Origin of the sequence: Nonomuraea turcica, assembly GCF_030718205.1 — a bacterium.
Lineage (GTDB): Bacteria > Actinomycetota > Actinomycetes > Streptosporangiales > Streptosporangiaceae > Nonomuraea.
In genome coordinates this window covers 1-55,250 of the sequence record NZ_JAUZQF010000029.1, presented here as the reverse complement: position 1 = coordinate 55,250, position 55,250 = coordinate 1, and the positions used below count along the sequence as shown (strand labels likewise).

Genomic DNA, 55,250 nt, shown 5'->3' with positions numbered 1-55,250 from the left:
AGGACTGGACGTGCGCCCTGATCTGTACGAGGGTTCGGCGACCGGGCGGCTGGAGGAGCTGTCGGCCGATGCCGGACTGCTCGTGGTCGGCTCCCGCGGACTGTGCGCTGTGGCGCGAGCGGTGACCGGCTCTGTGGCAGCCCATGCGGTGGCCCACGCGCAGTGCCCGGTCATCGTCGTCCGCGGCAGGGGCCCGCTGCCTCTCACGCCCCGCCAGGGGCCGATCGTGGTGGGCCTGGCGGCCGACAACTGGCCGATGGGCCTGGCGGCGACGCCTCATGCCACGGTTCAGCTGGCGGCGCGCATTCCAGTTTCCTTGAGGGCGAGGACCGCGGCACCGGCCAGCGTCCAGGCCGCAACCACGGCGAGGTCCATCCAAGGCCACGGCCGGCCTGCCGGGTCTAGTACGGCGAGCAGGGTGTGGGAGACGTGCTTGAGCGGGAAGACGTCGCCGATCGCGCGCAGCGCGCCGGGCAGTTCCCCGCCGATGACGAACACGTCGGAGACGAAGGCCAGCGGCAGGAAAGTGCCCAGAGTGATCGCGTTCGCAGTCTGCTGCTTGCTCACGAACGTCACCACGAGAGCGCCGAGAACCGCGAAGCACGCGCCCCCGAGGACGATCGCGGTGAGCATCCCGGGAATCATGACAGGCTCGATGTTGACGCCGTAGCCCAGCACCGCCACCAGTGCCAGTACGGCAGCGGTCACCAGGGTGACCAGGAGCGCCATGGTGAGGCTGCCCGCGCGATAGGCCCAGAGCGGGAGCGGGGTGCCGGTCAGCCGCTTGAGCACGCCGCGCTCGCGGTCGCCCGCGACGGTATCGGCGATGTTGACGTAAGAGGCCACGCCTACCGTGTACGTGATCATCGCAGCAAGCATGAACACCGGCAGTCGCACGCCCGAGACCCGAGCCTCGCCAAAGACCAGTGAGACCAGCACGAGGAGCAGTACCGGCAGTATCACCGTGAAGAACGCCGTGGACGGGTCGCGACGTAGCCGGATCGCCGCGTGCGCGGCCTGGCCGACCAGCAGTCGCCACGACGCCGGGCGGCCCTGCCGTCGCACGAACCGCCCGCGTGCCGCCCGAGCCGTCGTCGTCCGGGCCGGGGGTCGTTCCCAGCGGAAGCGCCACACGGCCACGGCCGCGCCGCCGACCCCCCAAGCTGCCAGCACCGCCAGGTGATCGCCGGCGAAGCCAGACCCGCTGAGCAGCGGATTCATGGCGTCGCGGACGGCATTGGCGAAGTGCCGCAGCGGGAAGGTCCACCCGACGATGTCCAGCCAGGCCGGCAGCCGGGCGCCGACGAGCATGATGTCGGAGATGAACGCGAGCGCCAGCAGCAGCCCCGTGCCGAGCAACTGCACCGCGGCACCGCTTCGTACCAGCGCGACCACGGCGAAGCCGAGCGCGGTGAAGCAGGCGGCACCGATCAACAGGGTGAGCAACAGCGCGGGCAGCGTGCGCCACACCATCTGCAGGTCGTAGAAGACCAAGCCCATCGCCAGCAGCACGGCGACGGTCGCCGCCGCCATCACCAGTGACGCCCCGACCAGCCCGGTCAGGACGGCCCAGGCGGGCACCGGGGTGCCGCGCAGCCGCTTCAGCCAGCCGCGGTCGCGCAGGTCGGCCAGGTGAATGGCCAGCGCGCCGAAACAGCCCTGTGCCACGCCGAACACGGTCATGACCGGGATGACGAACTGCATCACCCGCACGCCCGTGCGCGGCTCGACGATCTGGTTGCCCACCGCGGCGCCCACGATCACCGCCATCAGCAGCGGGATCGCGACGGTGAAGATGGCGGCGACCGGAGCGCGGAAGAAGGATCGGGTCTCGTGCCAGACCAGTCGGCTGATCATGATGTCGCCTCGTTCACCAGGTCGAGATAGACGTCTTCCAGCGATGGCCGGGCCAGCATCAGTGAGGTCAGCTCGATGCCGCGCTCCAGCGCCCAGCCGGTCAGGACGTGCATGTCACGGGCGGGTTGGGCGGTCTGGACCGACACGACCGGGCCGTGCGCCTCGGCGCGGCCCGTCAGGGTGGGCAGATCCGCGGGGACCGTCCCCTCCGGGAGCCGGAAGGACAGCACGCTGGCGCCCTCGGCCGCGATGAGGGTGTCCGGCGCGCCGATGGCCACCAAGCGGCCTTCGCGCAGCACCGCCACCCGGTCCGCCAGGTGCTGGGCCTCGTCCATGTAGTGCGTGGTGAGCAGGATCGTGGTGCCGGACGAGCGCAGCCCGTCGATCAGCTCCCAAGCGTGGTGCCGGGCCGAAGGGTCGAAGCCGGTCGTGGGCTCGTCCAGGAAGAGCAGCTCCGGCGCGCCGACCAGGCCGAGCGCCAGGTCCAGGCGGCGCCGCTGCCCTCCGGAGAGCGTCCGTACGCGGGCGTCGCGCTTGTCCTTGAGGCCGGTCTGCTCGATGACCTCGTCCGGGTCGCGGGGCCGCGGGTAGAAGCCGGCGTACAGCCGGACAAGCTCCGCGACAGAGAACTCCTCCTCGAACCCGGCCTCTTGCAGCACGACGCCGATGCGCTCACGATAGGCCCGGCCGCCGGTGGCCGGATCGAAGCCGAGCACCGACACCTGACCGGCGTCCCGGCTGCGATGCCCTTCCAGGATCTCCACCGTGGTGGTCTTGCCCGCGCCATTGGGGCCGAGCAGCGCGAACACCTCTCCCTGCGCCACGGTGAAACTCACCTCGTCGACCGCCTTGACCGCCCCGTAGTGCTTGCACAGCCCTGCCACGATCACCGCTGACATGTCGGCTCCTTCCGTCGGCCTTGAGCGTCTCCCCGTGAGCGCCGGGCGCGGCAGGGCCGAAAGGCACGACCTTGGGCCCTATGAGGTGGTAGCGGGAAAGAGAAGACCCCGCCGCGGTGCGCGGGGTCGGCTGGTTCAGGGGGTACGGCGGCGCAGCGTGGCCGCCCCCAGGATCAAGGCGAGCAGAGTGCAGCCGGCGATGACCACCAGGTCGCGCGCGAGCACCCCGGTGAAGTCGGCGGTGGTGCCGAGCTCCCGCATGGCCTGGACCGCGTACGACAGCGGCATGGCGTTCGACAGCCACTCCAGCCACGTGGCCATCTGGTCGCGCGGCACTATCAGGCCGCACAGCAGCACCTGCGGCAGCACCACGGCGGGCATGAACTGCACGGCCTGGAACTCGGTCCGGGCGAAGGCGCTGAAGAACAGGCCGAGGGCCATGCCGAGCACCGCGGCCAGCACCGCCACCAGCAGCAACGTGCCGACCGAGCCGGCCAGTTCGAGCTCCAGCCAGGTCAGCGAGATCGCCAGTACCACCCCCACCTGGACCAGCGCCACCGCGCCGAAGGCGATGGCGTACCCGAGCAGCAGGTCCAACTTGCCCAGGGGGCCTGACATCAGCCGTTCCAGGGTGCCGACGGCGCGCTCGCGCTGTGTGGTGATCGAGGTGACGATGAACATCACGACGAAGGGAAAGATCCCTAGCAGCATCGGCCCGTAGGCGTTGAAGGCGCGCTGGTTGTCGATCACGTACCACAGCAGGATCATCAGCAGGCTCGGGACTCCCATCAGCATGGCCAGCGTGCGGCCGTCGTGCCGGAGCTGGGTCAGGATCCGCCGGGCCGTGGCCAGGGTGATGGCGGGATTCACGTCGCTCACCGACTCTGTTCGGCGCGCCGGGCCTCGCGCTCGTCGATCAGGCGCAGGAACGCCTCCTCCAAGTCGGTCGTGCCGGTACACCCGCGTATCCCATCGGGCGTGTCGTCGGCGAGGATCTCCCCCTCGCGCATCAGCATGAGCCGATCGCACCGGGCGGCCTCGTCCATCACGTGGCTGGAGACCAGCAACGTGACGCCGGTCGCGGCCAGTCGCCGGAACAGCGTCCACAGGTCCCGGCGCAGTACCGGATCCAGCCCCACGGTCGGCTCGTCCAGGACGAGCACCTGCGGGGCGCCGAGCAGAGCGACGGCCAGGCTCGCCCGGCTGAGTTGTCCTCCGGACAGGGTGCCCACCAGCTGACGCCCGGCATCGGCCAGGCCCACGTGGCCCAGCACGCGGTCGACGTCGGAGCGGGGTGCCCCCAGGACGGCGGCGAAGTAGCGCAGGTTCTCCACCACCGACAGATCTCGATAGATGGCGGGATCCTGCGTCGAGTAGCCGACCGTGCGGCGCAGTCCCGGACTCCCAGCGCGCTCGCCGAGCACGATCACCTCACCGCCGGCGACGACCTGCACCCCCACCAGCGCCCGCATCAACGTGGTCTTGCCGCAGCCGCTCGGGCCGAGCAGCCCGGTCACCTGGCCGCGTGGCACCTCGAAGGTCAGGCCGGGCAGCACCACCTGCCGGCCCCGGTACACCCGCAGGTCCCGTACGGCGATCGCCGCCCCGTCCCGGGTCGTCATGCGCCGGGCCCGGTCTTCCCGGCCCGTCGCGCTCCTGTTCCCATGGTCCCTCATGGTCGCCGGCACCGAGCGGACCTGAAAGAGGCGAAGGTCCGCTCCCGTCGGGCCCATGGTCCCTGATGCCGCTCGGTCGCCCAGGAGACGACCGCAGGCGGTTTCTGGATGGCCGCACCTCACCCCCCGCCTTGCGGATCTTCATTCGGTCCTGGAAGAGGGGGAGGCTTTGAGCCCGGGGTGGGGGCCTTTCGGCCCTATCGGGGAAGCCGCGGAGACCGTTAGGGAATGGGTGAGAGAGGAGCATCATGATACTCAAAGTGGATGTCCCCTCCGCACTCATATGCGGCGAGGTGGATGAGGGGTACGGGCCGGTCGCCGATGCGTTCCGGCACAACTTCGCCGAGCGCGGCGAGGTCGGGGCGGCGTGCGCCGTCTACCGCGACGGCCGGAAGGTCGTCGATCTGTGGGGCGGCTACCGCGACGGCATCACCCGCAAGCCGTGGCGCGAGGACACGGTCGTGACGATGTTCTCCACCACCAAGGGCGTCTCCTCGCTGGCGCTCGCTCTGGCGCACTCGCGGGGCCTGCTGGACTACGACGAACGGGTCGCGGCGTACTGGCCTGAGTTCGCCTGGCGGGGAAAGGGTGACATCACCGTCCGGCAACTGCTGTCCCACCAGGCCGGCCTGCCAGTGATCGATATCCCGCTCACCATCGCCGACCTCGGCAACCTCGACCTGGTGGCCGCGGCCATCGCCCTGCAACGGCCGCTATGGCCTGCGGGCACCCGGCAGGGCTATCACGGCATCTCGCTGGGGTGGTACGAAGGCGAGTTGCTGCGCCGGGTGGACCCGGCCAGGCGATCGCTGGGGCGGTTCTTCGCCGAGGAGATCGCCGCGCCGCTGGGCATCGACTTCTCCATCGGTCTGCCGGCCGGATTCGATCTGGAACGCCGGGCGACGATCCACGGCCGCAGCAAGTATGAATCGCTGCTGCACCTCGGTGACGTTCCGCGCGGCTTGCTTCGCGGCATGATGACGCCGGGTAGCCTCACCCTGCGAGCGTTCGCCAACCCGCAGGAACTGCTGACCGACGTGAACTACAACCGCCTTGATGTGCTGCGCATCGAGTTGCCTGCGGGAAACGGCATCGGCGAGGCACGCGCCGTGGCGGCGGCCTACGGCGCCGCCGTGAGCGGCAAGCTCGGCCTGGCCCCGCAAACCCTCGACGCTCTGGTGCAGCCGGCCCAGCCACCCAGCGGCGGCCTGGTCGACCTCGTCCTTCGGGCACCGGCGGTGTACTCGCTGGGCTACCTGAAACCGACCAGCGACTGGCCTTTCGGCAGCGCGGCGAACGACGCTTTCGGCACCCCCGGCAACGGCGGCTCGTTCGGCCTCGCCGATCCCGACACCGGCATCGGATACTGCTATGCACCCAACCGTCTCGGGTTCGGCATCACCGACAAGCGGGAGCTCGCCCTGCGCGACGCGCTCTACCGCAAGGTGCTGGGTGAACGGTCGCAGCTCCCTAACTAGGGAAGCCGAGAGGCGATGTACGCGAAGATCACAGACCTGACTGGCGCTGAGAGCCGCGGACTCTGCGCCGTTGCCGCGGCGCTGCGTGCTGCGTCGAGTTCGAGGGCGATCTGGATCTGGACGGCTACGAGGGCGCGGCGGTGGTGCGCGACGGCGTGGCGGCGCTGCCCGGCTGGATGCCCGAGCCGGCGCGGGAGCAGCTAGCGGCGCGGCTGGCGCCGCTGGGCGGCGCCGTGGTTCCGCTGCCGCACCCTCGGGGAGCCGAGGCTCCGTCGCTACCGCGCTCCAACGGGCTGCGCGGCTCGACCGCATCCTGCATCGCGAGCCCGCTCCCCTGGACCGTGGACGATGAGGACCACATCACGAAGCTCGGAAGGAGGCATGCGATGACCCGCCAAATGGATCTCATCCGGCAGGAGCTGCATGACGAGCCCTTCCGGACAGGTCGTCCTCCTGTCGCGCTGCCTGCTCAACGAGAACGTCCGCCGCCTGTGCAGCGCGACCCGTCTTGACCCCATCGTTCCAAGAGCTACCAACGCCGTCTGACGGACGGTGACTATCGAGCGTCAGTTCTGGCATGTCAGCGGCGTTGACCAGCGTCTGGAGCTCTGGGGGTGGCGGAGTGCCCTGTGTTGTAGGCGATGTCGTCGACGTGGAATTCGACGTAGCTGAACCGTCCTTCGGGAGCGGGGGCGTGCCATTGAGCTTCGCCGGCGACGGCGACCCGCCCGCCGTGCAGGTGCCGGTAGGAGCGGATCGGGGTGGACCAGCGTTGTCGCGTGAACGTTCTGCCCTCAGCGGACGCGCGCAGCCGGTCGTCGGAGACGAAGTCGACAAGCTCGTGGCGGGCGCCGCGAGGGTGCGGCGCTGGCAGCCGCCTTCGGATTCCTCAAGATCATCATCGGATTTGCGATGTGGTTACCCCCGGGGGTATAAAGGCTTAAGTAAGATACCCCCGGGGGTATAGCTCGGGCACGAGAAGAGAAGTGATGACCACCGAAGACGAGTCACCAAACGTCGACGCCGTCACCGCCCGCGCCATGATCGCAGCCAATCCCGACGTGCTGGTCGTGGACGTGCGAACTCCCGGCGAGTTCGAGGCCGCGCACATCGACGGCGCGATCAACCTGCCGCTCGACCAGGTCGACGCCCACCTGCGGCGGATCGTCGCCGACGCGGGTGGCACGATGCTGCTGATCTGCCAGTCCGGCGGGCGCGCGGCCCAGGCGCACAAGAGCCTGTGCGGGGCCGGACTGCCCGACGCGGTGGTGCTCTCGGGCGGCATGAACGCGTGGATCGCCGCCGAGGCGCCGGTGGTGCGCGGCCGGCCGAGGTGGAGTCTGGAGCGGCAGGTCCGGCTGGTCGCGGGCGCGATCGTGCTGGTCGCGATCGTGGCGGACCTGTGGATACCCGGCGCGCGTTTCGCCGCTGCGGCCATCGGTGCGGGGCTGGCCGTCGCCGCACTGACCGACACCTGCACGCTGGGCATGCTGCTGTCCCGTCTGCCCTATAACCGCGGGCCGGGCGTCGACGTCGATGCGGCCCTGGCCTGCATCAGCCGATCGAGTACCTGACCTTCCCCTCCTAGCCTCACCATCGGCGGGGATGTCTGTCTGTCCTCTATATACCCCCTGGGGTATCGAGAAAAGGAAGCGTATGAGCGCTCTGACCCTTGCCGCGGCCGTGGTCGTCGGCGTGACGTTGGGCCTGTTCGGCGGGGGCGGCTCGATCCTCACCGTGCCGCTGCTGGTCTACCTGGCCGGCGTCCCGGCCAAGAGCGCCATCGCGATGTCGCTGTTCGTCGTGGGTGTCACCAGCGTGGTGAGCGCCCTCGGGCACGCCAGGGCGGGACGCATCCGATGGCGTACGGGACTCGTCTTCGGCCTGGCCGGCATGGCCGGCGCGTACGGCGGCGGGCTGCTCGGCCCGCGCCTTCCCGCACCATTGCTGCTGGCGGGCTTCGCCGTGATGATGCTGGCCACCGCGGTCGCGATGATCCGCGGCCGCCGGACACCCAAGCCGCAGCCCAGTGGAGCCAAGGACCTGCCGATTCTCCACGTGGTCGCGGAGGGAGTCGTCGTCGGCCTGGTCACCGGGCTGGTGGGCGCGGGCGGCGGGTTCCTGGTGGTGCCCGCGCTGGTACTGCTCGGCGGCATGCCCATGACCACGGCCGTGGCGACCTCGCTGCTCGTCATCGCGATGAAGTCGTTCGCCGGCTTCGCCGGCTACCTGCAGTCCGTCCAGGTCGACTGGTCGATCGCGCTGCCCGTCACCGCCGCCGCGGTCGCCGGTGGCCTGCTCGGCGGGCGGCTCGCCGGGCGGATCAGCGGCGAGTGGCTGCGCAAGGGGTTCGGCTGGTTCGTGCTCGTGATGGGGGCGTTCGTGCTCGTCCGGCAGGCACCGCCCGCCCTGTACCAGACGGCGTGGGGCATCGCCGCGCTGGCTGCCGCGGGGCTGGTGGCGCTGGCTCTCACCCTGCTCCTCGCCAAGAAGTCACCTAGAAGGAGGAAGACCATGTTCTTCGCCCAGTACTACCTCGACTGCCTCTCCCATGCCTCTTACATGATCGGCGACCGCAAGACCGGACGCGCCGTCGTCGTGGACCCCCGGCGTGACGTCAGCGAGTACATCGCCGACGCCGAGGCGCACGGCCTGCGCATCGAAGGCGTGATCAACACCCACTTCCACGCCGACTTCATCGCCGGCCATCTGGAACTCGCCGCCCGCACCGGAGCGTGGATCGGCTATGGCCGCAGGGCCGAGGCCGAGTACCCGATCCGCAAGTTCGGCGACGGCGAGCGCATCGAGCTCGGCGACGTCGTTCTGGAGATCATGGAGACGCCCGGCCACACGCCGGAGTCGATCAGCGTGCTGGTGTTCGAGCACGCCGCCGACCCGGCGCCGTACGGCGTGCTGACCGGCGACGCGCTGTTCGTCGGCGACGTGGGCCGCCCCGACCTGCTTGCCTCCCTGGGCGCGACGGCCGACCAGCTCGGCCGCATGCTGTACGACAGCGTCCAGCACAAGCTGATGCGGCTGCCGGAGGCCACCCGCGTCTTTCCCGCGCACGGCGCCGGCTCGGCCTGCGGCAAGAACCTGTCCACCGAACGCCAGTCCACCATCGGGCAGCAGCGCCTGACCAACTACGCGTGCGTGCCCATGAGCGAGGAGGCGTTCGTGTCGATCGTCACCGAGGGCCAGCCGCCCGCGCCCGGCTACTTCGTCTACGACGCGGTGCTCAACCGCAAGCAGCACGACCTGCTCGACGTGAACGCGCATACTGTTCCCCTGTCCGGGGAGGAGTTCGTGGCCAGGCGGTCGGCGGGGGCCGTCGTCCTGGACACGCGCGACGCGCAGGAGTACGGGCTGGCCCACCTGCGCGGCTCGATCAACGTCGCCGCCGACGGCCGCTTCGCCGAGCGGGCCGGCATGGTCGTCGCCCCGGGCCAGGAGATCGTGGTCGTCGCCCCGCAGGACCGCGAGAGTGAGGTCGTCACCCGCCTGGCCAGGATCGGCTTCGACACGGTCGGCGGATACCTGCGCGAGCCCGAGGGCGCCTTCCTGACCATGCCTGCCGAGATCGCTCACAGCACCCGCCTGACCGCCGCCGAACTGCGCGGCGCACTCGACGGCCCCGAGCCACCGCTGCTCCTGGACGTGCGCAACGCGAGTGAGGTGGCGGGCGGCGCCATCGAGAACGCGCTGCGCATTCCGCTCGCCCAACTCGCCGGACGGCTGCCGGAGATCCCCGAGGACCGGCCCATCGTCGTGTACTGTGCCACCGGCAACCGCTCGGTCATCGCCATGAGCCTGCTGGAGCACCAGGGCCGCGCCCAGGTGTCCGACCTGATCGGCGGCTACGAGGCCTGGCAGCGCACCGCCACGCCCGCCAACGCCTGACTCTGGAGGTGAATGACATCACCCTCGAAACAGCAGAACTCCCGCTCATCGGCGACAAGGCCCCGGACTTCTCCGCCGACACCACCCACGGCCCGGTACAGCTGGCCGACTACGCCGGCCGCTGGCTGGTCCTCTTCAGCCACCCGGCCGACTTCACCCCGGTGTGCACCACCGAGTTCGTCGCCTTCGCCGAGCTGGCCGGAGAGTTTACCGACCAGAACGTCGCCCTGCTCGGCACCTCCATCGACTCCGTCCACAGCCATCTGGCCTGGACCCGGTCGATCCAGGACAAGCTCGGTGTGGCTATCCCGTTCCCGATCATCGCCGACCTCGAGACGCGGATCTCGCGGGCGTACGGCATGCTCCACCCGAGTGCGTCCCAGACGGCGGCCGTCCGCGCCGTCTTCGTGATCGACCCCCAGGCGACCGTCCTCGCACTCCCGGCCGTTCTCGATCATCTGGATGACGCCACCGATCTTTCCCTGCGCGCGGCGCAGGCGGACGACGACGTCGGCGAGGGCGTCTTTGTCCCTCTCCATGTCCTGCCCCCCTTCGGCTCCCCTGCCGCGGCGTGCTCGGCGATGGCCGCGCAGGCCCGCGGAGTCACGCCGGGGTCGGGGGTTCAGGTGTAGATGATCTGCCCGCCGGCGGCCAGCTGATAGAAGTCGCCGACGGTGATGATGTCCTGCACCTGCGGGACCAGGTCGTCCTTGGTCAGGTCGAATAGGTCGCAGGACGCCTTGCAGCCGTACAGCCCGGCGCCGGTGTCGGCGATCATTTCGATGAACTCCGGGATCGGGGGGATGTCCAGCTTGTCCATTTTGCGTTCGAGGTAGCGGGTCATCAGACGGGGCATCCCGGGCAGCCCTCCGATCAGAGTCGCCAGGTGCAGGCCGGGGTTGCCGACCGTGGCAACCTTGATGTGCTCGTGGTACCTCTTCGAGACGGCGTCGAGGCCGAAGAAGGTGAAGAACAGGTTGGCCTCGATCCCCTCGGCGCGAGCGCCGTTGGCCATGATCAGCGCGGGGTAGATGCCCTCCAGGGAGCCTTTGGAGACGATGATCGAGACCTTCTCGATGGTGTCGCCCATAATGAACCGTCCTTTCGGTGACGCTCGTGCGAGGCGTCCGGTGGGGTCAGATGCAGCCGTGCGGCTTGGGGATGCCGGCGATCTTCGCGGCGATCTTCGCCGGGCCCTTGGGGAACAGCTGGTACAGGTCCTTGACCGGCACTCCGGAGGACTTGCCGAGCGCCCGCACGGTGGGGCCGGTGCCCTTGGCAGCGAACTCGGCGCGCATGAACTCAATGACCTGCCAGTGCCGCTCGGTGAGCTGGTCGATGCCCAGGCTCTTGGCGATCTCCGGGGCCATGTCCTTGGTCCACTGGTCGGGGTCCTCGAAGAACCCCTCGTCGTTGACGGTCACGGGCTGGCCGGCGTAGGTCGTGGTCGACATGTTGATCAACTTCCTTTCGGTTCAGGCGGGTGGGCGGGTCTTGCCGTGGATGGGCATGGCCGCGCCGACGCCGGGGATGTCGTGGCCGGGCAGCAGGCCGTGCCAGTAGAACCACTGGAACATCAGCTTGCCCAGGTGGTTGAGGCGGGATTGCTTCAGCAGCGGCAGGCCCACGGCGGCCGGGTAGTGCCCCGGCAGGGGTTCGGTGTCGTAGTTGAAGTCGATCAGCAGCGCCTTGCCGAAGCCGGTCTCGATGAAGCAGTTGGTGTGCCCGTCGAAGGAGGCGTCCAAGGGGCGCCCGGCCAGGAATCGGCCGATGTTGTCGACCAGGATCTCGCCCTCGAAGTGGGTGACCGATCCCGCCTTGGAGGTCGGCACACCGGCGGCGTCGCCGATGGCGAACACGTTCGGCGCGGCGGCGGCCTGCAGGGTGTGCTGGTCCACGGCGACGAATCCCAGCTCGTCGCCGAGCCCCGGAGAGCGACCGACGTACTCGGCACCGCCGTGCAGCGGCACCACGACGGCCAGGTCGAAGCCCACCTCGCGCTCGTCGTAGGAGATCAGCCGGCCGGCGGAGCCCTCGACGGAGCCGGTGTTGAACTCGGTCACCAACTCGATGCCCTTCTCGGCCAGCAGACCACTTAAGGTGCGGGCGGCGACCGGCTTGGTGAAGGCGGCGTCCAGCGGGGTGACGTAGATCAGTTCAACGCGATCGCGGATGCCCCGCCGGCGGAAGTACCAGTCGGCCAGGAAGGCGAACTCCAGCGGCGCGACCGGGCACTTGATCGGCATGTCCACCACGTTGACCACCAGCCGCCCACCCTCGAAGCGCTCCAGGGCGCCGTGCAGCGCGGCCGCGCCCTGCGGGCTGTAGAAGGTGAACACCGTGTCCATCCACCCGAGGCCGGTCAGGCCCTCGGTCTCCTGCGGCAGCAGCACCGACCCCGTGGCCACCACCAGCACGTCATAACCCAGCACCGTGCCGTCTTCCAGGTGCACCTGCTCGGCGCCCAGATCGACCCGGTCGATCGGGGTCTGCCGGAACACGATTCCCCGGTGCAGCTGACGACGCCGGGGCCGGACGATCTCACCCGGCTCGGCCAGCCCGAACGGGACGAACAGCAACCCGGGTTGGTAGACGTGCTCATCGTCTTGATCCACCACGACGATCTCGGCCGCGTCCTCGGGGTACAGGCGCCGCAGCCGGTTGGCCACCAGCGTGCCGCCGGTACCCGCCCCTAGAATCACGATGCGCTGTCTCATACCCCCAACGTCCTCCCGTACCTCCGGGGGTATAAGAGGCTTTGGTCCCAGACGAGGAGCACCAAAGGCCCGAATACCCTGCGGGGTATCTTCGGATCGACCAGGGCGGCAACGGCCGTTCCGGGGGCGGGCTGTTCACGGTCGTTCCGCGATCGGAGCACGCCGAACGACCTGGGTACTCGCCGACAGTCGGCGGCGCCGACGCCTGTCCCGGTACATGTACGGCCGGTTCCTCGCCGGCCGGGGTTGCGTGCCCTGCTGGAGCTGATGGCCGCGGCCGAGCAGTGAGTCTGGACCGGCCTGCTGCGACAGGTGCGCCGCTGAGCGGGACCGCCGGGCGAGCCCGAATCGTCAGGCCACGGGCACGCGGGCTCGCGCGAGATCCGGAACACGCATCCGCATGAACGAGACGCCAATCCCGTAGGTGACGAACCAGCCCTCCGGCTCGATTTCAATGACACGGCAGGACGCCCGCCGCTCGCTGGGCAGCATGCGTGTCAGCTTTCTGCCGAGTTCGCCGTCCTCCAGGCTGCCCGCCGGGTGTACGACCGCCGTCCCGTGGAAGCTGACGGTGGCGGGCGGGATGGGCGCGAGGAGCGACATGATCCCGCCCCGGCGCACCGCTACGGTCACCGCGACCTGCCCGCCGAGCTCGATGTGCCTGGCCTTCCAGCTGTCGGTCGCCACCACCACGTACATCCGGCGGCCGACGACCATGTACATGACGCCGCTGGATCTCGGCCGCCCATCCGGGGTGACGTGAGCGACGACCGCGAACGACGCCTTGCCCAACTCTCGCCACACCTGCTCGCTCGTCAGCTGCGACGCGACACCCCGGCCACCGGCTCGGGCACCTTGAGGATCAACGGCTGTCGACATGACACACCTCTTCCCTCTCGGGTCACCCGTACGGCGACCCATCCCCTTGCTACCGGCCGGCTCCCGGCGCCGGATAGGGGCGAACGACCCGCCCGCCCTGGGACGAAAGCCTCGTCTTTCACTCCAGGGCGCTCCCCCTCGATGATGTGGGACCTTGGTTGAGCATCGCGATCCCGCGCACCACCCGGCGGCCGGCCATGAGAGCGGTGGCCGCAGGCCCGCCGCCGCACCGTGAGTGTCCCTATGCCGGTTCCTTCCGGGGCCGCACCACGGCGACCGGGCAGACCAGGTGGTGCAGCACCGCGTGGCTGACCGAGCCAAGCACCGCGGAGGCGAAACCGCCCAGGCCGCGCGAGCCCACCACCACCAGGTCGGCGGTGCTGCCTGCCCTGACCAGAGCGTTCACCGGATGGGCGACGACCTCCTCGCCGGTGATCACGACGTCCGGGTTCTTCTCCCGCCAGCGCGCCACCCTCGCGCCTGCCGCGCGGATCTCCTGCTCGTAGACGTCCTCCAGCAGGGAGCCGCGTGCGGCCACGTACGGCGAGAACATCGGCACCTGCCACGCGTAGACCACGTGCAGTTCGAGCCGCGGGCGCGTGCCTGGTCGACCGCGTACTGCATGGCGGCCTCTGAATGCGCCGAGGCGTCGTACCCCACGGCTATCCGACCGTGCTGCACCACGGAAGGCCCGCGGACGATCACGACCTGACCGGTGGCGTGCCCGGCGACGCCCATGCCCACCGAGCCGACGACCATCCCGGCGAACCCGCCGAGCCCCGGCTGCCCAGCACCACGCTGTCGGCCGATGCCGACTCACCGATCAGGGTGTCGATCACGTTGCCCGGCACCAGCTCCATCGTCACCTGGACGTCACGGGTCAGGTCCAGCGCCCGGTCGGCGGCCGCCTGTAACACAGCCGCGCTGTACTTCGTCCCGTCGGCGGCGTAGGGCCATTGCTCGCGCACGTGCACGATCCGCAGGTCCAGCCCTCTGCGCTGCGCGTCGGCGGCGGCCCACTCCACGGCCGCCGTCGCCAGTGCGGATCCGTCCACGCCGACCACGATGTGCCTGAACATCACACACCTCCTACTTCCGCCCCCAGCCTCACGCGGCGACCGCAGCACCGCCCGAGGCCGAGGTCCCGGATGCGGGGGCCGTTGGTCCTCTGGACAGGTGCGTCCCGCGGTGCCGGTACCCCCAGCGCACCAGGGCCGAGTCGAACCGGCCCCGCCATCCAGCGCCCGACGAATCGCTCCACCAGGGTCAACCGTTCACTCTCGGCGAGGTCGTCCGGCAGCGCGAGGGCCCGGACGGTGGTCGCCGCCCGGGCCCTTCGCGGATGAGCCGTCACACCTTGCGGGAACGCGCCGCGAACCGCATCCTGGCGATGGCCCGCACCGTCAGCAGGGCGACGACGGCGACCGTCAGCCCGCCAACAATGATCTTGTTGATGTCCACCGCGGGCTGCCAGCGGACATCGCCGTCCTTGATCACGTACACGCCTGCGGGAGCGGCGCCGAGCCCGAACCCGCCACCGGCACCCTCGCCAGGCCGTTCCCCCTCCTGCTTGCCGCCGCCCCCGCCACCACCACCGCCGATTCGGGCGACCGGGATGACGGTGACGCCGTCCTGCGTGACCGGTTCGCCGAAGACCCGCTCGACCCTGGCCACGTCCTTGACAGTGCCGCTCACGTCGATAACGTCCATTACTGCTCCTCGATTCTGAAGACCGGCCGCCGACCTCTGAAGTCGACAGGCGCGAGAGACTCCTGCAACCGCCGCGGCGCCCAAGCCGCCGAAGATCCGCGCCCTTGATCAGTCATCTTCGCGCCTCCCATCGGCATCGTGAGCGACATCGCCGCGGCGAGACAGGGGCGAAGGTCCCCAAATGCGAAGCCGACGGCCCACCCGCCGAACCCGACCCTCGCGAACGTCGCCGACGAGGGCCATTCCGGTGATCTGCTTCCTGGGCGACAAGACCGAAGCGGACGCGGAGAACCTGCCGCTGCACAAGATCATCGCCGCTCAGTGGCCTCCGCCCGCCCCCGGGGACACGGACAACGGTAGAGCCCTGTCGGGTCGTAGAGGCGTAAGTCCCGCGGTCCGGGGCTAAGAGGTCTTGGGGGCCGGTCTCCGGGACCTTTGGCCCTGGGCTCGCGGCTGTGGCGAGCGAGGCTGAGGGGAAGACGGTATTTCAAGCGGGGTGCGGGAGATGAATGAACCGGTGGTCCTGTCCAGATCCGGGCTGTCGTCGGCGGAGGCCGAGGCGCGGCTGGAGCGGGACGGTCCGAACCTGCTGCCGAGCAAGCCGCCGGTCCCGCTGTGGCGGCGCGTGGCCGGGCAGCTCCGAGATCCGCTGATCATCGTGCTGCTGGTGGCCGCCGCGCTGACCGCCGTCACCGGCGACTGGACGGACATGGCCGTGATCCTGCTGGTGATCGTGGTCAACACGAGCGTCGGCGTGACCCAGGAGGTGCGCGCCGATCGCGCCATCACCGCCCTGTCCGAGCTCACCGCCCCTGTGGCCCGGGTCGTCCGGGACGGGGCGCAGCGGCAGATCCCGGCGGCCGAGGTGGTGACCGGCGACCTGCTGGTGCTGGCCGAAGGCGACATCGTCCCGGCCGACGCCCGCGTGGGCGAGGCGGCGGCGTTGTTGGTGGACGAGTCGGCGCTGACCGGCGAATCGGTACCGGTGGACAAGAGCCCGGGCGAGGAGGTGTCGGCCGGCACCGTGGTGGTGCGTGGGCGCGGCCGGGCCGAGGTCACGGCGACCGGCTCGGCCAGTGCGGCCGGGCGCATCGCCGCCCTCATGGTCAAGGGATCTGGGATGACGCCGCTGCAACGCCGCCTGGTCGGCGTCGGACGGCTGCTGGCCGGGGTCACCGTGTTCCTGTGCGTGGTGGTCGGGGCGCTGGGGCTGGTCCGGGGCCAGCCGGTGGAACTGATGGTGGTGACCGCGATCAGCCTGGTGGTGGCGGCCGTGCCCGAGTCACTGCCGGCCGTCGTCACGCTGAGCCTGGCACTGGGCGCCCGCCGGATGGCGGCACGCCACGCCCTCGTTCGCCGCCTGCACGCAGTCGAGACCCTCGGCTCGGTCACCGTCCTGGCCACCGACAAGACCGGCACCCTCACCGAGGGCCACATGGTGGTCCGCCGGCTGTGGACACCCACCGCGCAGGCCACGCTCACCGGCACCGGCTACGGGCCAGACGGGCACCTCGACGGCGCCCCGCCCGAGGCGTTCACCGAACTACTCACCGCCGCCGCACTGTGCAACGACGCCCGCCTCCTGCACGGCGAGGACGGCGCAGACGGCCGGTGGCAGGCCCTGGGCGACCCCACCGAGGCCGCCCTGCTGACCGCCGCCGCCAAGCTCGGCTCGGACCGCGCCGGCCTGCACCACCGTTATCCCCGCCTGGCCGAACGTCCCTTCGACAGCGCCCGCAAGCGCATGAGCACCCTGCACCGACTGCCCTCCGGCCGAGCCCGGCTGATCTGCAAGGGCGCCCCCGAAGCCCTGCTCCACCCACCGGTGCTCACCGACGATCCCGCACTGCTGGAGCGCGCCGCCGACCAGGCCGAACGGCTCGCCCACCAGGGCTACCGGGTGCTGGCCGTCGCCCACACCGACCTGCTGCCCGTACCGGAGGAGGTGCCTGAGGAGGGACTGAGTCTGCTCGGACTGATCGCCATCCTCGACCCGCCTCGCCAGGCCGCCTCCGGCGCTGTGGCAGCCTGCCGCCAAGCCGGGATCAAACCGGTCCTCATCACCGGCGACCACCCGGGCACCGCCCGCGCCATCGCCACCGAACTCGGCATCATCACCCCCGACGACCCGATCATCGACTGCCGCACCCTCTCCCCCTCGGCTGCGGCCGCCGAGGCCGCCGTCTACGCCCGTGCCACCCCCGAGCAGAAGCTCGACCTCATCGAACGCATGCGCGCGGAAGGCGAGGTCGTGGCGATGACCGGCGACGGCGTCAACGACGGCCCGGCGCTGCGCCGCGCCGACATCGGCGTGGCCATGGGCCGGCGCGGCACCGAGGTCGCCCGCCAAGCCGCCGACCTGGTGCTGGCCGACGACGACCTGGACACCGTGGTGGCCGCCGTCGACGAGGGCCGCCGCGTCTACGCCAACATCCGCCGCTTCCTGGTCTACGGCCTGTCCGGCGGCGCCGCCGAGATCGCCGTCATGCTGCTGGGCCCGCTGTTCGGGCTGGCGCTGCCGCTGCTGCCCGCCCAAATCCTGTGGATCAACCTGCTCACCCACGGCCTGCCGGGCGTCGCCCTCGGCGGCGAACCCGCCGACCCGGCCGCGATGAGCCGCCCGCCCCGGCCACCCGACCAGAGCATCCTCGGCGCGGGCCTGTGGCAGCGCGTGGTGCGCATCGCCGTCGTCCTGACCGCCGTCACCCTCGGCGTGGCCGTCTGGGCCCTGCACACCGGCCGCCCCTGGCAGAGCATGGCCTTCTTCGCCCTGGGCGCCACCCAGCTCGGCGTGGCACTCGGCTCGCGCGCCCGCCCCGGCTCCCTGGCCAACCCGATGCTGCTGCTTGCCGTGGCCGGCGCGCTCGTGCTGCAACTCGCCGGCTTGTACGTGCCGATCCTGCGAGACCTGCTCGCCACCCGACCCCTTCCCGCGGCCGACCTGCTCATCGTGGCCACGCTGTCGATCCTCGGCTACGCCGCCGCCCGGCTGGACCGCATCCTGCACCGCGAGCCCGCCATCCCGGCCCGTGGACGATGAGGACCACCTCGGTCGCGGATCTCACGCAGGTAGGATCCCCAGAAGCTGGCCTGTGCTGCGATGACGTCGGCCAGGCCGCATGCGGCGGCGACGCGGGTGAGGTCGCCGACGGGGATCTGGATGCGGAGTGGCCCGAGGTCGAAGCTCGACCAGCCGTTTTCGCTGAGCGTGTGCCGCACCTGGTCCCGGGGCCAACGAGGGTGGCGGCTACACGCTCGGCGAGATCAAGATGCCGTCCGTGCACGAGCTGATCCAGAAAGGCCGTGCCCTGCTGGAGGCCCAACGTTAGCGGCTCGGCGTGGTCAGCCTGCGGGAGCGGCGCCGTCAGCGCCGAGAGGCGGCCGGGGTGCCGCATCACCGAGTGCAGCCGCACGGCCGGGCCAGCCCACCCAGGTGTCCGCCTGGCCGTGCGGCCCCGGCAGTGAGATCCGGACGTTCCCGTGGCGCATAAAAGGGCCCTGCGCCGTAGCCTGTGGTTGACGAGACACACAGGGAAGGTCAGGGCCTATGACCGACGCTGGCACGATCGGCGCGCGACTCAAGGCGGCTCGCCAATCCCGGGGGTTCACCCAAGAGGAACTCGCCGAGGCCGCCGACCTCTCTCGAGACCTCATCGCCAAGCTCGAACAGGGCCAGCGCAAGAGTGCCCGGCTCACCTCGCTGGTGAGGATCGCCAACGCCCTCGACGTCGAGCTGTCGAGCCTCGTCGGGAAACGTGACCAGCTCGGGACCGACCGCGACGGGGGCAGCGTCCTTGCCCTCCGCAACGTCCTCCTTTCGCCGTCCCTCCTCCCCGACCTCGACGATGGCCACGACGGCGAACCGACTCCACTGGCGGACATTCGGCAGGCCGTCGACGACGCCTGCGCCTCCTACTGGGCCGGCCAGTTCCCCAGCCTCATCGCCCGGCTCCCGGGCCTCATCACCGAGGCGAGGCTCACACACTCCGCGGCCGGCGCCGACGCCGTCTATCCGCTCGCGATGGCCTACGACCTCGCAGCCAGCGTGATGATCCACCTGGGCCGCGACGACCTTGCCGCCATCGGCGCCGAACGTGCCATCACCACCGCCCGCAGCGGCAGCGACGAGATGCTGTGGGCCACCCTCCATGCCACCTACGCCTGGGTCCTCCTCCACCAGGCGCGCCTGCGCGAAGCCGAGCAGCTCGTCGTCGGCGTGGCCTCTAGGATCGAGCCGTCGTTCGGCACTCCCTCCCAGCACATCGCCGCATGGGGCAACCTCCTCATCACCGCGCTGGCGCCGGCCGCAGCTGCCGGCAGGGATGTAGGCGAGTACGTGGCCAATGGCCACCGCAGGCGCCGAACGTCTGCGAGGCACCGTGAAGATCTACAACTCGTCATTCGGGCCCGCTCGTGTAGCGGAGCAGGAGACGCACGCCTACACCGTCTTGCACGACCCCAGCAAGGCGCTGATTGCGTCGCAGCGGATCCATCCCGGCGACCTGCAGGGCATCGCTTACGGCCGTCACCTGCTGGACGTCGCCCAGGCGCACCTCGACGCCCGGCACCGCAAGACCGCCACGGAACGCATCCTGGAGGCCCGTGCCACGTCCCAGGTGTGGTTCCGCCACCAGGCCGTCGCCCGTGACCTAGTCGAGAGCATCCGGGAAGAGGAGGCGCGGCATTCGCCTGCGGTCCGATCTCTGGCGCATTCCCTCGGCATCTGACAGGGAGGACATGGCGTCCTCATCCGGCGGCGATCCGCCCGGCGGGTAGGACAAGACGTCCATGGAGCGCGCTTACCGAGAGTCATAGCTTCGCTACATGGCATTCAAGGACTCGGGGCCAACGATCGGTAGCCGCGAGGTCGGCCCCAGCCCTCCGACTCCGCATGACGCCTTGTACTCCTGGACCGCCAACAACCGCGACGGTCACGGGATGTGCGGCATCACCGATGAGCCGGACCGGGCACTGCAGCGGCTGAACGACGCGCTCGACACTCTCGCGGGCGGCGCCAGCGGGTTCGTGGAAGTGGTGCACCTCGACCGGGCCGCCCGCCAGCCGTCGTACGTTCACGGCACTGTGCTTGCGCGCCGGCAACGCGACAAGCACGACGTCGCGCCCGCGGAGGCGTCATGACCGCCGTGTTCTTCGCCTGGCACTTGCACGGGCACCTCCCGTCGCCCCTGCCACGTCAAGCACGCATCGCGCCGACGTCGCCCCCGCCGAGATCGCGAAGCCTGATGATCGGCCCCCAAGCCGCCGAGCGGTCCCCAGTCCAGCGGCTGCGGGCGGGTGGCCCCGCATACACGCCCCGCACGACCTCTGGGTGTCCCTTGTGCGGGGGCACCATCCAGCACGAGTCCAATCCAGCATGAGTCCTGGGAGGAATAATGGTCATCGCGTCCCCCGAGCCTGACCTGAGCTTCATCTGGCTGGAGATCACCGGCAAGTGCCAGCTGGCGTGCACGCACTGCTACGCCCATAGCGGGCCCACCGGCACCCACGGCAGCATGAGCTACGACGACTGGACCCGCGCGATCGACCAGGCCGCCGCTCTCGGCGTGTCCATGGTGCAGTTCATCGGCGGAGAGCCCACCCTTCATGCCGGCCTACCCGGCTTGGTCGCACACGCGCTCTCGGCGGACATCGAGGTAGAGGTGTACTCCAATCTCGTACACGTCACCCCCGCTCTCTGGGAGATGTTCGCCCGGTCCGGGGTCAGACTGGCCACCTCGTACTACACCGACGACCCCGGCCAGCACCAGCAGATCACCGGCCGCAAGACCCTGCACCGCACCCGCGCCAACATCGCCCAGGCCGTCGCCATGGGCATCCCCGTCCAGGTTGGCCTCATCGACCTCAGGCCGACCAGCGCGTCGAGCAGGCCCAGCTTGCCGAGCTCGGCGTCACCAACATGGGCGTCGACCGGATGCGGCTGCTCGACAGGCCCGCCCGCCGCGCGAAGCGAGGATCGCGGTCGGTCGCGGGCCGACCTGGCGCGGGCGGGCGCTGGCCACCGCGCCCCCGCCGGACGCCGACTCTGGACCGCAGCGGCACTCGATCCGACCAGTTTCAGTCCTCGATCTGGATCCGCCCACCTTTTGTCGCTCTTGGCGGCCTTACGCCCACTGTGGAGACTTCCCTCCTAGTCATGGGCAACCTGACGTCCTTCTCATTCGCTTCCGCCGCGTCGGATGCACGGGGTGCGCAGAGCGAGGATGGCCATGTCGTCGTGGCCGTCGCTGGGGTGTTCGTCGATCAGTGCTTGCACGAAGTCGCACACGGGCAGAGCCGCGTGGGCAGTGGCGATGACAGCGAGGCGTTCCAGCCCCTCTTCGACCGAGTGCTCGTGGTGTTCGACGAGCCCGTCGGTGAAGAAGATCACTGTGGCGCCTGAGGGCAGGGGGTGCGCGTGGTCATGACGCGGCTGGGCGGTGTCGACCCCGAGGGGCAGGTCAGGGTCGACGTGCAGGTAGCGGGCCTTCTGGTGGTGCGCGAGCAGCAGCGGCGGGAGATGGCCTGCGCTGCTCCAGCGCAGGCTCCAGCCATGGGCTTCGGGTTCGATGCGGGCGAGGCACGCGGTGGTGACGGGGTTGTCCGTGATGGCCAGCACGGTGCGGTCAAGCTGGGCGAGGACAACGCTCGGCGGGGTGCGCTGGTCGTACAGGAGGGCACGCAGCATGTTGCGGATCTGGGTCATAGCGGCCGCAGCCTGGAGATCGTGTCCGACGACATCGCCGATGATCGCGGCGCAGGCTCGGTCGGGGACGAGCATGGCGTCGTACCAGTCTCCGCCGACGTGACCGGGGATCGCGGCGGGGCGGTAGGCGGCGGCAGCATCGAACGGTTCCATGTGCTCGGGGAGCTGCGGGAGCAGGAGCCGCTGGAAGCACTCGGCGTCGCGGCGAGTTGGCTCGTACAGGCGGGCGTCGTCGATGGCCAGGCCCGCGGCGCCGGCCAGCGCGACGATCAAGGTTTCGTCGTGGGCGTCGAAGGGCCGTCCATCGAGCCGCTCGGACACATACAGGTCTCCATAGATCTTGCCGCGGATGTTGATCGGAACGCCCAACAGGGTGCGCAGGGGCGGATGGCCGGGCGGGAAGCCTGCCGAGTCCGGGTGTGCTGCGATGTCATCAACGCGCAATGGTTCAGGGTGGGTGATCAGATGCCCGAGCAAGCCGCGCCCGCGGGGAAGCTCCGCGCCGACCAGGTCGGCCCTTTCCTGCTCAGACAAGCCCATGGGAATAAACGATGCGATGTTTTCGCCTTTCTCATCAAGTACGCCGAGCGCGCCATAACGGGCGCCGACCAGGTCCATCGTGGTGGATACGATCAACCCCAGCACGACGGATAGGTCCACCTTCCGGGTCAGGACGGCCTCGTACAAGTCGTGCAGATGGTCCTGGGTCCGGGCCAGCGACCTGAGCTGTTGGGCGATCTGCTCCAACTCGGTGCCCAGGCGCAGACGCGTCCCGTGGATGTGCGGCTGCTCTGGCTCTTGCGCTTTCCCCGTCATCGTGGCCGCCCGGTGGCTAGGCGCTCGGTTTCGGTGGCCCTCGCCGGTAAGAGTCGGTGCCGGTCTGGATCAGCATGCCGTACGGGACACCCGAAAACAGAGTACTACATTAACCCCTCTGACCAGGGGTAACGCCTCCAGCGTGTACCTGGTGGCGGCTTCGCGAATGACGGGGACTGTCCGTGCGTCATGCCGACTCAATGATCGACACCGTGGCCATGATCGCTTCGTGGTGGTAGCGGGTGGTGTTTCCATCACCACCACGGAGGAAATCCGGCACTCGGGTAGAGGCGGATGACGTTCCAAAATCCGCTACCGCCGCCGAGATTCTCGACAAAGCCCGAGTCCTTCCCAGACGGGCGATACCAGCCAAGCCCGATGTCGAGCGGGCCACCGCGGGCGGTGATCTGTCGCATCGGGGCGGCAATGCCAGGCGCAAGCACCCGCGTTTCGTTCACGGCACCGTCGTTGAGATGCAGCAGTGCCAGCCGGGTGGCATCCGCCACTCCGCCCACCAGCCCGCCATAGGCGGCGCCAAGGACGTAGAACGGGCGCCGTTCAAGGATTGTTTTCGCGTGGCTCTATGGGACCTTCGGCAGGACCTCCGCCCCTGATGGGACGGGTCCGCACAGGCCAGTGTCGTCATTGGGAGGTGCGTCATGACCACTGCACACCACACCATCGCCCTCGCAGTCAGACGGCTGCTCGTGGCAGCCGGAGAAGCGCCGTCGGTGCACAACACCCAGCCGTGGCGGTTCGAGGTTCGCGGCGACGATGTGATCGAGTTGCTAGCCGACTGGGACCGCTGGCTGCCGGTGAGCGACCCCCGCGGGCGATCCCTGCACGTCAGCAGCGGGGCCGCGCTGTTCAACCTGCGCATCGCGGCCCGTGCCGCCGGGCGCAGGCCGGACGTGCGGTTGCTGCCCGACTCCGAGAAGGCGCCGGACCTGCTGGCCACCGTCGACCTCGAGACACGTGAACTTCCGACGGCAGAGGCGCGGGAGATGTACGGCCTCATCCCGGTCCGGCGTACCAACCGGATGCCGTACGACGAGCGGCTGATCCCGGCGCACGTGCTGAGCGCATTGCGCACCGCGGCCTCGCTGGAGCGTGCCAGGCTCATCCTGCTGGACCGGCGCTCGGCCGACGACATGCTGGACTACGCCGCCCTGGCTCAGGACGAACTGGCCCGCGACAGCGAATACGTGGCCGAGCTGGCGGCCTGGACGAGCGGGCACGGCGTGCCCTCCCACATGCACGGACCGCTGGCCGATGGTGTCGTGGATCCGATCCGGGACTTCGGGCGCCGCGCCGGCAGCGGACGTTTCGAGCCGCGCCCTCAGCTCGCGGTGCTCACGACCGCCGGGGACGAGCCGATGGACTGGCTGCGTGCCGGGCAGGCGCTGGAGCGGGTGCTGCTGGTGGCGGCCAGGCACGGGGTCTCGGCGTCGTTCCTCAACCAGCCGCTCGACCTGCGCGACATGCGGCGCCACAGCGATCCGCATCATCGACGCGGTCATCCACAGATGATCATGCGCCTCGGCTACGGCCCGATCGCGCCTCGCGCCCCGCGCCGGCCCGTGAACGAACTCCTCGCCCAGCACACCGGACGAACGGCTCGACGACATGGGACTTTCGCCCCTGCCCGAGAAGACACGTCCGCGACGCGATGACGGCAGGAGTCATCGAAGAAGGGGCCATGATGCGAGTCACCGTCAAAGAGCTCATAAGCACGGAGGTCGTCTCGGTCAACGGCAGCACCCGTTCAAGGACGTCGCCGAGGTGCTCATCCGGCACGGGCCGTCGCCTCCGGCTCTTCGGAGTTATGCCCGGGGCTCACGCGTGACGTGCTCGATCCCGGCTGGCTGCGCGAGCTGCGGACGGTCGAGGAGTCGATGAGTGTCAACAAACCGGGCCAGCCGTCGATCATCATTTCCGCCTCCGGCATGGCCAGTGGGGGCCGCGTCCTGCACCTTTTGCGCTACCTGCTGCCGGATCCGCGCATGACCGTGCTCATCGTCGGCTTCGCCGCGCTCGGTACGCGCTCACGCAACCTCGTCGACGGCGCCACCGCGTCAAGGCGGCGCTGGCGTCCAGGGCGCCCATTCAGCGCCACACGCCGTCTGGTCGGCCAGCCCGGTAGGAGACCCTGGGGCCCTGGCGGGCGGACACCAGCCTGGCCTGCCTGAGTGCCTTCTCGGGCGCCTTGTCGGGCCATTAGGTGTACCCCACGAAGGTGAGGGAAGCAGGTGAGCGTGTGACAGGGATGGCCGCCGGTGGCCATGAGGAAGGCCTGGGTGGGGCCCTACATCTCGTTGACAATCATGCGTGACCAAGATCGGGACGTGCGACCCGGAGGCCCGAACGCCCCAGCCAATCAGGGTCGAAGGACCCTACCACCGGTTCCCGGTCGGCATGGACAATGAAGAAACAGTGAAGAAGAGGAAGCCTCCTGGGGAGGTGGGCACGGTGATGTACGGAGATGGTGGCGGCTGGGTCTGGATGGTTTTCATGCCGTTGTTGTGGATCGTGTTGATCGGCCTCGTCGTGTGGGCGGTGATCCGCCTGACGCAAAGCGCATCCGGCGGCCGCTACGGCGGGGACGGCCGCGAGCATCGGGAGAGCCCGGAGGAGATCCTCGACCGCCGCTACGCCTCCGGCGAGATCGACACCGACGCCTACACCGAAGCCCGCGAACGTCTTGCCGCCCACCGCCCGAGGCCCCGGTGACCAGACTCCGTGGGCTCCGGCTGCCGCTGACTGTGCTGGTCGCCTCGATCGCCGCGCTCGTTGCCTCCCTTGCGTGGGTTGCGGGCGCCGGCTAACAGGACGAATGGTTCGGTTCTGTGCAGCGGGCTGAGGGCGGCGCGAAGGCGTTCTCGCCTGTCTCCGGGGTGAGCCTGGCGTGGTCGTGGCCGGCCTGGTGCTGCTCACGCTTCTTGGCCTCACCTTGGCGGTGGCGCTCACTCCGCAGGTGAGCCAGCTATGAGCACTGCCGGTGCCCGCCGGGCGCGTCGCTCACGTGGGTCTGGTCAAGAAGGACAACGGCAACGGCACGATCACCACGATCGAGGGCAACACCGGCAACGGCAAAGTCGAGGAGCGGGTCCGGCCCGCGTCACAGGTGGTCGGCTACCGGCTACCTATAAGTACCGGGCCTGGCCCTCGCCGATCGGGATGGGACCAGATCGGGATCCCGCCCTCATCATGCGTGGCCGCGTCCCTGCTCGCCGTCGTTTGCACACTGCACCAGCCAGTTCCACAGGTCCGGCAGTTCGTAGTGGGCGTCGTGGATGACCACCGCACGGTGCCTGTGCGGGTCGACCTTGACCTCGAGGACGCCCGGCCGGGCCAGCAGTTGAGCGGTGGCCTCGTTGCGATCGCCGCCCCAGGTCACGCCGCTCAGGTCCAGAACCACCCGGCACGTAGGGCCTCGATGCCTTGCCACGTCTGACTCCCATCCCCCGCTGGGCGGGCTCCTGCGGCGCTGTCCAGACGGACACCACGTCATTGGGCAGCCCAGCCCGGTAATGCGAAGCTCGATCTTTTGCTCCCGACGGCACCCGGCCCAGCGAAGGTGAGCGTGCCTTCACGGATGGGTGGCTGCTGGGAGCCGTTCCGTTCCACGTCCCCATACCCGGTGGGCGTGCGTTGATGAGCAAGGTCGCGGCCTGCGGCAAGTCGGGGTCCGGCGGTACGGTATGCGTATCCAGGGTGATCTTGAAGCGTGCTCCTGAGCGGTCCAGAGCCAGAGGGGCCATGCGACCCTCCACGAAGCCCCGCCTGGACCATGGTGGTGCGCCCTGGAGCGCCGCCGGACGAGTGAGCGGCCAGCCACTCGGCCACTGCTGCCACGAGAGGCAAAAACAAGATCGCAGTGACCATCACGGTGGGGCGGCGCGTCACGCGTAGCGTGTCTCGCCTCCGACGGGAATGGAGGTACGGCGGAGCCGACTCAGCACGATCGCGTCCCCGAGGGCGTGGACGACCGAGACCGATGGCCGTGATCGGAATTCGGGTGAGGAAAACGGCCGCGCCCGAGGTTCCCACGATGGGCCCGAGGTCGGCGACGTGATGGGCACAGCAGGCCTCCATGCGACCACCGAGGCCCTTCCCGGTGCCTGCCGCCCGTCGCGGATGCGGGCGTAGGGACCACTGGTGGCCAGCGTGCCGTCCTGCGCCGCTTGGTGCAGCGCCCGCCAGGCGGCCGCGATGAGCCAGGACCCACCGCCGATGAACCTGCCTCCCTCAGGATGACGGGGCGTGAACGGCCAGCGGTTCACCCATGGTGTACGTGCCCCAGCGGTCCCTGTGCTGTAAAGGCGGAGCGGCAGTGGGTGGAGCAGAACCAGTAGGTGGTGCCGTTGCGTTCGAGTGAGGCGGCGGCGGTCGCGGGATCGACGCGCATGCCGCAGATCGGGTCGATGGCCTGCTCCGGTTCGATGCCGCTCTCCACGCTGATGGGCACGTCGGCGGGCGGTTCCGGCGCTGCTGTCAGGATCGGCGGGCTGAAGCGGCGCAGCCGGTTGGCGTTGCCGACCACCGACAGCGAGGACAGGGCCATCGCGGCGGCCGCGATGATCGGGGACAGCCGCAGGCCCAGGAACGGGTACAAGATGCCGGCCGCGATGGGGATGCCGACAGTGTTGTAGACGAAGGCCAAAAACAGGTTCTGGCGGATGTTGCGCATGGTGGCGCGGGAGAGCCTGACCGCGGTGACGATCCCGCCCAGCGCGCCGGAGATCAACGTGATATCGGAGGCCTCGATGGCCACGTCGGTGCCGGTTCCGATGGCGAAGCCGACGTCGGCCTGCGCCAGCGCGGGGGCGTCGTTGATGCCGTCGCCGACCATGCCGACGCGCCGGCCCTCGGCCTGAAGGCGGGCGATCTCGGCGGCCTTGTGCTCAGGCAGCACTTCGGCCAGCACGCGGGTGATGCCGACCTGGCGGGCGATGGCCTCGGCGGTGCGCCGGTTGTCCCCGGTTATCATCACAGCCTGCAGGCCCAGCCGTCGCAGTGCCGGCACGGCGTCGCGGGAGTCGTCCTTGATCGTGTCGGCCACGCCCAGCACCCCGGCGGGCGCACCATCGACGGCCACCATGATGGGTGTACGGCCCTGCCCGGCCAGCCGATCGGCCGCCTCCCGCAGGACCGTCACCTTCACTCCGGCAGCGCCGAGCAGGCGATGGCCGCCGACGAGCACCTGATGCCCCTCGACGGTGGCCGACACGCCCTTGCCGGTCTGCGAGCCGAACGCGGACGCCTCGGCCACCGTCAGGCCGCGTTCGGCCGCGCCGGCGAGGACGGCCTGGCCGAGCGGGTGCTCGGAGGAGCGTTCGGCGCCAGCGGCCAGCCGGAGCAGGTCGTCGGCCGACCGGGGCCCAGCGGGGATCACGTCGGTGAGCGCGGGCCGGCCGCGGGTGATGGTGCCGGTCTTGTCCAGGACGATCGCCTCCAGCTGGTGCGCGCTCTCCAGCGCGGCTGCGTCGCGGATCAGAATGCCCGCCCGGGCGCCCTTGCCGGTGCCCACCATGATCGATAGCGGAGTGGCCAGGCCGAGCGCGCAGGGGCACGCGATGATCAGCACCGCGACCGCCGCCACTAGAGCGAGCGTGAACGCTGGCGGAGGCCCGGCGACGTACCAGACCGCGAACGTGACCACGGCGATGACCATCACCGCCGGCACGAAGTAGCCGGACACCAGGTCGGCCAGGCGCTGAATGGGCGCCCTGGACGCCTGCGCTGCCTGGACCAGGCGGATGATCTGAGCCAGCACGGTTTCGGCGCCGACCCTCTCGGCCCGGAAGATGAACGCGCCGGTCTGGTTGACGGTCGCGCCCACCACCTGGTCGCCGGGCTCCTTCTCCACCGGGATGGACTCGCCGGTCACCATGGACTCATCCAGCGTGGAACGCCCATCGACGATCACGCCGTCCACCGGCGCCCTCTCCCCCGGCCGCACGATCACCACATCGCCCGGTACCACCTCGGCGATCGGGATCTCGATCTCGCCGCCATCGCGGCGTACCCGGGCGGTTCTGGCCTGCAGCCCGATCAGCTCGCGGATCGCCTGCCCGGTCCCGGCCTTGGCGCGGGCCTCCAGCAGGCGGCCGAGCAGGATCAACGTCAAGATCACACCGACGGCTTCGTAGTACACATCCCGCAGATCCACTGGCAGCAGTTCTGGGGCGAGGGTGACCAGCAGGCTATAACCGTAGGCGGCGCAGGTGCCGAGCGTGATCAGCGCGTTCATCTCCGCCGTCCGGTGCCCCAAGCTCAGCCATCCCACCCGGTGGATCGGCCAGCCGGTGTAGAACATCACCGGCGTGATCAACACGAGCTGCACCCACCGTTCGAGTAGCGGATCGGGCACCCAGGCGGCGCCGAAGAACTCGTGCGCCATCACCGCCACCGCCACCGGCGCGGTCAGCAGCGCTCCGGCCAGCACCCGCCACGACAGATCCCGGATCTCTGCCCGCCGCTCCGCTGCCTCGGCGTCGCCGTCGTCTGCCCCGATCTGCGAACCTGGCGTATCCGGACGGTCCTGGTTGGAGGCGGGTTCGCCGTGGTGGCCGTTCGTGGCGGCCTCACCGGCCTGAGGCTGGTCGTTCGGGCCTGGTTCGACGATCAGGCGGCCGCGCACCATGCTCATGCCGCACGCGAAGGCGTACTCACCGGTCTTGGACGGCGTCAGCTTCACGGCGGTGCGCTGGAAGGCGGGCAACGCATGGTCGATTCCGAAATCGGGGAACATCACGCGCGAGGTGCACTCGCCACTCTCGCGCCGGTCGAAAACCAGCCGAAGCGGTACGCCCTGGCGGACGCGGACGACGTCTGGCACGTAGCCGCCTTTGACGGTGATCTCGACCTCCTGCGTCCCGTCCCGCAGCTCGGCAAGATGGCTCTTTCTCGGTCCGAAGAAGTACCAGAAGAGGAAGGCGATCACTGCTGCGGAGGGGGCGATGACCACCCAGTCGGTCGCGGTCACGAGACATCGCCTCCCTTCGTGCCCCGCACCTGATCGGGCTCATCTGTGCGGTCGTTTCTGTGCGGTCGTTGCGATCGGTGCGCAGCGCCCACGGACCGCATCATCCACAGCATGATCACCAGGCACACCAGGAAAACTGCCGCGAGCAGGACCGTGTAAACAGGCGCGCCAGCCCACACGGCTACGACCGCGGCCACGGCCGCGACGGCGGCGAGCACGAAATGTTACTTGATCATGACTTCCTTCCGATCTCTCCGGCGTCGGAAATGGAAGGCTCATGCTCGAGTCTGCCCCGCCGGTGGCCCCGGCTAAAATGGCAGAAGGTACCGAGCAATAGGGTCTAAGGTCCCTCCATCAGGCGTCGGGAGGACCAAGGGGGACGTTCGGATAATCTTCCGCGTGCTGTGGCTGCGGCGCTGGAGCCCGATCCTGTCTCCCGAGACCTACAACCTGCTGGTCAGCGAACGAACACGTGATCGGGAATGGGCGGTGCCCGCTCATCCTGCCGAGAGGGTCATTGGTCCTGCCCATGGCTGCTGTTGGTCCCGGCTCCAGGTGTCGGAAGACCCTGCCCTCGCCGAGCGGGCCGCTTCAGGCTGGGTCATGAGGGACCTGCTATCAGCGGTCATGGAAGCAAGGGGGCCGAGATGAGACGGTCAGTGATCGCGGGGATCGCCGCCGGATCGGTGCTCGCCACCGCCGCGGTGACCGGCGTTGCCGTCGCCGCAGGCAACGCCCAGCCACCACGTGTCACCGGGTGGCATCAGAACGGACAAAACTACGGTCCGATGAACGACATGTGGCCGATGGGCCGGATGCACGATATTCGCGTCGGCAGTGAGTTCGACTACCTGGCCGAGATGGTGGCCCACCACCAGGAGGCCGTCGCCGCAGCCGGACAATTGCAGCGCTCGAGCCGGGCAGAGATGCGCGCCCTGGGCGCCTCAATCGTGAAGACCCAGAGCGCCGAGATCGCCACTATGAAGAAGTGGCTGGCCGCCTGGTACCCGGGACGCTCGGCGGCGGTCGATTACCAGCCGATGATGCGCGATCTGTCCAAGCTGTCGGGCGATGCGCTGGACAAGGCGTTCCTGCAGGACATGATCCCCCATCACATGGTGGCGGTGATGATGTCCCAGCAACTGCTCATGCGCGGACAGGCGGAACACCAGGAGGTCAGAGCGTTCGCGGCCAGTGTGCGTGACACCCAGCACACCGAGATGTTCCAGATGCAGCAGTACCTGAGCGACTGGTTCGGCACCAACTGGTGGAACATGCCAGGCATGCGCGGCGGGATGAGCTGGTGACGACCCGGCGGGCCGAAAGTCCCGGTCGGGATCGGCACCGTCGCTCGCCCTGTCCCAACCCGTAGAGCCCCTCGCATTCTCGGGCGGTAGTCCCGTGACGGCCGAAATCCGCGAACTATAGGACGTTCGCCGGTGTTACCGGGACACGGGCAGTGTTCACGCTGGAATCAGGAGCACTCACGGGAAAAGAGATGATCATCATGCTCCCGATCCGCCCCTTCATCGCCACCGCGGCGGCAGCCTCGGCCATGGGACTGCCGGCCGTACCGGCGCAGGCTACCCAGCAGGCCGCCATCCCCACCCTGGTGGGCATCAGGGCCGCGCACCACTCCGGCCTGGACCGGCTGGTCTTCGAGTTCCGCGGCCGGGCGCCGGCCCAGCGCGACGTCCGCTACGTGACCAAGCTGATCGCCGACGGCTCCGGCCACACCGTCAGCGCCGTCGGTAGCGCCCTGCTCCAGGTGCGCTTCGGCCAGGCCGACGGCCACGACGACCACGGAAACGTCACCTACGGGCCCGCCCGCAGGACCTACGCGCTGCCCGGCGTCATCCAGGTCGTCACCACCGGGGACTTCGAGGCGACGCTGACCTTCGGGGTCGGTCTCGCCAAGCGGGTGCCCTTCCGGGTCTACACGCTCACTCAGCCGAGCCGCGTCGTCGTCGACATCGCCACCCCCTACCGGACCGTGCCCGTGCGCGACTACTTCCTCAACATGGCCAACCACGGCATCGGGCGCAGGCCATACACCACCGCCGTGCAGCGGCCGGTGATCCCCCCGGCCACCTCCTTCGGCACGCTGCAGCGGCTGTTCGCCGGCCCCCCCAAGCCGAGAAGGCGCAAGGACTGCAGTTCGTCAGCTCCACAGCCACCGGCTTCAGCAAGCTGACCATCAAGAACGGCATCGCCAGGGTCTACCTGACCGGCCGCGTGACCAGCGCAGGATCGACGTTCACCATCGCCAACCTGATCAGACCGACGCTCAAGCAGTTCCCGTCGATCAAGTGGGTGAAGATCTACGACGCCGCGGGGCACACAGAGCGTCCGACCGGCCCCTCGGACTCCATCCCGCAGTCACTGGAGCCATGAACGCATCGAACTCCGCCCCACGTAGGGAGCGGGATCGTCGAAGTCGGACACGCTGCCCGGTCGGCGTCGGCAATGGATGATCGTCCAGCGCTGACTCGGGCAGCCGGGCCGGACGGGGGCAACTCGTGCAGGCACTTCGTCATCGAGTGGCTTGGACGACCCGCGCGTCGGGGCCCGGGAAAGACGAGGCTCTCGTGTCCGTCGTCCAGCCAGCGCATCAGGTAGGGCGGCGAGCCATCCGTGCGCGCTGCGGAGTGGTGACGGTCCCGGTCGACGCCCTGGCCAGGAAAGGGCAAAGCCTTCAAGACCAAGCCGTTGTGGCCTGCCGTACGGCGCTGTGGTCTGCCAAGAGTGGATATGTGAACGAGACAAGGGGCGTGGTGATCGGCTACGACGGCTCCGACCACTCGATGCAGGCCCTGGACTGGGCGATGGACGAGGCCGAGCTCCGAAAGCTTCCCCTTATCGTCTGCCACGCGTGGCAATGGCCCTACGGCGACGGGGATCCGGCGGCCCGTGACTCGCTGCGCCATGCGGCCGAGCATGTGCTGTGGCACGGCGCCGACTGCGCACGAGCCAGTTCACCAGGACTGGACGTGCGTCCCGATCTGTACGAGGGCTCGGCCACCGGGCGACTGGAGGAGCTGTCGGCCGATGCCGGACTGCTCGTGATCGGCTCCCGCGGCCTGGGCGCCGTGGCGCGAGCGGTGACCGGCTCCGTGGCAGCCCATGCGGTGGCCCACGCGCAGTGCCCGGTCATCGTCGTCCGCGGCAGGGGCTCGCTGCCGCGCTGGCCTCACCCGGGGCCGATCGTGGTGGGTCTGGGGGACGACGGCAAGGCCGACGCGGTGCTCGGCTTCGCCTACGCGGAAGCAGCCGTACGCGGCCTGCCGGTGCTCGCGGTGCACGCCTGGCACCAGCCTCCGGTGGCCTGGGGAGGGATCACGTTCCCGGCTCTCGACCCCCTGGCCGTTCGGGACGCGGCCGACAACTGGCTGGCGCGCACCCTCGCGCCCTGGACGGAGAAGCAGCCGAAGGTCGCGATCGAGGCGCGTACGACACAGTCACGGGCAAGCGAGGCGCTCGCCGCCATCACCGACGCGACCCTGGTGGTCGTCGGAAGCCCGCACGGACGGTTCGGCTCCGTGACGGCGGCCATGTTGCGGCATGCTCCATGCCCGGTCGCGATCGTGCGTTAAAGAAGCGCTGTGTCCGATACCCGGGAAACGGGCATGAATAAATGCGTGGACCGCCCCTTTGATGCGTTCCGGGCTCTCTCCGATCGGCGCGGCCGGCCAGGCGTGCGATTGATGCAGGCCCTGGCCCAGGCGGCGTCCGAGACCGTCGCCGGGCCGCAGGCGTGGGCGCCGGAGATCGCGCGCGGGTTCGGGCTGCCCGCGGCGGCCGGGCTTGGCCCGGCGAGCTTCTACGCCGATCTGGCCGCCGGGCATGGGCGCCGCCACGTGCGGGTGTGCGTCGCGACCGCGTGTTTCGCGGCGCGCGGTAACCGGCACCTGCCTGAGATCGAGCACGCTCTGGGCCTGAACCGTGGCGAGTCCACGCCCGAGACGTCGGTGCAGGCGGTCCGGTGCCTGGGTTACTGCTACGCGGGGCCCGCCTGCCTGGACAGTGACACGCCCTGCACCGGCCCTAAGATCGCCGAGCAGATCTCCGGCCGGGAACCGCCGTACGCGCCGCCGATCCCGGTGGCGGACGCCACCGGTGAGCCGGTCGTCCTCGCCGGGATCCTCGCCGGTCAGCCCGCCTGGCGGTCCTGGGTGGAGACCGTGGGCCGGCGCACGCCCGAGCAGGTTGCCTCACAGGTGGCGGCCTCCGGGCTGCAGGGCCGGGGCGGAGCGGGATTCCTGGTGACCGACAAGTGGGCGGCCGCGGGTCATTCACCGGACACCGTGGTGATCGCCAACGGCGATGAGGGCGATCCAGGCTCCTACGCCGATCGGCTGCTGATGGAGGAGGATCCCGGGCGGGTACTCGAAGGGCTGGCGCTGGCGTGTCTGGCCTGTGGGGCGCGTCGTGGAGTGGTGCTGGTGCGTTCGGAGTATCCGCGGGCGCTGGCCCGGATGCGCGCGGCTGTGGCGCAGGCGTACGAGGACGGGCATCTGGGCGCGCACGTGCACGGCAGCGATGTGGATCTCGACGTCGAGGTGGTGGGTGGCGCGGGATCCTATGTGTCGGGCGAGGAGACGGCGCTCATCGCGGGGCTGGAAGGCGGCCGAGGCTGCGCGCGGGCGCGTCCGCCGTACCCGACCAGCAGCGGTCTGTGGGACGCGCCGACCGTGGTCAACAACATCGAGACCCTGGCCGCGATCCCGTGGATCGTCCGGCACGGCGGTGACGCCTACGCCCGCCGTGGCACGCCGGGTGAGCCGGGCACGAAGCTGGTCTGCCTGTCGGAGCGGTTCGCTCGCCCCGGCTGTTACGAGGTCGAGCTCGGCACGCCGCTGCGCCGGATCGTCACCGAGCTGGGCGGCGGCCTGCGTGACGGCGCCCAGCTCGCCGTGCTGCAGGTCGGCGGCCCCCTTGGCGGATTCCTGGCGGAAGACGAGCTGGACGTGCCGCTGAGCGGGGCCACGCTGAGCCGGCACGGCGCAGCGCTCGGCCACGCGGGACTGGTCGCCATCGACCATCGGCCGGCACCGCAGGACGTGCTGCGGCACGTATGGATGTTCGCCGCCGCCGAGAGCTGCGGCGCCTGCTCGCCCTGCCGGGTCGGCTCACGCCGCGGGCTGGAAATGATCACGGTCGGCGATCCACCCGGCGAGGCGTACGCCCGCATGCTCAATGTGATGAGCCAGGCCAGCCTGTGCGCGTTCGGCCGCCGGGTGCCAGCGGCCGTGCGAAGCCTGGCCCGGGCCTACGGAGACCGGCTGCGGAGGTGGGGCGGATGAGAGTGATCGTGGACGGCGCCCGCGTCGCCGTACCCGAGGGTGCCAGCATGCTGTCCGCGGTCCGCGCGGCAGGCGGTGAGCTCCCTACGCTGTGCCACGACGACCGCATGTCGCCCGTGGGCTCCTGCCGTACCTGCCTGGCACGGCTGGACGGGCACGTGGTCGCCGCCTGCGTGACCCCAGTGACAGACGGTGCTCACGTGGAGGTGGATCAGGACGACCTGCGCCGACTGCGGCACGACGCCGTGGAGCTGATCGTCTCGGCGCTCCCCGGCTACGCCCTGGAGGGCGACACCGAGCTGGCCCGATGGTGCCGGAGGCTGGGCGTCGGCCCGGGAGCCGCCGAACCATGGCGCGGCCGCGACGACAGCCATCCCTACGTCCGGCTGGATCGCGACCTGTGCATCGCCTGCGGCCGATGCGTACGCATGTGCGCCGAAGTCCAGGGCACCTTCGCACTCACCCTGACCGGACGCGGCAGCCACACCGTGGTCGCGCCGGGAACCGGCGGCCCCTGGGCCGACTCGGACTGTGTTGCCTGTGGCGGCTGCGTGGACTCCTGCCCCACCGGCGCGCTCACCGAGCCCGGCCTGCCGCCCGGCACCCACCTGTCGGCGCTCTCCCGTACCCGCACCACCTGCGGCTACTGCGGCGTCGGCTGCGCCCTGGACGTGCTGACCCGCGACGGCGAGGTCACCGCGGTCACGCCCGCCCACGACGGCCCGGTCAACCGCGGGCACGCCTGCGTCAAGGGCCGCTTCGCCCACGCATTCCACCGCTCACCCGAACGCCTCACCCGGCCGCTGCTCCGCCGCGGAACCCGGCTCGAGCCCGTGACCTGGCCCGAAGCACTCGACCACATCGCCCACGGACTACGGACAGCGATCGACCAGGCAGGCCCCGACGCCGTGGCGGCGATCTCCTCCGCCCGGGCCACCAACGAGGAGAACTACCTCATCCAGAAGTTCATGCGGACCGTCATCGGCACGAACAACGTCGACAACTGCTCGCGCCTGTGCCACTCCCCCTCCGCCGCCGGGCTGACCGCCGCCTTCGGGCTGTCCGGCGGCACCGACAGCTTCGACGACGTCGAGCACGCCGACTGCCTGCTCGTGGTGGGCGCCAACCCGATCGAGGCACACCCGGTCGTCGGGGCACGGCTGCTGCAACGCGTCCTACGCGGAGCGCGACTGGTGGTCGCCGACCCGCGCGCCGTCGGGCTGGCCGAGCACGCGGACGTCCACCTGCGGCCCCGGCCGGGCACCAACGTCGCTCTGTTCAACGGCCTCGCGCACATCCTGCTCGCCGAGGGCCTGACCGACCCCGACTTCCTGCACCACCGCACCACCGGTCTGACCGAGCTCACCGCGCTCCTCGACGACTACCCACCCGACCGCGTCTCGGCCATCACCGGCGTTCCCGCACCCGACCTCGTGACCGCCGCACGACTGTACGGCCGAGCCGAGCGACCCGCGATCCTGTACGGGCTCGGCGTGACCGAGCACCTGCACGGCACCGACGGCGTACGAACACTCGCCAACCTCGCGATCCTGCGCGGCGCCGTCGGCACCGACCGCGGCTACGGCGTGAACCCGCTGCGCGGCCAGAACAACGTCCAAGGCGCCTCCGACATGGGCGCTCTGCCCGACCTGCTCCCGGGCTACGCCAAGGTCAGCGACCCGGCCGCCCGTGCCAGGGCCGAGCAGATCTGGGGCGTTCCGGTGCCGCGCCGCGACGGCCTGCGCATCCCCCGCATGTTCAGCGCGGCGCGGGCCGGTGAACTGCACGCACTGTGGATCGTCGGCGAGGACGTCTGCGCCACCGACCCGGACACCAACCAGGTCGTCGAAGCGTTGGAAACCTGCCCCCTGGTCATCTGCCAGGAACTGTTCCTCTCCGAGACCGCCCGCCACGCCGACGTGGTGCTGCCCGCCGCGTCCTGGCTGGAAAAGGACGGCACCTTCGTCAACTTTGACCGCCGATTCCAACGGGTGCGCCCCGCCCTGGCCCCGCCCGGACAGGCACGCACCGACTTCGCCATCGTCCACGCCCTCGCCACCGCGCTCGGCGCCGACCTGGGCTGCCCCACCCCGGCCGCCGCCCTCGCCGAATGCGGCCAGGTCGCCCCCGCCTTCGCCGGCATCTCACACCAGCGGCTGGACCGGGAAGGCGCCCTCGCCTGGCCCTGCCCCGACGCCGGCCACCCGGGGACGGGCAAGCTGTACGTGGACCGGTTCGCCACGGCCGACGGCTTGGCCCACCTCGCCGCCTGCCCCTACCTCCCGCCCGGCGAGAGCCCCGACGACGACTACCCGCTCATCCTGATCACCGGCCGCCGATGGGCGCACTACAACTCCGGCAACATGACCAGGCGAACGGACAACATCCGCCTCGACCCCGCCGACCGGATCGACGTCAACCCCGCCGACGCCGCCCGGCACTCCGTACACGACGGCGACCCGGTCACCGTCGAAAGCCGCCACGGACGCGCCACGCTGACCGCCCGCATCACCGACGACACGGCACCCGGCCAGCTCTTCTGCGCATTCCACTTCCCCGCCAGCCAGGTGAACGCCCTCACCTCCGGCCACGCGGACACGGTCACGTCGTGCCCGGAGTACAAGGTCACTGCCGTACGTTTGTCACCCGGTTAAGACTCCGTCAGCAGGATTCGCATGCCGGGACACCCTGCCCGGGCCAATGCCCGCCCACCTCTTGGCGGCGGGTGCGGGCAGTTCGAGCTGGTAGAGAACGCGGGCCACCACGTGGTCGACGATGTCGTCGACCGACCTCGGGTGGTTGTAGAAGGCAGGCATCGGCGGCACCATCCGCACGCCCATGCGCGAGAGCGCCAGCATGTTCCCGAGATGGATCTCACTCAGCGGGGCGTTCTGCCTCTTCGGCGTGGCCGTGACGGCCGCTTTCGCGTTGTTCTCCGCCTGATCCGTGGCCTCGGTGCTGGCCATGGGCCTGCCGTGGCTGCCCAACCGCCTGGGCCGCGACCCCCCACCTACGGTTCCCGGCGCGCTGGCCACCGTCATCCAGGACCTGGTCTCCACCACGGTCTACCTGCTCACAGCGCTGGCCTTCACCTGACAGCCCACCGGAGATTCCAGCCGCTCCGAATCGGGACCACTGGCGGCGATGATCAGGCCCTTCGCCCGTACCCCAAGAGGCTGCCTGGCGGAATCCTGACAGTGGCGCAAGTCAGAAAGGAGACAAGAAATGACCATCACAAAGGAAGAGGTCCGGGTACGTGGTGCGGAACTCGCCGAAAAGATCAAGACCGTCATCCATGAGGGCAACGTCAGCCGGATCATCGTCAAGGACACCCACGGCCACACCGTGATGGAGATCCCCGTGACCGTCGGCGTGGTGGCGTTCATCGCCGCTCCCGTCGTCACCGCCGCCGCCGCGCTGGCCGCCGCTGCGGCCGAATGGACCATCCAGATCCACCGCGACCCCCAGGATGAGCAGGACCCGCCGCCGATTCCTCCAGTCTGAAGACCATCAGGGCGAGCTAGGGCGTGGACCCGGCCACACGGCGCCGGAGTGGAATGAGCCGTGTGACCGGGGGACGCCGGGCTCGCCATGGCTCGGCGGAGCGGTACGCGGTGTGGCGGTCACTCGTGAGCGAGCTCCGCAGCCACGTCGGGAACGTGCGTCTCCAGACGGGGCGGGCGGCGATAGCCCGTAGAAGGTGGTCGCTTCGGGATCTCCAGCGGCGTCCGCTGCACCTCCCGGTAGGGGATCGTGGACAGCAGATGGGAGATCATGTTGATCCTGGCCCGCCGCTTGTCCCCGCTCTCCACCTCATACCAGGGTGCCTCAGGGATGTGAGTGTGGATCATCATCTCGTCCTTGGCCCGGGAGTACTCCTCCCACCGCGTGATCGACTCCAGGTCCATCTGCGACAGCTTCCACCGCCGCATCGGATCCTCCAGCCGGGCCCGGAAGCGCCGCTCCTGCTCGGCGTCGTCGACGGAGAACCAGTACTTGCGCAGCAGGACCCCGTCCTCCACCAGCAGCCGCTCGAAGATCGGGCACTGGTGCAGGAACCGCGTGTACTCCTCCTGCGTACAGAACCCCATCACCCGCTCGACCCCGGCCCGGTTGTACCAGCTGCGGTCGAACAGCACGATCTCCCCGGCGGCCGGCAGGTGCTCCACGTACCGCTGGAAGTACCACTGCGTGCGCTCACGCTCGGTGGGCGCAGGCAGCGCGACGATCCTGGCCACACGGGGGTTGAGGTACTCGGCCACCCGCTTGATGGTGCTCCCCTTGCCCGCGGCGTCCCGCCCTTCGAAGATCACCACCACTCGCCGCCTCTCGGCCTTCACCCACTCCTGCAGCTTCACCAGCTCGGCTTGCAGCCGAAAGAGCTCCCTCTCGTACGGCTTACGCCGCAACCTCTGGTCGGCCATAAGCGAACCCTTCCTACACGGCCACTAAGGTGCTGCCGGACCCATCGTGCCAGGCCGACCGTAAGGCGACGGTCCGTCGGCTGGCGAGCTGAGGCACGACCATGATGTCCTCCACGTCGCAGGCCACCTCATACTCCACGTCGATGACGCCTCGACCTCCCGAACCGCCTCTACCAGGGCGATGGCCTGAGAGCGCCGCCGCACGCGGCCGCTGACCGTCACGATGCCCTGGTGGACCTCGATGGTGAACGCCTCAGGGTCCGGGAGAACGGCTCTGACGTCCGCCTTCAATTCGGTGGCCGGGCGGGTGAAGACCTATAGCACGCAGGTCTCAGGTTCTTGCGCTAGGCGCGGACCACCGCCACCGGGCAGCGGGCATGGTGCAGAACGCCGCGGCTGACCGAGCCGAGCAGCACCGACCCCATAGCGCCCCGCCCGTGCGAGCCCACCACCAGCAGATCCGCCCGTCCGGACGCGTCGGTGAGCGCCTCCACGGGATGCGCCGAGTGCACGTCCTCGATGATCTTCACTTGCGGGTAGTCCTTGGCGAGGGCTTCCAGCCGGTTCCGGACGACCTGGTGCTGTGCCGTACGGACCTCGTCCATGTCATAGGCGATTGCCGGGGCGTAGGCGTGTACCGGCAGCTGCCAGGCGTGCAGCACCCGCAGTGCGGCTCCCTGCAGCTGCGCCTGCTCGAAGGCGTAGGCGAGCGCGGGCTCGCACTCGGGCGAGTCGTCCACGCCGATGACGACCTCGCCCTGGGGCGGCCGGTGCTCGCCGCGGACCACCACGACGGGGCAGTGGGTGTGCCCGGCTACATGAGTGCTGACGGAGCCCAGCAGCGCGCCGGCGAAGCCGCCGAGCCCGCGGCTGCCGACCACGATCTCGGTGGCGTCTTTGGCCTGCTCGCGCAGGACCACGGTAGGCGTGCCCTCGACCTGTTGCGTGGTGACGTCCACGGTGGGCTGGCGCTCGTGGACGAGTGCCTCGGCTTCGCGCAGGATTCTCCGCCCTTCGCGGAGCAGCACGTCGGGCAGCCCGACGTCAGGGTATTTGCCGATCTGGTACCAGCTACCGTCCATCGCATACACCACCCGCAGCGGCACCCGCATACGGCAGGCGTCGTTGGCCGCCCATTCCACCGCGGCCCGTGAGTTCACAGAGCCGTCCACTCCGACGATGATCATGATGTGTCCCTCCTTGGTCGTACCTCCATCGCACCCTGCCCGCACCTGCCGGGTGCAGGGCCGGAGGTCGGTCGCTCAAGGGACGAAGGACCCTGTCTGCCCTGCCACGAGATCGCGAGAGTAGCGTCATCACTGTGACCGTCACCAAGGAGGAGAGATACGGATGACAACCCCTGGCGACTCGCGTCCCGCCGCGGCAGAGCCGGCACTGGAGGTCCTCGATCGCGAGGAGTGCCTGCGACTGGTGGCGCCGGGCGGCATCGGCCGGGTGGCGTTCAACGGCTCGTACGGGCCGACGGTGCTGCCCGTCAACTACAAGATCCACGAGAGTGCCATCGTCTTCCGCACCTCTTATGGCGGCCCTATGGATCAGGACCTGCGCACCGGCCTGGAAGGTGTGGAGATCAAGATCGGTTTCCAGGTGGATCGGATCGACGAGGCTAGGCAGGAGGGCTGGAGCGTCCTCATCCAGGGCCCGGCGCACCACGTGCCGCCGGACGAGGTCCCCGATGTCGATGTCACCCCGTGGGCGGGCGGCGACCGCCCTCTGTATATCCGCATCGTCCCGCACCAGGTCACGGGCCGCCGCATCCACCGTCTATGAGGCTGCGGCCGGACAGCCCCTGAGCCGCCGGGTGTCGGCGGACTGCGACTCGTGCCTCAGCCGCTCTGTCACCACACCGATCGCTAAAGCCGTCGCGACCTTCTCCGCGAACGGCCGGTGACCGGCTTGTGCCGCCGCGGCGGCCAGCAGCTCGGTCAGCGTCCGGTGGTCACTGGCCGCCGTGAGCGGGTGCTCGTCCGCCCACGGCGCGCGTACGTGCACGATCCGCAGGTCCAGCCCGCGCCGGGCGGCATCGTCGGCCGCCCAGGCCAGCGCCTCGTACGACGATGGCGATCCATCGACTCCGACCACGATCGGCCTGTTCATCGCAGTCTCCTTGCATGGGTCCCCGATCCCCATCGTCAGAACACGCCTGGCACACGCCGTGCCTCTAGAGGCCGAAGTCCTCCTTCATCAGGGACGACCGTCCCCGGTCGGCGCTGGCTTGGCGGCCGTACGAACTCGGCGGGCCAGGTCGCACAGCGGCGGGGTGAGTATGGCGGCGCCCAGTGCCATGGCCCAGCCCAGCGGCGGGATCGGGGCAAGGGCGAGCAGCGTGCCCAGCGGCGGCACCAGCGTGACCAGCGCCTGCAGTGCGGCCGTCCCGCTCACGGCGACCAGTACCGCCCAGCCGTGCCACCAGCCGCGCTCGAACGTCCACCGGCGGGCCCGGGCCACGTAGGCGAGGGTGAGCCGGGCGAACACGAGCGTGAGCACGGCCTGGGTCCTGACCTGGTCCTCGTCCCAACCGAGCCGTCGGGCGACCTCGACGGCGGCAACGACGAGCAGGCCGACGATGAGCGAACGGATCCCGATCCTCACCAGTACCGATCGCGACAGCAACCCGTCCCGGCCGGGCCTGGTGGCGAGGGGATCGCCGGGTGCGCGGTCGACGCCCAGGGCGATGGCAGGGATGCCGTCGAGCACCAGGTTGATCCACAGCAGTTGCACCGGCAGCAGCGGGATGACCAGGTCCGGCCAGGCGAACAGGCCGACCAGCACGAGGAAGATCTCGGCCAGGTTCCCGGCCAGCAGGTAGCCGATCATCGAGGCGACGTTGTGGTGCAGGCGGCGGCCCTCGCGCACGCCGGTCACGATCGTGCCCAGCTCACCGTTGGTGACCACCACGGCCGCAGCCTCGCGGGCCACGTCGGTGCCCTCCTCCCCCGCCATGGCCACGCCCACGTCCGCATGCCGCAGGGCGGGCGCATCGTTGACGCCGTCGCCGGTCATCGCCACGACGTCACCGCCGTCGCGCAGCGCCCGTACCAGATCCAGCTTGGTTGCCGGGTCGACGCGGGCCAGCACGCCCGCTTCCCGCAGGCGGGCCGGGCGGTCCTCCCCGCCCAGCTCTGTCCCGGTCACCACCGGCTCCGGCTCGATGCCGACCTCCTCAGCCACCGCCCGGGCAGTGTCCGCGTGGTCGCCGGTCACCATGATGACCCGGATACCGCCCGCCCGGGAGTCCGCCACCGCCTGCCGGGCCGATGGACGGATCTCGTCACTCAGCCCGACCAGGCCGACCGGCCGCAGCCCTGTCGCGTCCAGATCGTCGGTGTCACCCTCGGCCAGGGCCAGCACCCGCAGGCCGCGCCCGGCCAGTTCCGGCACGGCAGCGGCCAAGCGCTCGGTGGTCTCGGTCGCGGCGCATCGGGCGAGTATCACCTCCGGGGCGCCCTTCACGGTCAGCACCGGGCCGACTGTGACGACGGCCATCGACCGGATGTCGGCGTCAAAAGGCCTGGTGACCATCCGAGGCCCCGTCGGCCGCACTCCGTGGCGCTCCGCCTCGACCAGGAGGGCCACGTCCACCGCGTCCCCAAGCCCGTCACGGGCGTCGTTGCAGCGCACCGCGGCCCGCCACAGGTCCATGCCCGGGACCTCCAGGTGGTCGGCCACCGCCAGACGGCCGGTGGTCAGCGTGCCGGTCTTGTCCGAGGCGATCACGGTAGTGGCACCCAGCGCCTGGATCGCCGACAACCGCCGCACGATCACCCCAAGCCGCGCCATGCGCTGCGATCCGAGCGCCAGCGCGGTGGTGACGGCCGCCGCCATGCTCTCGGGCACCGCCGCGATCGCCAGCGCCACCCCGGCCAATACCAGGTCGAACGGCTCGATCCCGCCCCGGGTGAAGCCGAGCACCACCATGACCACGCCGGCCGCCACGGCCAGCAGGCCGATGCGCTTGGACACCTGGGCCAGTTCGACCTCCAAGGGCCCCTTGACGTGACCGTGCAAGGCCGAGGCGATGCGGCCCACCTCGGTGGTGGCGCCTGTGGCGGTGACCACCGCGGCACCCGAGCCTCGCACGATCATGCTGCCGGAGAACAGCTCCCCGTCTCGGTCGCCCAGCGGCCCCTCCGTCAGCCCTCCAGCGCGTTTGCCCGCCGAGCGCGACTCCCCCGTCAGCATCGACTCGTTCGCCGCCAGCGAGGCCGCCTCGACCACCCGCGCATCGGCGGGCACCCGATCGCCCGCCGCCACCTCCACCACGTCGCCGACGACCACCTCGGCCGCCGGAATCCGGCGCACGACGCCACCTCGGCGTACCTTGGCCATCGGCGCGGTCAGCATCCGCAGCGCCCGAACCGCCTGCTCCGCCTTGACCTCCTGACTCACCCCAATGACCACGTTGACGACCAGGATGGCGAGGATGGCCGCGCCTTCGGGCACCTCCCCCAGCACCACCAGCGTGACCAGACCGGCGATCAACAGCAGGAGCGACAACGGGTCGGCGAGCTGACGCACCGCCCGCACCAGCAGCGAAGGTTGCTTCGGCTCCGCCAGCGCGTTAGGCCCGTGCTCGGCCAGCAGCCGAGCGGCCTCCTCATCGGCAAGCCCGGCGAACGCATGCGTGATGGCATCCATGTCCCCACCAGATCATCCCTGGCAGCGAGGACGCGCGAGCCAAAGGCCCTTTCCGAAAGGGACCTTTGGCCCGAACCCTCGCGTAAGCGCCTCGCACCGCGATGAGGTCACCACGTAACGAATGTCCGCCCCGGAGGGATGGCAGCCGATGCCTTTGGTCCCTTCGATCTGGGACATTCGCCGCTACCCGACAGACCGTCGAGCATGCACCCTGTGGTTGTTCCGTAACGTGGAGGTGAACCCATCATGATCGGTGGACGGATGGTCATGGAGGCTCCAGCACTCGATGTCGAGTTGCTGGAACTGAAGAAGCGGCTCAACGACCTGGAAGAGCAGGTCCGTACGCTGACGGCGGCGAACCTTGCCCTCGTACGGAGTGTGGAGAACCTCCGCCGCACCTATGCCGGCCTGCCCCTCGAGGTATGAGCGGTGCCGGTCGGGTTGTTTGCCCGTACAACCCCATTCGGCAGGCGCACGCCCCACAGAGCCCGGGGTGTGGCGGGTAACGATCAATCAGGAAGGCTGACACGCGGACAAGCAGCCTCACAACTGAGCGACGACGAGGTCCTCTACTTCTTCGCCGGGGCTCCTGCGAGCTTGGACTAGGCGTCCAGGGCGCGGTTGGCGACCAGGGCGAACAGCACCCGTTCGGTGAACGGGCTGCGCGGCGACGAGGTCGAGTTCACGGCGCTCCGTAGCCGTGACGACGCCGTCCGCCTTGGCCGCGTGAGCCAGAGTGTCCAGGTACTCGTGGTGCAGACGGATGGCGTCAGCGCGGCTGAGATCCAGTCGTGCGGCAGCGGGCAGGGAAGCGGGCGGCCTCGGTCATCGTGCAGATGCCGATGGGGCCCGGGTCGAGGATCGGCGTGCCGGCCCGCGCGTATTCGTCGTGCAGGAAGCCCAAGTCGAAGCGGAGGTTGTGCGCCACGGGCGCTCGGCCGCGCAACAGCTCGGTGAGTGCCCCGGCGATGTCCTTGAAACTCGGGGCATGCCGGACGTCGGCGGCGCGGATGCCGTGGATGTGCTGGGCGCCCAGATCGCGCTCGGGGTTGACCAGCGTGCTTCATTCGTCCGTGATCCGCCCCAGCGGGTCGAGCACGACGACGGCGACCTCGATGATCCGGTCGTGCCACGACGGCCGCAGGCCCGTGGTCTCCAGGTCAATGACGGCGTACCGGAGCTGGCTGCTGTCCATCCGACCCCCCTTCTCCTGCCTGTTGGGACCATCGCCGCCGGGATCGCTGCGGTTTCGGGCAGCGCACGCATTGTGATGGGTTCGTGACAGAGGCGTCGCGGGAGACGGGCAGGGGCGTATGCTCGTGCGTCGTCACCACGCTCTGCTCAGCGCGGCCCGTGAGGGAGATGGCCCGTGGCTGCCGGGGCAGGCACGCGTCACGTGCTATGGATTATGCATTCGTTAATCACTAGGGTGAAGGGGTGCGTGGAGCCGGACTGGAAGACATCCGTGGGGTCTCTGCCTGCATGTTCGGCAATCGGTATCGGCTGGAGGTGCTGGAGGCGTTCGCCAGCGCACCGGAGGGTCAGGTGAACCTCGGGAGGCTGGCCGTCCGGCACGGCGTGCAATCGGCGGTGTACTACCCGGTGGTACGGGACCTGCTGGCCTTGCGCATGGTGAGCAGGGTGACGGAGGTCGGGCGAGACCGGCGGCGCTGGTATCGCAGAACAGGCGGCGACGCCCTTTGGGAGCCATTGGGACGGTTGGTCGCGGGCCTGCGGGGGCATTACGACCTGATCGCGGGGGACGGGCTTGGACGACACGAGTGAGCAGAAGAGGGTGAAGACGTGACCGGCGCCGCAGAGGTTTTTCCTCAGGCCGTCGCCGACGTGCCGGGCTTTCCCCTGAACCGGACTTTCTCGTCGCATGTGGTGCTGCAGGGCACCTCAGTCTTGCTGCACTACGAGCCGGATCAAGCCGAGATCGAGCGACGCCGACACACCGGAATGACGGCCATCACCTCACCGGATGCGCTGCGAGTCCTGCTGGACCTGCCGGTGAACGTGCCGCTGCCGCTGTCGGCAGTCGGACGGATGGCATCGGATGCACTGCGCCTGCTCCCGAACGGCGCGATGCACCGAAACCAGGGCCATGTGACCCGCTTGGCGGTCCCCCCGATCGAGGCGCGTCTGGCGGTCGTAGCGACCCGATCGTGGCGCGTCGGCCTGGAGCGGGCAGGCCGGTTCGCACCGTTCTGTCCGCGCGCGATGCTGCTTCCCGCGCCACCACGTGATCTCCACATGCTACGGATGGAAGCCGACTTCTACGGCATCGGCGTGATCGTCGACGCCGACGGCGAATCACACGTAGTCGTCCCACCGGCGCCCTTCGAACGCCGCAGATTCTCCGCCGCGGGCTGGCTGTTCCTGGAGCAGGCCTACCAGCAGATCACTCTGCCCCCGGCGGGGGCGTGACCGCCTGACCGTCGGTGCGGAGCGGCAGGCTGGCCCACTTCTCCAGCGGCTTAGGCGGTTTGAAATGGTTGGGCTGCTTGATACGGGTGTTCTCCAGGGCGTGCGCGTTTACGGCCTGCTTACAGCGGGCGCGCCACCAGATCTGCCGGTCGGCCAGCGTGGGCTGCTCCAGCAGATCGGGCAGCCAGGCGTTCCAGGTGGCGCTGTTGTGCGCGTGCGCGGCCGCCTTCACCACGTTCGTGAGGCCGAGAAAATCGTCCAGCGGCCTGCCTTGGCAGCGGCTGCAAGTGCAGCGGGGCGCAGTGGCGTTGGCGTAGGAGTCGGCGATGAACTTGGCGCTGCTGAAGCGCAGTAAGGAGGGGATCAGCACCGAGGGGTAGTTCGCTGCGCCGCCGGAGGTCTCGGCGCGTTCCCCGGCGGGGACGAGGTGGCGCAATGAACCGCCCGCGCCGATGCCGGCGAAGCCGGCGCCGTGGGCCAGCGCGTCGAACCCGGCCAGGTCGGTACGCCACAGCCCGGTGCCCGGTACGTCGGCCAGCAGTTCCCGAAGCTGCTGGGGGGCGGCCGCGAACTGCTGCAGCGGATCGCGCTGCCCGCCGAGGATCAGCGCGATCGGGTGCTCCATCGCGCGGATCGCAGCCACCAGGGTCGTGCGCGCCTCCGGCCGCAGCCAGCCGATCGAGACGGGAAGCGTCACCACGACGTCATCGCGCCGCAGCGCCTTGGTCGCCTTCACCACGGCCTTCAAGGCCGCGGGATCGCCGGCCTTGATATAGCGGGTCGGGGTGATGGCGAAAGAGGCCCCGTTGTCGAGCTGCTCTTGAAGCGCGCTGTCCAGGTCGCCGCCGAACAGGACATCCTCTGGCAGGCAGAACGGCGCGTCGGTGGTGGCGACCTCCTTCTCGTATGCGGCGCAGTCTTCGGCCAGTACTCCGGCGAAGGTCCGCCGCAGTGCGTGCAGCCGAGCCGAGCAGCCGGTGCCGCACACCACCAGGCCGCCGTGGTCGGGATGGAGGTAGCCGGGCGCTTCGGGCAGCAGGTTGGCGCGCTCCAAGGTCAGGGCGCGCTGTGTGATGGCGCGCCCGGCCGTACCGTGGTCGGGCGGCGAGGTGAGCAGAGAGCTCGCCACGGTACGGGATGGTGCGCTGGTGCGGTCGTCCATGTGCTCACCTCGTGAGACGTAACCGGTGTCAGGCGGGGTTGGGGTCCGGCGAGCCGGGGTGGGGCAACAACAAGCGGGTGAACTCTTCAGCGAGCAGTCCTGCGATCTCGGCGGCGCGGTCGAGTCCGTGTTGAGCGACGAGGCGTTGCGCCGCGGCGGGCACGGTCTGCGGGAGTTCGCGCGGGATTTCGCTGGGCTCGTGGGTGCGGTAGCCGAGCGTGGACATCTCGATCATCAGGTTGCGATACTGCCATTCACTGATGGCGGCCAGGGTGAGCGCCTTGCGGGCCACGGCGGCCATCGACACTCCCCATCGTCGCTTCAGCAGCTGGAGACGCGGCAGGTCCAAGCCTGCGCTCAACTCGCCACCGATGTCCGCGGCGGGCATCAGGAACTCGCTGGCGAACTCATCGGCTTGCCGCTCCTGCTGCGGGGTGGCGCCAGGCTCGGGATGCATGATCACGTGCCCGAGCTCGTGGGCAAGGCTGAACCGGAATCGGTCGGCCGGAGCGTGCGCGCCCAGCAGGAACAGCGGGCGCTCGGCTCCGTTCCACTGGCTGACCGCGTCCAGGTCACGGCTTTCGAGGTCGCGTACGAGAATCAGTCCGCCGGCACCTTCGATCATCCCGACCAGGTGGGTAATCGGCCCGGCGGGAACTTCCCACAGCTTGCGCAGTGTTTGTGCCGCCTCGGTGGGGGTGTCGAGGTCGTTCACGGCGATACGCTCGAAGCGGTGCAGGGTTTGATCCGCGGGCAGGGCCCGGAGGAGACGGCGTGTCTGCAGGCGGCTCAGGGCGAGCTGCGCGTGGATGCGGCGCAGCGCATGGGCTCCCAGCGCGGCCTTCTTGCGGTGGTGCACCAGCCCGATGCCGACCCCGCTCAGGTCGGCGTCCAGGCGAAGCAGCGCCGGAGGGTAGCCCAGAGCGCGGGCGTACACGGTCTGGCGATCGCCCTCGACAGTGAGGCGGCCCGCTTCGGCCTTGCTCACATAGCCCTGGCTGATCGGCTCTCCCGCCAGGGCCGACATGGCGTGGGCGAGCGCGGTCTGGGTCATCCCGCGTGACTCACGAGCCAGCGTCAGCATGCTCGCATGCGCCGTCTCCTGGGTCACACCACGCTCCCGAGCTCGCCATCCACCGCTCTTCTATCCCTCAGATTACATCACCAAAATATTCCTCGCGTTGGAATGGTGTACCACGCTTCGAGCGGATCTCATCCTTTCACCGGAACGCGTAGCCCTCTTGGTTGTGCGGGGTGGCGTCTCTGCCGGTTCGCTAAGCTGTTCGACCTGGCTCGTGGGAGCCCTCCATCCAAGCCGGCTCACAAAGGAGTGGCTGTGCGGGTCGATGCTTCTGTACACGTCGAGCGTGCGGGCGTGGCCGCCGTGGCCAAGGCCGTCCACGAACGTCTCGGCTGGCTGTGCCGAGAACAACCGGTCAACGACTTCGGGGTCGATGCCATCCTCGAGCTTGTCGAGAATGGCCACACCGCCGGGCGCCTGCTCGGTGCACAGATCAAATCCGGCCAGAGCTGGTTCAGCGAGCCAACTCGCGATGGCTGGATCTTCCGCTTCACTGATGAGCACGCCCAATACTGGTTCGACTACGACATCCCCGTCGTGATCGTCCTGCACGACCCCGTCTCGGGAACGCTCTACTAGCAGTCGCTCTCCCACGACGCAGCCGAGTCCACGGGCAAAGGCTGGAAGGTGACCATCCCAGCCGACCAGCAGATCGACCAGGCCAGCGTGCTCGCGCGCACTAGCCTGGCGCGCCCCGCGCGCGAGGACGGCGACCCGGCCGAGCAGCGTTTCGCCCGATGGCTGGACCGCCTGCCCGGCGAGGCGCGCGACCGGCTCGAAGACACCCGGCGCCGTGCCCTGCAAGACGGCGACACCGCTGGAGCGCGTGCCGTCGAACGGCTGGCGGATCTCCTGCAGGCAGCCCCGCCGGCCGACGCGGTCTCCACCCTCCTGGCGAAAACCCCCGCATGGTGCCGGCCAAAGAATGGGGTGGCAGCTATGGGCGTCGGTAGCCGACTACGCCAACGAGCATCTTCTGGAGCCTCAGGCGGCGGCATGCTTCAACCGTGCCGTGACAGCGGGAGCCACCCCGGCGCAGCGGTGGCGAGCCTTCGCCGGACTGTCTCTGATCCGCTCCGACCCAGCACAGGCGACAGCGATCCTGACCGAGACCGCGCCGTCGCCGGACGGCCGGCTCCTGGCCGACCTCGGCCTTGCCCTGCTCGAGCGCGAAAGACCGGCGGCAGAGGACCTCTTGCCCTTCCGGCCAGCCTCGCGGAGGCCGTCGAAGACGGCAGTGTCCGCTCGGAAGGTACAGCTCTGCGCTTTCTTGCCGATCAAGCCATTGCCAGTCACGATCTTGACACGGCCGTCACCTGGCTCGAGACGCTGGTGTCCGCCTTCCCCCGAAGCAACTCGGGCCGGATCGCGGTGGCCAGGGCTCTAGCTCAGCGGGCCAGCATCGGCATGAGCCCGCTGCACGAGGGCGACCTCACCCGTGCTCGCAAGCTCGCCGACAGCGCCCGGGCCGAGCAGCGCCGCTGGGGCGGACCAAGTGAACATCCGGCCTACGTCCTGTTCCATATTCACCTGCTCACCGGCGATCTCGACGCCGCGATCGCCGTCGCGCTGCCGGAGCCGTACGGGCAGGCCAACGCCCGGGAGGCCGCCGCTGAGCACCTGGCCCAGGCCGCCGCCCGGGTCGCACTGCAACTCGGTCACCCTCAGGCCGACGACCTGGTCGCCAAGGTAAGCAGTCCCGTCGGCACCGCCGTGCTCGACGCCGTCCGCGCCGACGCCCAGGCCGCCGAACCGAGTGACCTCATTCCCTTGTGGAACCACGTCGTGCAGTTGGCCGCTGGCGATGCCCTCGAAGAACGCATGATCGCCTTCAGGGCGCTGGCGGAACTGGGCGCCTGGCCGCTGCCCGGTCTCGAGGACCTCGTGGCCCGCGAGGTCGTCACCGCCGAGGAGGCCTCGGCCCTGCACGCACGAGCCGACATCGCCAAAGGTCACCACCAAGCCGGCCTGATGCGCCTGCGGCAACTCGCCGATCGCTCCCTGTCCGGCGCGGCCGCCCTGGTGCAATCCCTGGTCGAGCTGGAACGCCACACCGAAGCCGTCCACGCGTGCGACCGCGCGGCCGCCCGGTTCGGTGCCGTCGAATTCCTGCAGCGGGCGCTGCGGATTCTCGACCGCACGGGCCAGCACGACGAGTGGAGATCTCGGGCCCTGCTGTTGCTGAGCCGCTCCAGTCTGCCCCAGGCCGTACGGGAGCCGGGACCGCTGACGGCCGAGCAGGTGGGGTACGCCTGGAGCCTGATCGGCGCACGCTGGTTCGCACGCCAGCCCGACCTCGCGCTCCGGGCTTACACCGCGCTGCTCCCGCCGGTGCTCACCCTTACCCAGGCGCAGCTCAAGGCGGCAGTGCTGCCGCGGACGGGATGGTCGGCCGATACCGTCCAGGAACTGCTCGATCTCGTGGAACGCTTCCCGGAGCACACCCAGTTCACCGGCCAGGTGCTCATCACGATCCTCCTCGCCACCGGCGAACCTCCCCACGAGGACGACTCGCTCCCCAGTTCCCCGCCGCCCACACTCGTCCTCCCGCCCGCGCTGGGCGCCCGGCTCCAGGCCGCCCTCGAGACACATCCGCGCCTGCACCCGGACGGGCCGCTGCGCCCGGTCGATCCCCAGGACATCACCGATCCGGAGGCGCTGCGCCAGATGCTGGAGCCGGGCGCCAGCCTCGCCCAACACCTGCGTGACCATGTCCTGGCCGACGCCATCCCGCTCGGGCTTCTGGCCAGCCAGCTCAACCGCCCCTATGCGCTGGCGCTGCTACAGCGTGCGGCCGGCTGCATTCCCGCAGGCGAGGCCGATCCCGAACGCTTCGACGTCGAGGTAGCAGCCGTTCGGGCTGCGCTGGACCACGTCGTGGTGATCGACACCAGCACGCTGTACCTGGCCACCCAAACCGTCGCTGGCTTCGCCGAACTACGTTCGCGCTTCGCCGCGGTCCATCTGCCGTCCCCGTGCTACGACGACCTCACGATGACCACGATCGCCATCGACCAGGTGCGGAAATCGTCGATGAACATCGGCGTCGAACCCGGCTCCGGCCTGCGCGTGTCCCAGCTCACGCAGCAGGAAAGGGACCACCTGGGTAACCGGATGCAGCAGCTGGTGAAAGCGGCCGGGCTCACGGGCATCGCCTCGGTGGCGGATCTGTCCCTCGTGACGGAACTCATGACCGGCGGTCTCGATGCCGGCCTGGTGGCCCAGAGGCCGACCTTCACCTTGCAGCGCGAAGGCGCATGGCTGGCGGCAGTACAACACGCCCTGGAGACAGGGTCTCCTCTCTGGAGCGACGATGTCGTCCTGCGCGCCATCGCCGCTGGGGCCGAGATCCCCACGTTCGGCACATTGGCGTTGCTGCATGTTCTCTACGACCAGGGACTGGCCGACGCCACGGACGACGACCACCGCCGTTTCCTGGCCGACTATGTGGTGGATCTGCCCCTGCACCCGGATCTGCTGAGCCAGCAAGCCCAGGCCGACGGCTGGCAGCCGCGCAGCGCAGCCGTGCCCTTCGCCCGTCCCAGCGCCTGGCGGGAACCCCTCGAAACGCTGGAGACCTTTCTCACCCTCATCCGGGCGGTTCATCGGCAGGAGCCGCAGGCCGTCGCAGGATGGTTGCTGTGCGGGATATGCGGCTTCGCCGGGTCGGCCCGCCCGCAAGAGGCGCCCGCCCGTGCGGCGCGCCTGACCTGCCTGGTCGCCGAGCAAACAGTGGGGCTGACCCGGCAAGGACTCAGCGAGCTGGTGCTGTCCGCCGAGACGGGACTGCGTCAAGCACGCGAACTCAGCGCGATCCGCGCCAGCCTGGCTGAAGAAACGACGCCGGCTGGCACTTCAGATGACCCTGAGACGCTGCGCGTCCACATCACTTCGATCCTCCTGGAAACTCTCCAGGCGCAGACTCAGCCTGACAACGAGGCGGACGCAATCAGGAGGAAGGCGGAAGACTTCGTCGAGAGCGCCTACGCCCTGGCCGAAGCCCGCCAGGACGATCAGCACCACACGACGTAAGGACTCGGTTGTGGTGCCTGGCCGATCGCGTGGGCTTTTCCCCGTGGAGCCGGGGCATCATCGATGCTCCGGCGCTCCACTCCACTCGAACAGATCCCTGGTCGGCACCCGCAGCGCGTCGGCGATCTGGAACACCTTGTCCAGGTGCGGGCTGTACATGCCGTTCTCGATCCGGTTGATCGTCTTGCGGTCGACGTCGGCCAGCTCGCCCAATTGCTCCTGAGTGAGGCCATGCCCTTCGCGGAGCTCACGCAGCCGCAGGCCGAACTGTCTGCGCAGCTCAGCGAGGCGTGGCGTGATCGGATCGGGCACTCACCCACGGTGGCGGGCATGATCCTCACAGGTCTGTACCAACGTTGGTACAAATGGCGGTAGTGGCACCGGACCGCACAGCTGTGACGTGCAAGCATGCAGCCGCACCCCGACGCGTGCAGCCGTTCCCGCAGCCCCTTTGGAGAAAGAGGCATGACCCGTTCCCGCCAGACCCGCTCCCTCCCGGCCCGCACCATCACCCCGCCCCGACGCGACCGTCACGGCGGCTTCTCTCCCGCCTGGCTGCTCATGCAGGCCGCCCGGCTCTCCTGGGAGATCCGCAACGTCCTTCAGCTGATCAACGGTATGCGGCTCAACCTCAGCGAAGAGCTGCACATCCACAGTGAGGCCAGCGACATGCTGCTCAATGCTGCCCACGCCACCGCCATCATGGAAGCCCGGCTCCCGCTGGCCCCGGCCTGGGGCAGCGGGCCGCCTCGCGCCCGCTCCATCTTCGCCCAGGCCCGCGAGGCCGGCACCGACCCCGCCGAGGTCCGCCCGGACGTGGAACTGGCGAGGCCGCCCATCGACCCACAGATCATCTGCGACGTGGAGGCCGCCTACCGCGAGGACCCGGACCCCGACGCGCAATGCGCCGGCACCACACTGAAGAAGGACCGCTGCGCCAAGACCATCGTCACCGGCATCGGCTCAGAGCACTGCGCCGTGCACCTCACCCCCGCCGAACGCCAGCGCCGTGACAAGCTGCGCGCCGCCCAAGACCGGCGCATGCAAGCCATCCAGGACGCGCTCGAGGAACACCGTCTGACGTTGGCCACCGCCTGGATCGACCGCTACGGACACCGCCCTCACCGGGTCGAGTTGCCCGCCGCGCCGAGCCGGCCCCGCCAGGTCATTCCCTTCGACGGGCATCCAGGGCTGACCCTCGGCAAGGACGAGCAGGCCATGCTGGCCTTGTTCGACACCGGCTGGCCGACGCTGTGCCCCCGCTCAGCGGAGATCGTCGGCGCGCTGCTGGACTGCCCGCGCGCCACCACCGCACGCCTGGCCGAACTCGCCGCCGCCCAGACACCCGAGCGCTGGTCCAGCCCGCAGCAGTGGCTCGACTCCGGCATCTGGGACGGCATTCAGCCTCCCGGCCTTGACCTGCCCGCCGCTGGAGAGGACCCCGGACTGGATGAGTACCCGCCCGTCCAGGTCCTGCGCCACCACATCAAGGAGGACCACGCCGTCTGGGAGCGCTGGCAGGCCGGGTTCGCCACCCTCATCGAGGCCTGCGACGACCCGCCCGTGGACACCATGGCCGACCTGCTGGCCTTCTGGCAGGACATCGGCATTCTGATCTCTCACGGCAACGATGCCGGCCATCCCGTCTGGAGTCTCGACACCTCGCCCCCCTCGCCGTGGCGCGTGGTGTACGCCCGAGGGCCTCTCGTCCCGCCGCACATCCTGGCTGCCGCCTTGGATTGGCTACTCGATCAAGACGTGCCCTTGGACGCCGACCTCCCGCCGCGCGAAGTCTTCAATCTGATTATGACATCGAGCGCGCACCATGGCCCCGCCGACAATGCCAGCACCAGCGGCGCCGTCGGTGTCCCCGGCTGAGCCGCGCTCGGCGCGCTGTCGGTGTGGCTCCCCGCGCTGTGCGGGCAACACCGACAGCAGCCCGTGGGCCAGTCGGTCTAGGCCGTGCCTGGCAACGCAGCCCGGATCCGCGGTCGTGAATCACGTGCCGGTACCGTTCGACCGGTGATGGGATGGCCGAGCATCACACGGGTCAGCCCCTGAAGCCTGCTCCAGGCCTGTCGAGCGCAACAGCAGAGCTGCTGGAAAGCGCTGCGCGAACGGGCTGGCCGGTCGGGGTAGGCGCCGGGGATGTAGTGGTCGGCCAGGCGCAGGACGTTGGTGCCTGCCGCGGTCGGGACATGCTGGACGTGGGTCTTGGCCAGGCCTTTGTAGCGGCATTCGCATAGTTCGTGGGCGCGGGTTGTCTCCGAGACAGTGGCCTCACAGCCGGCGCGTAACGCGTAGCGGGCCTTCCACTCGTCGGTGTGCTGGTCGGTCCGGTTGCGGGTCTGGATCTCCTGAAGGGGCTGGGGCTGCAGGGTGAGGTGCCGGCGCTCACCCTCCCTGTGATGTTCACGTCCAGGGAGATGGTGTGCGGGTGATCAAGCCCTGGACTGGTACGGGTGAGATCCATGTGACAAGAGACGGCCACTCCGTAATCCTTCGATTCGCTCATATCAACACGAAGGGGACGAAG

General features: G+C 69.7%; 54 protein-coding genes and 5 pseudogenes (1 of these 59 running past the window's edge). 29 read left to right on the top strand and 30 right to left on the bottom strand.

What is annotated here, in order from left to right; translation table 11 throughout:
- Positions 1-124: pseudogene (locus Q9G87_RS61050) on the top strand (universal stress protein) (its annotated part extends 41 nt beyond the left edge of the window); the annotation flags it as partial.
- A gap of 164 nt (positions 125-288) precedes the next feature.
- Here Q9G87_RS61050 and Q9G87_RS49420 read toward each other — a convergent pair.
- The 4 genes from Q9G87_RS49420 to Q9G87_RS49405 all read right to left on the bottom strand — a co-directional run bounded on the left by Q9G87_RS49420 (position 289) and on the right by Q9G87_RS49405 (position 4,378).
- Positions 289-1,857: an ABC transporter permease gene (locus Q9G87_RS49420; RefSeq protein WP_305923629.1), complete on the bottom strand. Its 1,569-nt coding sequence runs from the start codon at positions 1,855-1,857 to the stop codon at positions 289-291.
- Positions 1,854-2,756, bottom strand: a complete 903-nt coding sequence (locus tag Q9G87_RS49415) for an ABC transporter ATP-binding protein (RefSeq protein WP_305923628.1) — start codon at positions 2,754-2,756, stop codon at positions 1,854-1,856. The genes Q9G87_RS49420 and Q9G87_RS49415 overlap by 4 nt, the downstream gene beginning before the upstream one ends.
- 135 nt (positions 2,757-2,891) lie before the next feature.
- Positions 2,892-3,626, bottom strand: coding sequence for an ABC transporter permease (locus tag Q9G87_RS49410; protein WP_305923627.1), 735 nt, complete (start codon positions 3,624-3,626; stop codon positions 2,892-2,894).
- Positions 3,627-3,631: 5 nt separating this feature from the next.
- Positions 3,632-4,378 carry an ABC transporter ATP-binding protein gene (locus tag Q9G87_RS49405; RefSeq protein ID WP_305923626.1) on the bottom strand — a complete coding sequence of 249 codons (747 nt, stop codon included), beginning with the start codon at positions 4,376-4,378 and terminating at the stop codon, positions 3,632-3,634.
- A gap of 302 nt (positions 4,379-4,680) precedes the next feature.
- Between Q9G87_RS49405 and Q9G87_RS49400 the strand changes: the two genes are divergently transcribed.
- Both Q9G87_RS49400 and Q9G87_RS49395 read left to right on the top strand, forming a co-directional pair.
- The gene (locus Q9G87_RS49400; RefSeq protein ID WP_305923625.1) at positions 4,681-5,910 is read left to right on the top strand and encodes a serine hydrolase domain-containing protein; all 1,230 of its coding nucleotides are present in this window, start codon (positions 4,681-4,683) and stop codon (positions 5,908-5,910) included.
- 423 nt (positions 5,911-6,333) lie between these two features.
- Complete coding sequence (locus Q9G87_RS49395; protein WP_305923624.1) at positions 6,334-6,456, top strand: hypothetical protein; 123 nt, start codon at positions 6,334-6,336, stop codon at positions 6,454-6,456.
- Between the two features lie 34 nt (positions 6,457-6,490).
- Here the strand turns inward: Q9G87_RS49395 and Q9G87_RS61045 are convergent, their stop codons facing one another.
- The gene (locus tag Q9G87_RS61045; protein WP_371825949.1) at positions 6,491-6,784 is read right to left on the bottom strand and encodes a DUF6544 family protein; all 294 of its coding nucleotides are present in this window, start codon (positions 6,782-6,784) and stop codon (positions 6,491-6,493) included.
- A gap of 115 nt (positions 6,785-6,899) precedes the next feature.
- Here Q9G87_RS61045 and Q9G87_RS49390 point away from each other — a divergent pair, with 115 nt between their 5' ends.
- The 3 genes and pseudogenes from Q9G87_RS49390 to Q9G87_RS49375 form a co-directional block, all read left to right on the top strand.
- A complete protein-coding gene (locus Q9G87_RS49390) occupies positions 6,900-7,484 on the top strand; it encodes a rhodanese-like domain-containing protein (RefSeq protein WP_305923623.1) in 585 nt (194 codons plus the stop codon).
- An 82-nt stretch (positions 7,485-7,566) separates the two neighbouring features.
- Positions 7,567-9,810 (top strand): TSUP family transporter, encoded by a 2,244-nt coding sequence (locus Q9G87_RS61040; RefSeq protein ID WP_371825946.1) that lies wholly within the window; start codon positions 7,567-7,569, stop codon positions 9,808-9,810.
- 8 nt (positions 9,811-9,818) lie between these two features.
- Positions 9,819-10,232 (top strand): annotated as a pseudogene (locus tag Q9G87_RS49375) (redoxin domain-containing protein); the annotation flags it as partial.
- A 45-nt stretch (positions 10,233-10,277) separates the two neighbouring features.
- On the opposite strand, the pseudogene Q9G87_RS61035 reads toward Q9G87_RS49375, so the two are convergent.
- The 8 genes and pseudogenes from Q9G87_RS61035 to Q9G87_RS49345 all read right to left on the bottom strand — a co-directional run.
- Positions 10,278-10,349 (bottom strand): annotated as a pseudogene (locus Q9G87_RS61035) (hypothetical protein); the annotation flags it as partial.
- Between the two features lie 83 nt (positions 10,350-10,432).
- Positions 10,433-10,900, bottom strand: a complete 468-nt coding sequence (locus Q9G87_RS49370) for a DsrE/DsrF/DrsH-like family protein (protein ID WP_305923621.1) — start codon at positions 10,898-10,900, stop codon at positions 10,433-10,435.
- 46 nt (positions 10,901-10,946) lie between these two features.
- Positions 10,947-11,264, bottom strand: a complete 318-nt coding sequence (locus Q9G87_RS49365) for a TusE/DsrC/DsvC family sulfur relay protein (RefSeq protein WP_305923620.1) — start codon at positions 11,262-11,264, stop codon at positions 10,947-10,949.
- 21 nt (positions 11,265-11,285) lie between these two features.
- Entirely contained in the window at positions 11,286-12,527 is a 1,242-nt protein-coding gene (gene sqr / locus Q9G87_RS49360) for a type III sulfide quinone reductase, selenoprotein subtype (protein WP_305923619.1), read from the bottom strand.
- A gap of 351 nt (positions 12,528-12,878) precedes the next feature.
- Positions 12,879-13,406, bottom strand: coding sequence for a pyridoxamine 5'-phosphate oxidase family protein (locus tag Q9G87_RS49355; protein ID WP_305923618.1), 528 nt, complete (start codon positions 13,404-13,406; stop codon positions 12,879-12,881).
- 241 nt (positions 13,407-13,647) lie between these two features.
- Positions 13,648-13,983 carry a universal stress protein gene (locus Q9G87_RS61030; RefSeq protein WP_371825945.1) on the bottom strand — a complete coding sequence of 112 codons (336 nt, stop codon included), beginning with the start codon at positions 13,981-13,983 and terminating at the stop codon, positions 13,648-13,650.
- A gap of 124 nt (positions 13,984-14,107) precedes the next feature.
- A complete protein-coding gene (locus Q9G87_RS61025; protein ID WP_371825944.1) occupies positions 14,108-14,485 on the bottom strand; it encodes a universal stress protein in 378 nt (125 codons plus the stop codon).
- 271 nt (positions 14,486-14,756) lie between these two features.
- Positions 14,757-15,116, bottom strand: a complete 360-nt coding sequence (locus Q9G87_RS49345; protein WP_305923617.1) for a spore germination protein GerW family protein — start codon at positions 15,114-15,116, stop codon at positions 14,757-14,759.
- A gap of 505 nt (positions 15,117-15,621) precedes the next feature.
- Between Q9G87_RS49345 and Q9G87_RS49340 the strand changes: the two genes are divergently transcribed.
- The 5 genes and pseudogenes from Q9G87_RS49340 to Q9G87_RS49320 all read left to right on the top strand — a co-directional run bounded on the left by Q9G87_RS49340 (position 15,622) and on the right by Q9G87_RS49320 (position 21,268).
- Positions 15,622-18,156 carry a cation-translocating P-type ATPase gene (locus tag Q9G87_RS49340; protein ID WP_305923616.1) on the top strand — a complete coding sequence of 845 codons (2,535 nt, stop codon included), beginning with the start codon at positions 15,622-15,624 and terminating at the stop codon, positions 18,154-18,156.
- A gap of 507 nt (positions 18,157-18,663) precedes the next feature.
- A pseudogene (locus Q9G87_RS61020) lies at positions 18,664-18,795 on the top strand (helix-turn-helix domain-containing protein); the annotation flags it as partial.
- A gap of 700 nt (positions 18,796-19,495) precedes the next feature.
- Entirely contained in the window at positions 19,496-19,843 is a 348-nt protein-coding gene (locus tag Q9G87_RS49330; RefSeq protein WP_305923614.1) for a hypothetical protein, read from the top strand.
- Positions 19,844-19,940: 97 nt separating this feature from the next.
- The gene (locus tag Q9G87_RS49325; RefSeq protein WP_305923613.1) at positions 19,941-20,255 is read left to right on the top strand and encodes a hypothetical protein; all 315 of its coding nucleotides are present in this window, start codon (positions 19,941-19,943) and stop codon (positions 20,253-20,255) included.
- A 254-nt stretch (positions 20,256-20,509) separates the two neighbouring features.
- Positions 20,510-21,268: a radical SAM protein gene (locus Q9G87_RS49320; protein ID WP_305923612.1), complete on the top strand. Its 759-nt coding sequence runs from the start codon at positions 20,510-20,512 to the stop codon at positions 21,266-21,268.
- A 23-nt stretch (positions 21,269-21,291) separates the two neighbouring features.
- On the opposite strand, the gene Q9G87_RS49315 is transcribed toward Q9G87_RS49320, so the two are convergent.
- Together Q9G87_RS49315 and Q9G87_RS49310 are read right to left on the bottom strand one after the other, a co-directional pair.
- A complete protein-coding gene (locus Q9G87_RS49315; protein ID WP_305923611.1) occupies positions 21,292-22,635 on the bottom strand; it encodes a PP2C family protein-serine/threonine phosphatase in 1,344 nt (447 codons plus the stop codon).
- Positions 22,636-22,889: 254 nt separating this feature from the next.
- Positions 22,890-23,141, bottom strand: coding sequence for a hypothetical protein (locus tag Q9G87_RS49310; RefSeq protein ID WP_305923610.1), 252 nt, complete (start codon positions 23,139-23,141; stop codon positions 22,890-22,892).
- Between the two features lie 153 nt (positions 23,142-23,294).
- On the opposite strand from Q9G87_RS49310, the gene Q9G87_RS49305 reads away from it, so the two are divergent.
- The 3 genes from Q9G87_RS49305 to Q9G87_RS49295 all read left to right on the top strand — a co-directional run bounded on the left by Q9G87_RS49305 (position 23,295) and on the right by Q9G87_RS49295 (position 25,365).
- A complete protein-coding gene (locus Q9G87_RS49305) occupies positions 23,295-24,308 on the top strand; it encodes an Acg family FMN-binding oxidoreductase (RefSeq protein ID WP_305923609.1) in 1,014 nt (337 codons plus the stop codon).
- Between the two features lie 174 nt (positions 24,309-24,482).
- On the top strand, positions 24,483-24,824 hold the full coding sequence (locus Q9G87_RS49300) for a hypothetical protein (RefSeq protein ID WP_305923608.1): 342 nt from the start codon (positions 24,483-24,485) through the stop codon (positions 24,822-24,824).
- Between the two features lie 271 nt (positions 24,825-25,095).
- Positions 25,096-25,365 carry an SHOCT domain-containing protein gene (locus tag Q9G87_RS49295; RefSeq protein WP_305923607.1) on the top strand — a complete coding sequence of 90 codons (270 nt, stop codon included), beginning with the start codon at positions 25,096-25,098 and terminating at the stop codon, positions 25,363-25,365.
- Positions 25,366-25,840: 475 nt separating this feature from the next.
- On the opposite strand, the gene Q9G87_RS49290 is transcribed toward Q9G87_RS49295, so the two are convergent.
- On the bottom strand, positions 25,841-26,083 hold the full coding sequence (locus Q9G87_RS49290; protein WP_305923606.1) for a heavy-metal-associated domain-containing protein: 243 nt from the start codon (positions 26,081-26,083) through the stop codon (positions 25,841-25,843).
- Between the two features lie 831 nt (positions 26,084-26,914).
- Positions 26,915-29,623, bottom strand: coding sequence for a heavy metal translocating P-type ATPase (locus tag Q9G87_RS49285; protein WP_305923605.1), 2,709 nt, complete (start codon positions 29,621-29,623; stop codon positions 26,915-26,917).
- A gap of 659 nt (positions 29,624-30,282) precedes the next feature.
- Between Q9G87_RS49285 and Q9G87_RS49280 the strand changes: the two genes are divergently transcribed.
- The 3 genes from Q9G87_RS49280 (at position 30,283) to Q9G87_RS49270 (ending at position 32,017) form a co-directional block, all read left to right on the top strand.
- Complete coding sequence (locus Q9G87_RS49280; RefSeq protein ID WP_305923604.1) at positions 30,283-30,930, top strand: DUF305 domain-containing protein; 648 nt, start codon at positions 30,283-30,285, stop codon at positions 30,928-30,930.
- 191 nt (positions 30,931-31,121) lie between these two features.
- The gene (locus Q9G87_RS49275) at positions 31,122-31,817 is read left to right on the top strand and encodes an AMIN-like domain-containing (lipo)protein (RefSeq protein WP_305923603.1); all 696 of its coding nucleotides are present in this window, start codon (positions 31,122-31,124) and stop codon (positions 31,815-31,817) included.
- A gap of 41 nt (positions 31,818-31,858) precedes the next feature.
- Complete coding sequence (locus tag Q9G87_RS49270; protein ID WP_305923702.1) at positions 31,859-32,017, top strand: hypothetical protein; 159 nt, start codon at positions 31,859-31,861, stop codon at positions 32,015-32,017.
- Here the strand turns inward: Q9G87_RS49270 and Q9G87_RS49265 are convergent.
- On the bottom strand, positions 31,945-32,235 hold the full coding sequence (locus tag Q9G87_RS49265; protein WP_305923696.1) for a DUF1918 domain-containing protein: 291 nt from the start codon (positions 32,233-32,235) through the stop codon (positions 31,945-31,947). The two genes, Q9G87_RS49270 and Q9G87_RS49265, sit on opposite strands and share 73 nt — an antisense overlap.
- 141 nt (positions 32,236-32,376) lie before the next feature.
- Here Q9G87_RS49265 and Q9G87_RS49260 point away from each other — a divergent pair, with 141 nt between their 5' ends.
- The 3 genes from Q9G87_RS49260 (at position 32,377) to fdhF (ending at position 37,580) form a co-directional block, all read left to right on the top strand.
- The gene (locus Q9G87_RS49260) at positions 32,377-33,216 is read left to right on the top strand and encodes a universal stress protein (protein WP_305923602.1); all 840 of its coding nucleotides are present in this window, start codon (positions 32,377-32,379) and stop codon (positions 33,214-33,216) included.
- Between the two features lie 111 nt (positions 33,217-33,327).
- Positions 33,328-34,926, top strand: a complete 1,599-nt coding sequence (locus Q9G87_RS49255; protein WP_305923601.1) for an NADH-ubiquinone oxidoreductase-F iron-sulfur binding region domain-containing protein — start codon at positions 33,328-33,330, stop codon at positions 34,924-34,926.
- The gene (fdhF, locus tag Q9G87_RS49250) at positions 34,923-37,580 is read left to right on the top strand and encodes a formate dehydrogenase subunit alpha (RefSeq protein WP_305923600.1); all 2,658 of its coding nucleotides are present in this window, start codon (positions 34,923-34,925) and stop codon (positions 37,578-37,580) included. Before Q9G87_RS49255 ends, fdhF begins: the two co-directional genes overlap by 4 nt.
- Here the strand turns inward: fdhF and Q9G87_RS49245 are convergent.
- Positions 37,569-37,892: a flavoprotein gene (locus tag Q9G87_RS49245; RefSeq protein ID WP_305923599.1), complete on the bottom strand. Its 324-nt coding sequence runs from the start codon at positions 37,890-37,892 to the stop codon at positions 37,569-37,571. The genes fdhF and Q9G87_RS49245 overlap by 12 nt on opposite strands.
- Between Q9G87_RS49245 and Q9G87_RS49240 the strand changes: the two genes are divergently transcribed.
- Both Q9G87_RS49240 and Q9G87_RS49235 read left to right on the top strand, forming a co-directional pair.
- Positions 37,891-38,022, top strand: coding sequence for a hypothetical protein (locus Q9G87_RS49240; protein WP_305923598.1), 132 nt, complete (start codon positions 37,891-37,893; stop codon positions 38,020-38,022). The genes Q9G87_RS49245 and Q9G87_RS49240 overlap by 2 nt on opposite strands.
- 129 nt (positions 38,023-38,151) lie before the next feature.
- Positions 38,152-38,430 (top strand): DUF4342 domain-containing protein, encoded by a 279-nt coding sequence (locus tag Q9G87_RS49235; protein ID WP_305923597.1) that lies wholly within the window; start codon positions 38,152-38,154, stop codon positions 38,428-38,430.
- Between the two features lie 119 nt (positions 38,431-38,549).
- Here the strand turns inward: Q9G87_RS49235 and ppk2 are convergent, their stop codons facing one another.
- From ppk2 to Q9G87_RS49225, 3 genes are read right to left on the bottom strand one after another with little or no spacing between them, the layout of a single operon-like run.
- The gene (gene ppk2 / locus Q9G87_RS49230) at positions 38,550-39,350 is read right to left on the bottom strand and encodes a polyphosphate kinase 2 (protein ID WP_305923596.1); all 801 of its coding nucleotides are present in this window, start codon (positions 39,348-39,350) and stop codon (positions 38,550-38,552) included.
- 24 nt (positions 39,351-39,374) lie between these two features.
- Positions 39,375-39,641, bottom strand: coding sequence for a BON domain-containing protein (locus tag Q9G87_RS61015; RefSeq protein ID WP_371825943.1), 267 nt, complete (start codon positions 39,639-39,641; stop codon positions 39,375-39,377).
- A 53-nt stretch (positions 39,642-39,694) separates the two neighbouring features.
- A complete protein-coding gene (locus Q9G87_RS49225; protein WP_305923595.1) occupies positions 39,695-40,537 on the bottom strand; it encodes a universal stress protein in 843 nt (280 codons plus the stop codon).
- A gap of 163 nt (positions 40,538-40,700) precedes the next feature.
- On the opposite strand from Q9G87_RS49225, the gene Q9G87_RS49220 reads away from it, so the two are divergent.
- Entirely contained in the window at positions 40,701-41,141 is a 441-nt protein-coding gene (locus tag Q9G87_RS49220) for a pyridoxamine 5'-phosphate oxidase family protein (RefSeq protein ID WP_305923594.1), read from the top strand.
- On the opposite strand, the gene Q9G87_RS49215 is transcribed toward Q9G87_RS49220, so the two are convergent.
- Together Q9G87_RS49215 and Q9G87_RS49210 are read right to left on the bottom strand one after the other, a co-directional pair.
- Positions 41,136-41,468: a universal stress protein gene (locus Q9G87_RS49215; RefSeq protein WP_305923593.1), complete on the bottom strand. Its 333-nt coding sequence runs from the start codon at positions 41,466-41,468 to the stop codon at positions 41,136-41,138. The genes Q9G87_RS49220 and Q9G87_RS49215 overlap by 6 nt on opposite strands.
- A gap of 87 nt (positions 41,469-41,555) precedes the next feature.
- Positions 41,556-44,009: a cation-translocating P-type ATPase gene (locus Q9G87_RS49210; RefSeq protein WP_305923592.1), complete on the bottom strand. Its 2,454-nt coding sequence runs from the start codon at positions 44,007-44,009 to the stop codon at positions 41,556-41,558.
- A 246-nt stretch (positions 44,010-44,255) separates the two neighbouring features.
- On the opposite strand from Q9G87_RS49210, the gene Q9G87_RS49205 reads away from it, so the two are divergent.
- A complete protein-coding gene (locus tag Q9G87_RS49205; RefSeq protein ID WP_305923591.1) occupies positions 44,256-44,435 on the top strand; it encodes a hypothetical protein in 180 nt (59 codons plus the stop codon).
- A gap of 343 nt (positions 44,436-44,778) precedes the next feature.
- On the opposite strand, the gene Q9G87_RS49200 is transcribed toward Q9G87_RS49205, so the two are convergent.
- Complete coding sequence (locus Q9G87_RS49200; RefSeq protein ID WP_371825948.1) at positions 44,779-45,066, bottom strand: 3'-5' exonuclease; 288 nt, start codon at positions 45,064-45,066, stop codon at positions 44,779-44,781.
- Positions 45,067-45,072: 6 nt separating this feature from the next.
- On the bottom strand, positions 45,073-45,204 hold the full coding sequence (locus Q9G87_RS61010; protein ID WP_371825942.1) for an exonuclease domain-containing protein: 132 nt from the start codon (positions 45,202-45,204) through the stop codon (positions 45,073-45,075).
- A gap of 287 nt (positions 45,205-45,491) precedes the next feature.
- Here Q9G87_RS61010 and Q9G87_RS49195 point away from each other — a divergent pair, with 287 nt between their 5' ends.
- Positions 45,492-45,794, top strand: coding sequence for a hypothetical protein (locus Q9G87_RS49195; RefSeq protein WP_305923590.1), 303 nt, complete (start codon positions 45,492-45,494; stop codon positions 45,792-45,794).
- Between the two features lie 18 nt (positions 45,795-45,812).
- Positions 45,813-46,439, top strand: a complete 627-nt coding sequence (locus Q9G87_RS49190) for a hypothetical protein (RefSeq protein WP_305923589.1) — start codon at positions 45,813-45,815, stop codon at positions 46,437-46,439.
- On the opposite strand, the gene Q9G87_RS49185 is transcribed toward Q9G87_RS49190, so the two are convergent.
- Both Q9G87_RS49185 and Q9G87_RS49180 read right to left on the bottom strand, forming a co-directional pair.
- Positions 46,414-47,601 (bottom strand): hypothetical protein, encoded by a 1,188-nt coding sequence (locus Q9G87_RS49185; RefSeq protein WP_305923588.1) that lies wholly within the window; start codon positions 47,599-47,601, stop codon positions 46,414-46,416. The two genes, Q9G87_RS49190 and Q9G87_RS49185, sit on opposite strands and share 26 nt — an antisense overlap.
- 28 nt (positions 47,602-47,629) lie before the next feature.
- Positions 47,630-48,712, bottom strand: a complete 1,083-nt coding sequence (locus Q9G87_RS49180; protein ID WP_305923587.1) for an ImmA/IrrE family metallo-endopeptidase — start codon at positions 48,710-48,712, stop codon at positions 47,630-47,632.
- A gap of 225 nt (positions 48,713-48,937) precedes the next feature.
- Between Q9G87_RS49180 and Q9G87_RS49175 the strand changes: the two genes are divergently transcribed.
- Both Q9G87_RS49175 and Q9G87_RS49170 read left to right on the top strand, forming a co-directional pair.
- On the top strand, positions 48,938-49,261 hold the full coding sequence (locus Q9G87_RS49175) for a DUF4365 domain-containing protein (protein ID WP_305923586.1): 324 nt from the start codon (positions 48,938-48,940) through the stop codon (positions 49,259-49,261).
- Positions 49,262-50,014: 753 nt separating this feature from the next.
- Complete coding sequence (locus Q9G87_RS49170; protein ID WP_305923585.1) at positions 50,015-52,714, top strand: PIN domain-containing protein; 2,700 nt, start codon at positions 50,015-50,017, stop codon at positions 52,712-52,714.
- Positions 52,715-52,771: 57 nt separating this feature from the next.
- Here the strand turns inward: Q9G87_RS49170 and Q9G87_RS49165 are convergent, their stop codons facing one another.
- On the bottom strand, positions 52,772-53,026 hold the full coding sequence (locus tag Q9G87_RS49165) for a helix-turn-helix transcriptional regulator (protein ID WP_305923584.1): 255 nt from the start codon (positions 53,024-53,026) through the stop codon (positions 52,772-52,774).
- A gap of 153 nt (positions 53,027-53,179) precedes the next feature.
- Here Q9G87_RS49165 and Q9G87_RS49160 point away from each other — a divergent pair, with 153 nt between their 5' ends.
- Entirely contained in the window at positions 53,180-54,592 is a 1,413-nt protein-coding gene (locus Q9G87_RS49160) for a hypothetical protein (protein WP_305923583.1), read from the top strand.
- Positions 54,593-54,669: 77 nt separating this feature from the next.
- Here the strand turns inward: Q9G87_RS49160 and Q9G87_RS49155 are convergent.
- Positions 54,670-55,107, bottom strand: a pseudogene (locus Q9G87_RS49155) (transposase); the annotation flags it as partial.
- Between the last annotated feature and the right edge of the window lie 143 nt (positions 55,108-55,250).

Excerpts from the sequence above, each read along its gene's own strand:
- Q9G87_RS49420 (WP_305923629.1), bottom strand. The coding sequence starts at position 1,857 with ATGATCAGCCGACTGGTCTGGCACGAGACCCGATCCTTCTTCCGCGCT.
- Q9G87_RS49415 (WP_305923628.1), bottom strand. The coding sequence starts at position 2,756 with ATGTCAGCGGTGATCGTGGCAGGGCTGTGCAAGCACTACGGGGCGGTC.
- Q9G87_RS49405 (WP_305923626.1), bottom strand. The coding sequence starts at position 4,378 with ATGACGACCCGGGACGGGGCGGCGATCGCCGTACGGGACCTGCGGGTG.
- Q9G87_RS49400 (WP_305923625.1), top strand. The coding sequence starts at position 4,681 with ATGATACTCAAAGTGGATGTCCCCTCCGCACTCATATGCGGCGAGGTG.
- Q9G87_RS49395 (WP_305923624.1), top strand. The coding sequence starts at position 6,334 with ATGACGAGCCCTTCCGGACAGGTCGTCCTCCTGTCGCGCTGCCTGCTC.
- Q9G87_RS49390 (WP_305923623.1), top strand. The coding sequence starts at position 6,900 with ATGACCACCGAAGACGAGTCACCAAACGTCGACGCCGTCACCGCCCGC.
- Q9G87_RS61040 (WP_371825946.1), top strand. The coding sequence starts at position 7,567 with ATGAGCGCTCTGACCCTTGCCGCGGCCGTGGTCGTCGGCGTGACGTTG.
- Q9G87_RS49370 (WP_305923621.1), bottom strand. The coding sequence starts at position 10,900 with ATGGGCGACACCATCGAGAAGGTCTCGATCATCGTCTCCAAAGGCTCC.
- Q9G87_RS49365 (WP_305923620.1), bottom strand. The coding sequence starts at position 11,264 with ATGTCGACCACGACCTACGCCGGCCAGCCCGTGACCGTCAACGACGAG.
- sqr (WP_305923619.1), bottom strand. The coding sequence starts at position 12,527 with ATGAGACAGCGCATCGTGATTCTAGGGGCGGGTACCGGCGGCACGCTG.
- Q9G87_RS49355 (WP_305923618.1), bottom strand. The coding sequence starts at position 13,406 with ATGTCGACAGCCGTTGATCCTCAAGGTGCCCGAGCCGGTGGCCGGGGT.
- Q9G87_RS61025 (WP_371825944.1), bottom strand. The coding sequence starts at position 14,485 with ATGTTCAGGCACATCGTGGTCGGCGTGGACGGATCCGCACTGGCGACG.
- Q9G87_RS49345 (WP_305923617.1), bottom strand. The coding sequence starts at position 15,116 with ATGGACGTTATCGACGTGAGCGGCACTGTCAAGGACGTGGCCAGGGTC.
- Q9G87_RS49340 (WP_305923616.1), top strand. The coding sequence starts at position 15,622 with ATGAATGAACCGGTGGTCCTGTCCAGATCCGGGCTGTCGTCGGCGGAG.
- Q9G87_RS49325 (WP_305923613.1), top strand. The coding sequence starts at position 19,941 with ATGGCATTCAAGGACTCGGGGCCAACGATCGGTAGCCGCGAGGTCGGC.
- Q9G87_RS49320 (WP_305923612.1), top strand. The coding sequence starts at position 20,510 with ATGGTCATCGCGTCCCCCGAGCCTGACCTGAGCTTCATCTGGCTGGAG.
- Q9G87_RS49315 (WP_305923611.1), bottom strand. The coding sequence starts at position 22,635 with ATGACGGGGAAAGCGCAAGAGCCAGAGCAGCCGCACATCCACGGGACG.
- Q9G87_RS49305 (WP_305923609.1), top strand. The coding sequence starts at position 23,295 with ATGACCACTGCACACCACACCATCGCCCTCGCAGTCAGACGGCTGCTC.
- Q9G87_RS49275 (WP_305923603.1), top strand. The coding sequence starts at position 31,122 with ATGATCATCATGCTCCCGATCCGCCCCTTCATCGCCACCGCGGCGGCA.
- Q9G87_RS49265 (WP_305923696.1), bottom strand. The coding sequence starts at position 32,235 with ATGCGCTGGCTGGACGACGGACACGAGAGCCTCGTCTTTCCCGGGCCC.
- Q9G87_RS49255 (WP_305923601.1), top strand. The coding sequence starts at position 33,328 with ATGCAGGCCCTGGCCCAGGCGGCGTCCGAGACCGTCGCCGGGCCGCAG.
- fdhF (WP_305923600.1), top strand. The coding sequence starts at position 34,923 with ATGAGAGTGATCGTGGACGGCGCCCGCGTCGCCGTACCCGAGGGTGCC.
- Q9G87_RS49240 (WP_305923598.1), top strand. The coding sequence starts at position 37,891 with ATGGGCCTGCCGTGGCTGCCCAACCGCCTGGGCCGCGACCCCCCACCT.
- Q9G87_RS49245 (WP_305923599.1), bottom strand. The coding sequence starts at position 37,892 with ATGGCCAGCACCGAGGCCACGGATCAGGCGGAGAACAACGCGAAAGCG.
- Q9G87_RS49235 (WP_305923597.1), top strand. The coding sequence starts at position 38,152 with ATGACCATCACAAAGGAAGAGGTCCGGGTACGTGGTGCGGAACTCGCC.
- ppk2 (WP_305923596.1), bottom strand. The coding sequence starts at position 39,350 with ATGGCCGACCAGAGGTTGCGGCGTAAGCCGTACGAGAGGGAGCTCTTT.
- Q9G87_RS49225 (WP_305923595.1), bottom strand. The coding sequence starts at position 40,537 with ATGATCATCGTCGGAGTGGACGGCTCTGTGAACTCACGGGCCGCGGTG.
- Q9G87_RS49220 (WP_305923594.1), top strand. The coding sequence starts at position 40,701 with ATGACAACCCCTGGCGACTCGCGTCCCGCCGCGGCAGAGCCGGCACTG.
- Q9G87_RS49215 (WP_305923593.1), bottom strand. The coding sequence starts at position 41,468 with ATGAACAGGCCGATCGTGGTCGGAGTCGATGGATCGCCATCGTCGTAC.
- Q9G87_RS49210 (WP_305923592.1), bottom strand. The coding sequence starts at position 44,009 with ATGGATGCCATCACGCATGCGTTCGCCGGGCTTGCCGATGAGGAGGCC.
- Q9G87_RS49205 (WP_305923591.1), top strand. The coding sequence starts at position 44,256 with ATGATCGGTGGACGGATGGTCATGGAGGCTCCAGCACTCGATGTCGAG.
- Q9G87_RS61010 (WP_371825942.1), bottom strand. The coding sequence starts at position 45,204 with ATGGACAGCAGCCAGCTCCGGTACGCCGTCATTGACCTGGAGACCACG.
- Q9G87_RS49195 (WP_305923590.1), top strand. The coding sequence starts at position 45,492 with ATGTTCGGCAATCGGTATCGGCTGGAGGTGCTGGAGGCGTTCGCCAGC.
- Q9G87_RS49185 (WP_305923588.1), bottom strand. The coding sequence starts at position 47,601 with ATGGACGACCGCACCAGCGCACCATCCCGTACCGTGGCGAGCTCTCTG.
- Q9G87_RS49160 (WP_305923583.1), top strand. The coding sequence starts at position 53,180 with ATGACCCGTTCCCGCCAGACCCGCTCCCTCCCGGCCCGCACCATCACC.